The sequence below is a fragment of the Nocardia arizonensis genome (genome assembly GCF_001310275.1).
GTDB lineage: Bacteria > Actinomycetota > Actinomycetes > Mycobacteriales > Mycobacteriaceae > Nocardia > Nocardia arizonensis.
Genome location: NZ_LGYZ01000081.1, coordinates 1 through 57,671 on the forward strand (window position 1 = coordinate 1; position 57,671 = coordinate 57,671).

55 protein-coding genes (1 of these 55 running past the window's edge) are annotated in these 57,671 nt (G+C 68.4%); 10 read left to right on the forward strand and 45 right to left on the reverse strand.

Annotation, left to right across the window (positions count from 1 at the left end; genetic code table 11):
• The 14 genes from APZ21_RS15515 to APZ21_RS34065 all read right to left on the reverse strand — a co-directional run.
• Positions 1 to 1,226, reverse strand: a 1,226-nt coding sequence (locus tag APZ21_RS15515) for a hypothetical protein (protein WP_054814027.1), incomplete at its 3' end; no start/stop codon positions are given.
• Between the two features lie 328 nt (positions 1,227 to 1,554).
• Positions 1,555 to 2,370, reverse strand: coding sequence for a DUF8175 domain-containg protein (locus tag APZ21_RS15525; protein WP_054814029.1), 816 nt, complete (start codon positions 2,368 to 2,370; stop codon positions 1,555 to 1,557).
• On the reverse strand, positions 2,367 to 2,987 hold the full coding sequence (locus APZ21_RS15530; RefSeq protein ID WP_239476649.1) for a DUF8175 domain-containg protein: 621 nt from the start codon (positions 2,985 to 2,987) through the stop codon (positions 2,367 to 2,369). The genes APZ21_RS15525 and APZ21_RS15530 overlap by 4 nt, the downstream gene beginning before the upstream one ends.
• A gap of 31 nt (positions 2,988 to 3,018) precedes the next feature.
• On the reverse strand, positions 3,019 to 3,294 hold the full coding sequence (locus APZ21_RS15535) for a hypothetical protein (RefSeq protein WP_054814030.1): 276 nt from the start codon (positions 3,292 to 3,294) through the stop codon (positions 3,019 to 3,021).
• A gap of 8 nt (positions 3,295 to 3,302) precedes the next feature.
• Positions 3,303 to 3,599 carry a hypothetical protein gene (locus tag APZ21_RS15540; protein ID WP_054814031.1) on the reverse strand — a complete coding sequence of 99 codons (297 nt, stop codon included), beginning with the start codon at positions 3,597 to 3,599 and terminating at the stop codon, positions 3,303 to 3,305.
• Between the two features lie 43 nt (positions 3,600 to 3,642).
• On the reverse strand, positions 3,643 to 4,284 hold the full coding sequence (locus APZ21_RS15545; protein WP_054814032.1) for a hypothetical protein: 642 nt from the start codon (positions 4,282 to 4,284) through the stop codon (positions 3,643 to 3,645).
• A complete protein-coding gene (locus APZ21_RS15550) occupies positions 4,281 to 5,153 on the reverse strand; it encodes a MinD/ParA family ATP-binding protein (RefSeq protein WP_054814033.1) in 873 nt (290 codons plus the stop codon). The genes APZ21_RS15545 and APZ21_RS15550 overlap by 4 nt, the downstream gene beginning before the upstream one ends.
• Positions 5,154 to 5,168: 15 nt before the next feature.
• Positions 5,169 to 6,104: a DUF8176 domain-containing protein gene (locus tag APZ21_RS15555; protein ID WP_054814034.1), complete on the reverse strand. Its 936-nt coding sequence runs from the start codon at positions 6,102 to 6,104 to the stop codon at positions 5,169 to 5,171.
• A 56-nt stretch (positions 6,105 to 6,160) separates the two neighbouring features.
• Positions 6,161 to 7,801 carry a cutinase family protein gene (locus tag APZ21_RS15560; RefSeq protein ID WP_054814035.1) on the reverse strand — a complete coding sequence of 547 codons (1,641 nt, stop codon included), beginning with the start codon at positions 7,799 to 7,801 and terminating at the stop codon, positions 6,161 to 6,163.
• 402 nt (positions 7,802 to 8,203) lie between these two features.
• Positions 8,204 to 10,600 carry a RelA/SpoT family protein gene (locus APZ21_RS15570; RefSeq protein WP_054814037.1) on the reverse strand — a complete coding sequence of 799 codons (2,397 nt, stop codon included), beginning with the start codon at positions 10,598 to 10,600 and terminating at the stop codon, positions 8,204 to 8,206.
• Between the two features lie 117 nt (positions 10,601 to 10,717).
• Positions 10,718 to 11,662, reverse strand: a complete 945-nt coding sequence (locus tag APZ21_RS15575) for an alkaline phosphatase family protein (RefSeq protein WP_054814366.1) — start codon at positions 11,660 to 11,662, stop codon at positions 10,718 to 10,720.
• A 217-nt stretch (positions 11,663 to 11,879) separates the two neighbouring features.
• Entirely contained in the window at positions 11,880 to 12,506 is a 627-nt protein-coding gene (locus APZ21_RS15580; RefSeq protein WP_054814038.1) for an NUDIX hydrolase, read from the reverse strand.
• A 70-nt stretch (positions 12,507 to 12,576) separates the two neighbouring features.
• A complete protein-coding gene (locus APZ21_RS15585) occupies positions 12,577 to 13,854 on the reverse strand; it encodes an adenylosuccinate synthetase (RefSeq protein ID WP_054814039.1) in 1,278 nt (425 codons plus the stop codon).
• A complete protein-coding gene (locus APZ21_RS34065) occupies positions 13,851 to 14,801 on the reverse strand; it encodes a hypothetical protein (RefSeq protein WP_054814040.1) in 951 nt (316 codons plus the stop codon). Before APZ21_RS34065 ends, APZ21_RS15585 begins: the two co-directional genes overlap by 4 nt.
• Before the next feature lie 134 nt (positions 14,802 to 14,935).
• Between APZ21_RS34065 and APZ21_RS15595 the strand changes: the two genes are divergently transcribed.
• Complete coding sequence (locus tag APZ21_RS15595) at positions 14,936 to 15,664, forward strand: hypothetical protein (protein WP_156371101.1); 729 nt, start codon at positions 14,936 to 14,938, stop codon at positions 15,662 to 15,664.
• A 10-nt stretch (positions 15,665 to 15,674) separates the two neighbouring features.
• On the opposite strand, the gene APZ21_RS15600 is transcribed toward APZ21_RS15595, so the two are convergent.
• The 7 genes from APZ21_RS15600 to APZ21_RS15630 form a co-directional block, all read right to left on the reverse strand.
• Positions 15,675 to 17,264, reverse strand: coding sequence for an ABC-F family ATP-binding cassette domain-containing protein (locus tag APZ21_RS15600; protein ID WP_054814042.1), 1,590 nt, complete (start codon positions 17,262 to 17,264; stop codon positions 15,675 to 15,677).
• 186 nt (positions 17,265 to 17,450) lie between these two features.
• A complete protein-coding gene (locus APZ21_RS15605) occupies positions 17,451 to 18,023 on the reverse strand; it encodes an adenine phosphoribosyltransferase (protein WP_054814367.1) in 573 nt (190 codons plus the stop codon).
• 37 nt (positions 18,024 to 18,060) lie between these two features.
• Positions 18,061 to 19,773: an ABC transporter substrate-binding protein gene (locus APZ21_RS15610; RefSeq protein WP_054814043.1), complete on the reverse strand. Its 1,713-nt coding sequence runs from the start codon at positions 19,771 to 19,773 to the stop codon at positions 18,061 to 18,063.
• A gap of 26 nt (positions 19,774 to 19,799) precedes the next feature.
• A complete protein-coding gene (gene secF, locus APZ21_RS15615; protein WP_054814044.1) occupies positions 19,800 to 20,999 on the reverse strand; it encodes a protein translocase subunit SecF in 1,200 nt (399 codons plus the stop codon).
• On the reverse strand, positions 20,996 to 22,774 hold the full coding sequence (secD, locus tag APZ21_RS15620) for a protein translocase subunit SecD (RefSeq protein ID WP_054814045.1): 1,779 nt from the start codon (positions 22,772 to 22,774) through the stop codon (positions 20,996 to 20,998). The genes secF and secD overlap by 4 nt, the downstream gene beginning before the upstream one ends.
• 176 nt (positions 22,775 to 22,950) lie before the next feature.
• Positions 22,951 to 23,334 (reverse strand): preprotein translocase subunit YajC, encoded by a 384-nt coding sequence (yajC, locus tag APZ21_RS15625; RefSeq protein WP_054814046.1) that lies wholly within the window; start codon positions 23,332 to 23,334, stop codon positions 22,951 to 22,953.
• 193 nt (positions 23,335 to 23,527) lie between these two features.
• Entirely contained in the window at positions 23,528 to 25,039 is a 1,512-nt protein-coding gene (locus tag APZ21_RS15630) for a flavin-containing monooxygenase (protein WP_054814368.1), read from the reverse strand.
• Between the two features lie 146 nt (positions 25,040 to 25,185).
• Between APZ21_RS15630 and APZ21_RS15635 the strand changes: the two genes are divergently transcribed.
• Positions 25,186 to 25,767 (forward strand): TetR/AcrR family transcriptional regulator, encoded by a 582-nt coding sequence (locus tag APZ21_RS15635; protein ID WP_054814047.1) that lies wholly within the window; start codon positions 25,186 to 25,188, stop codon positions 25,765 to 25,767.
• Between the two features lie 135 nt (positions 25,768 to 25,902).
• A complete protein-coding gene (locus APZ21_RS36015; protein ID WP_054814048.1) occupies positions 25,903 to 26,475 on the forward strand; it encodes a DivIVA domain-containing protein in 573 nt (190 codons plus the stop codon).
• Between the two features lie 64 nt (positions 26,476 to 26,539).
• Here APZ21_RS36015 and APZ21_RS15645 read toward each other — a convergent pair whose 3' ends face one another.
• From APZ21_RS15645 to APZ21_RS15675, 7 genes are all read right to left on the reverse strand, one after another.
• Entirely contained in the window at positions 26,540 to 27,055 is a 516-nt protein-coding gene (locus APZ21_RS15645) for a GtrA family protein (protein WP_054814049.1), read from the reverse strand.
• Between the two features lie 100 nt (positions 27,056 to 27,155).
• Complete coding sequence (gene ruvB / locus APZ21_RS15650) at positions 27,156 to 28,235, reverse strand: Holliday junction branch migration DNA helicase RuvB (RefSeq protein ID WP_054814050.1); 1,080 nt, start codon at positions 28,233 to 28,235, stop codon at positions 27,156 to 27,158.
• Positions 28,236 to 28,243: 8 nt separating this feature from the next.
• The gene (ruvA, locus tag APZ21_RS15655; protein WP_054814051.1) at positions 28,244 to 28,846 is read right to left on the reverse strand and encodes a Holliday junction branch migration protein RuvA; all 603 of its coding nucleotides are present in this window, start codon (positions 28,844 to 28,846) and stop codon (positions 28,244 to 28,246) included.
• Complete coding sequence (ruvC, locus tag APZ21_RS15660) at positions 28,843 to 29,430, reverse strand: crossover junction endodeoxyribonuclease RuvC (RefSeq protein WP_054814052.1); 588 nt, start codon at positions 29,428 to 29,430, stop codon at positions 28,843 to 28,845. Before ruvC ends, ruvA begins: the two co-directional genes overlap by 4 nt.
• Before the next feature lie 296 nt (positions 29,431 to 29,726).
• Positions 29,727 to 30,482, reverse strand: a complete 756-nt coding sequence (locus tag APZ21_RS15665; protein ID WP_054814053.1) for a YebC/PmpR family DNA-binding transcriptional regulator — start codon at positions 30,480 to 30,482, stop codon at positions 29,727 to 29,729.
• A gap of 111 nt (positions 30,483 to 30,593) precedes the next feature.
• Positions 30,594 to 31,265: a pyridoxal 5'-phosphate synthase glutaminase subunit PdxT gene (pdxT, locus tag APZ21_RS15670; protein ID WP_054814054.1), complete on the reverse strand. Its 672-nt coding sequence runs from the start codon at positions 31,263 to 31,265 to the stop codon at positions 30,594 to 30,596.
• A gap of 60 nt (positions 31,266 to 31,325) precedes the next feature.
• Positions 31,326 to 32,147 (reverse strand): acyl-CoA thioesterase, encoded by an 822-nt coding sequence (locus APZ21_RS15675; protein WP_054814369.1) that lies wholly within the window; start codon positions 32,145 to 32,147, stop codon positions 31,326 to 31,328.
• A 99-nt stretch (positions 32,148 to 32,246) separates the two neighbouring features.
• On the opposite strand from APZ21_RS15675, the gene APZ21_RS15680 reads away from it, so the two are divergent.
• Positions 32,247 to 32,873: a nucleoside/nucleotide kinase family protein gene (locus tag APZ21_RS15680; protein WP_054814055.1), complete on the forward strand. Its 627-nt coding sequence runs from the start codon at positions 32,247 to 32,249 to the stop codon at positions 32,871 to 32,873.
• 35 nt (positions 32,874 to 32,908) lie between these two features.
• Here APZ21_RS15680 and APZ21_RS15685 read toward each other — a convergent pair whose 3' ends face one another.
• The 13 genes from APZ21_RS15685 to APZ21_RS15745 all read right to left on the reverse strand — a co-directional run bounded on the left by APZ21_RS15685 (position 32,909) and on the right by APZ21_RS15745 (position 49,087).
• Positions 32,909 to 33,367: a WKL family lipoprotein gene (locus APZ21_RS15685; RefSeq protein WP_239476651.1), complete on the reverse strand. Its 459-nt coding sequence runs from the start codon at positions 33,365 to 33,367 to the stop codon at positions 32,909 to 32,911.
• Positions 33,368 to 33,613: 246 nt separating this feature from the next.
• Positions 33,614 to 34,534 carry a pyridoxal 5'-phosphate synthase lyase subunit PdxS gene (pdxS, locus tag APZ21_RS15690; protein WP_054814057.1) on the reverse strand — a complete coding sequence of 307 codons (921 nt, stop codon included), beginning with the start codon at positions 34,532 to 34,534 and terminating at the stop codon, positions 33,614 to 33,616.
• 497 nt (positions 34,535 to 35,031) lie between these two features.
• Positions 35,032 to 36,075, reverse strand: coding sequence for an NUDIX hydrolase (locus APZ21_RS15695; RefSeq protein ID WP_054814370.1), 1,044 nt, complete (start codon positions 36,073 to 36,075; stop codon positions 35,032 to 35,034).
• Positions 36,075 to 37,199: a glycosyltransferase family 4 protein gene (locus tag APZ21_RS15700; protein WP_054814058.1), complete on the reverse strand. Its 1,125-nt coding sequence runs from the start codon at positions 37,197 to 37,199 to the stop codon at positions 36,075 to 36,077. The genes APZ21_RS15695 and APZ21_RS15700 overlap by 1 nt, the downstream gene beginning before the upstream one ends.
• Positions 37,196 to 38,152, reverse strand: coding sequence for a phosphatidylinositol mannoside acyltransferase (locus APZ21_RS15705; protein WP_054814059.1), 957 nt, complete (start codon positions 38,150 to 38,152; stop codon positions 37,196 to 37,198). The genes APZ21_RS15700 and APZ21_RS15705 overlap by 4 nt, the downstream gene beginning before the upstream one ends.
• Before the next feature lie 37 nt (positions 38,153 to 38,189).
• A complete protein-coding gene (gene pgsA, locus APZ21_RS15710) occupies positions 38,190 to 38,885 on the reverse strand; it encodes a phosphatidylinositol phosphate synthase (protein WP_054814060.1) in 696 nt (231 codons plus the stop codon).
• 46 nt (positions 38,886 to 38,931) lie between these two features.
• The gene (locus APZ21_RS15715; RefSeq protein ID WP_054814061.1) at positions 38,932 to 39,495 is read right to left on the reverse strand and encodes an ATP adenylyltransferase; all 564 of its coding nucleotides are present in this window, start codon (positions 39,493 to 39,495) and stop codon (positions 38,932 to 38,934) included.
• Positions 39,492 to 41,552, reverse strand: a complete 2,061-nt coding sequence (gene thrS, locus APZ21_RS15720) for a threonine--tRNA ligase (protein ID WP_054814371.1) — start codon at positions 41,550 to 41,552, stop codon at positions 39,492 to 39,494. The genes APZ21_RS15715 and thrS overlap by 4 nt, the downstream gene beginning before the upstream one ends.
• A gap of 235 nt (positions 41,553 to 41,787) precedes the next feature.
• Positions 41,788 to 42,432, reverse strand: coding sequence for a (2Fe-2S)-binding protein (locus tag APZ21_RS15725; protein WP_054814062.1), 645 nt, complete (start codon positions 42,430 to 42,432; stop codon positions 41,788 to 41,790).
• Positions 42,405 to 42,830, reverse strand: a complete 426-nt coding sequence (locus APZ21_RS15730; RefSeq protein WP_054814063.1) for a TIGR02611 family protein — start codon at positions 42,828 to 42,830, stop codon at positions 42,405 to 42,407. Before APZ21_RS15730 ends, APZ21_RS15725 begins: the two co-directional genes overlap by 28 nt.
• Positions 42,831 to 42,900: 70 nt before the next feature.
• The gene (locus APZ21_RS15735) at positions 42,901 to 45,144 is read right to left on the reverse strand and encodes a SulP family inorganic anion transporter (RefSeq protein ID WP_054814064.1); all 2,244 of its coding nucleotides are present in this window, start codon (positions 45,142 to 45,144) and stop codon (positions 42,901 to 42,903) included.
• 318 nt (positions 45,145 to 45,462) lie between these two features.
• Positions 45,463 to 47,667 (reverse strand): SulP family inorganic anion transporter, encoded by a 2,205-nt coding sequence (locus APZ21_RS15740; protein WP_054814065.1) that lies wholly within the window; start codon positions 47,665 to 47,667, stop codon positions 45,463 to 45,465.
• Between the two features lie 190 nt (positions 47,668 to 47,857).
• Positions 47,858 to 49,087: a fatty acid desaturase family protein gene (locus tag APZ21_RS15745; protein ID WP_054814066.1), complete on the reverse strand. Its 1,230-nt coding sequence runs from the start codon at positions 49,085 to 49,087 to the stop codon at positions 47,858 to 47,860.
• Positions 49,088 to 49,710: 623 nt separating this feature from the next.
• On the opposite strand from APZ21_RS15745, the gene APZ21_RS15750 reads away from it, so the two are divergent.
• Positions 49,711 to 49,851, forward strand: a complete 141-nt coding sequence (locus APZ21_RS15750) for a hypothetical protein (RefSeq protein ID WP_156371102.1) — start codon at positions 49,711 to 49,713, stop codon at positions 49,849 to 49,851.
• A gap of 156 nt (positions 49,852 to 50,007) precedes the next feature.
• On the opposite strand, the gene APZ21_RS35105 is transcribed toward APZ21_RS15750, so the two are convergent.
• Both APZ21_RS35105 and APZ21_RS15755 read right to left on the reverse strand, forming a co-directional pair.
• Positions 50,008 to 50,169: a hypothetical protein gene (locus APZ21_RS35105; RefSeq protein WP_169812057.1), complete on the reverse strand. Its 162-nt coding sequence runs from the start codon at positions 50,167 to 50,169 to the stop codon at positions 50,008 to 50,010.
• On the reverse strand, positions 50,169 to 50,783 hold the full coding sequence (locus APZ21_RS15755) for a mycothiol-dependent nitroreductase Rv2466c family protein (RefSeq protein WP_054814068.1): 615 nt from the start codon (positions 50,781 to 50,783) through the stop codon (positions 50,169 to 50,171). Before APZ21_RS15755 ends, APZ21_RS35105 begins: the two co-directional genes overlap by 1 nt.
• A gap of 164 nt (positions 50,784 to 50,947) precedes the next feature.
• On the opposite strand from APZ21_RS15755, the gene APZ21_RS15760 reads away from it, so the two are divergent.
• The 4 genes from APZ21_RS15760 to APZ21_RS15775 all read left to right on the forward strand — a co-directional run bounded on the left by APZ21_RS15760 (position 50,948) and on the right by APZ21_RS15775 (position 54,166).
• Positions 50,948 to 53,086: an MMPL family transporter gene (locus tag APZ21_RS15760; protein ID WP_156371103.1), complete on the forward strand. Its 2,139-nt coding sequence runs from the start codon at positions 50,948 to 50,950 to the stop codon at positions 53,084 to 53,086.
• Between the two features lie 71 nt (positions 53,087 to 53,157).
• The gene (locus APZ21_RS15765) at positions 53,158 to 53,424 is read left to right on the forward strand and encodes a metal-sensitive transcriptional regulator (protein WP_054814070.1); all 267 of its coding nucleotides are present in this window, start codon (positions 53,158 to 53,160) and stop codon (positions 53,422 to 53,424) included.
• Positions 53,425 to 53,474: 50 nt separating this feature from the next.
• Positions 53,475 to 53,762, forward strand: a complete 288-nt coding sequence (locus APZ21_RS15770; RefSeq protein WP_054814071.1) for a YgaP family membrane protein — start codon at positions 53,475 to 53,477, stop codon at positions 53,760 to 53,762.
• Positions 53,759 to 54,166 (forward strand): DUF302 domain-containing protein, encoded by a 408-nt coding sequence (locus APZ21_RS15775; protein ID WP_054814072.1) that lies wholly within the window; start codon positions 53,759 to 53,761, stop codon positions 54,164 to 54,166. Before APZ21_RS15770 ends, APZ21_RS15775 begins: the two co-directional genes overlap by 4 nt.
• 50 nt (positions 54,167 to 54,216) lie before the next feature.
• Here the strand turns inward: APZ21_RS15775 and nhaA are convergent, their stop codons facing one another.
• The gene (gene nhaA, locus APZ21_RS15780; protein WP_054814073.1) at positions 54,217 to 55,527 is read right to left on the reverse strand and encodes a Na+/H+ antiporter NhaA; all 1,311 of its coding nucleotides are present in this window, start codon (positions 55,525 to 55,527) and stop codon (positions 54,217 to 54,219) included.
• A gap of 455 nt (positions 55,528 to 55,982) precedes the next feature.
• The gene (locus APZ21_RS15785) at positions 55,983 to 56,522 is read right to left on the reverse strand and encodes a TerD family protein (RefSeq protein ID WP_054814074.1); all 540 of its coding nucleotides are present in this window, start codon (positions 56,520 to 56,522) and stop codon (positions 55,983 to 55,985) included.
• A 243-nt stretch (positions 56,523 to 56,765) separates the two neighbouring features.
• Between APZ21_RS15785 and APZ21_RS15795 the strand changes: the two genes are divergently transcribed.
• Positions 56,766 to 57,671, forward strand: the 5' portion of a protein-coding gene (locus APZ21_RS15795) for a hypothetical protein (RefSeq protein ID WP_054814076.1). Its footprint extends 48 nt past the window's final position; only the first 906 of its 954 coding nucleotides appear in the window; its start codon is at positions 56,766 to 56,768; the stop codon falls past the right edge of the window.

The following is a 57,671-nucleotide window of genomic DNA, read 5'->3' on the forward strand; positions in this document are numbered from 1 at the left end:
GGCCCGCCGCCGCGCCCGACTCCGCCCGGGCGCGGACCCGCGCCGCCGCCGCCCACATAGCCGGGCGAGCCCGCGCCCGCGGTGGCGCGCACCGCGACCGCCTTGGTGCCCATCGCGCCCAGCGCCGCGGCCGCGACGAGGGTGCCGCCCGCCGCGGTCAGACCGGAACCGCCGGAACCGACGATCGCCACGGCCGGGGTGACCAGTCGCATGAGGGCGGGCAGGACGAAGGCGACGCTGCACAACAGCACGATGGCGACCAACATGCGCTGCGCCTCCTCACCTTCGGGCAGTCCGCTGGTGGAGGTCATCGAGTCGACATGGCCAGCGGTGGTGAACGCGATCATGTAGACGATGGCCGCCACCGGCTTGTACAGCATGAAGGCGATGATCCAGCCGACCAGTTTCTGATAGGACGACTTGCCGATATTCATCCCGGACGCGGCGGCCGCCAGTGGCAGTACACCCGCGGCGACGAGCAGCAGACCCTGGCGCACGATGGCCAGCACGATCTGCGCCAGCGCGCCGAGCAGGCCGACGATCGCGATGATCAGCACCAGCCCCGGCGAGAACGCCTGCAACTTGCTGGTCTTCACCATCAACTCGGCGAGATCCTTGGCATTGCCGTTGGTCGCGTCCTGGATCACCCACTCCGAGAAGCGGTCCGATGCCTGCGTGCCCGCGACGATCACCGCGCCGAGCATCCAGGAACTGAACACCACCCGCGCGAACATGCGGAACGATTCGGCCGCCTCGCTCACCGCCGCGCCGCGTCTGGCCTCGGCCAATCGCGCGCCTGTCAGGATCACCGAGGCTATGAGCAACAGTATCTGTATCTGATACGTGTAGTCGTTGATCTTGGTGAACAGCGAACCGTTGTCGCTGGCCGCCTCGTTGGGCACCTTCATCCAGAAGGTCAACGCCAGGATGATGGCCTCGCCGAGACCCTTCATCAGCGAATCGACCACCTTGCCGAAGGTGGAGTCCCACGCCTTGTCCTTGATGGCGGTCGCCGCGTCGCTCGGATGCGACGCGGCATTGCCCGCCTTGCACGCCGCCGAGGCCGCGTCGCCCAGCGAGACACCGGGCAGGCCGACGTTGTCGAGGGTGTCGTGGATCTCGTTGCAGGTGTCGTCGAAACCGTAGGTCTGGCCGTAGGCCACCGTCGGTGTCGCGATCATCACGGTGAAGATGACCGCGAGGATCGTCAGAAGCCGCCTCACCATTGTGTCCACCCCTCGCTGCGTCGCAGGGACCCGATCCGTAGCCGCTGTTCGCCTGCCACCGGCCCGAATGTCCGATCGTCTTCTCGCCGAACGACCGTCCGGCCCGCGCCCACCGCATCCGGTCGGCTGTTCATTGTCTCCCGTACCGGTGGCGGGTCGGCGGCGATCGCGGAATCCGGTGCACCACCGAAGATATGTTCCGCGTCACGCTCGTTATCCGCTGCCGCGCCGTCGATCCGGCGCGGCGCGAGCGGTCTCGGCATGCGGGACAACGGATTCGGCATCACAATGCGATTCGGCGGACCGATACGGCCTGCCCGGCGACGGATCACCACGCGGTCCACCCTTCGATCGATTCGATGTACTCGGTCTGGGAGCCACTGGTGGTCGAGGGCTTCAGGCGCCAGTCGCCCGCGTCCCAGACCATGACCAAACGCAGTGCCGCCCACAGTTGTTTGCCGTCAACGGACGGTCCCCGGGAGGCCAGCCGGATGATCGCGAGATCATCGGCGTAGTTCTCCACCTTGAACGCGTCGGAGGCGACGAAATAGCGGGTGACCCGCTCCGGCTGCTGTTTGGGCAGCCGATTCTCCTCCAGCGCCTTATCGTAGGCCGCGATCTGCGTCGCCGAGACCCGCACCTGCCGCAGATACAGTTCCCGGTCGGCCGGGCGGGCGTTGAGCCGGTAGGTGATCTGCGCCGCGGCCAGCACCGCGCCCTGCGGGGTGTGCGAATAGCCGACAGCCAAACCGTCTTCGATGCGGGTCGGCCCATCGGAGGTCGAGAACGGCACCGATGCGCCGTAGACGCGCTGCCAGCCGAACGGAGAGCGGGTGCCCTCGGGCGCCGCGGTCAGCCAGTCGCTGTCGGTGGGCTTGCGCTGACGCGAGGGATCCTGCGAAAGAGGTTGTCCGGCAGCGTTGTTAGGGATATCGATGCGCCTGCCGAGTATGTCCACCTCCGGCGAGGCGAATCCCTCACCGCCGGCCGCGGCCGCGGCGCTACCGCCCGCGTCCGCGATTTCCGAATCGTCACGCCCGAAATACATCACGATGCCGACCACCAGAATCAGTGCCAGCAGCGCCGCGGACGCGATGACACCGAAGGAGACGCGCTCGCGCGCGTAGGGCTCCTTCTGACTCACTTCGGTGCCTCCAATGTCACGATGTCGTCGGGTAGTTCATCGATGGCCTCGACGGGCCGCGCTGTCGATTCCGGATCGGGCAGTCGTAACCTCCAGTCCTGCTGGAACCATTCGACGGTGGTGTGGTTCACCGCCTTCGAACCGTCGGAGTACTCGGTGTAGACGTCCACGGCGGTCCGGTCCTCGGTGTACTCGGTGATCCGGTATCCGAGCAGCCGCGGCGCGTATTCCGGTGCGGCCGGACCGGTTATCGACAACTGCAACCGGTTGACCGACCACTCGTCGCGGGCCGGACCCGGGACGACCTCCCCGGCCACCACCTTCGGCCACTGATCGTCGGTGGCCACCGACAGGCGCACCGTATGGGTGATCGCGGCCACCGCGGCCCCCGGCGGGGAATGCTCGAACTCGACGGCGGCGCCGTCGGTGATCGACTTCGGCCCCTGCGCGGTCCGCGGCAGGGCGACGCCATGGAAGTCCTGCCAGCGCACCTGCGTCGGCGCGGCCGACAGGTCCGGCGCGGCGGGACCGTCGCCGCCCGCGCCGCATCCCGACACCGCCAACAGCGCGGCGCCGACCACACGCACCGCGTGCGACCGCATCACTGTGGAGTTCATCTCGCAACCGTCCCCATCAGGTACCGATCGCTCACGCCGGCAGGATGGCCAGCGCGATCGCGGAGGCCGTACTGGCCACCGTCGCGCCGATCAGACTCATCACAACCCCGTGGGTGGCGTCGTTGACCGCCATATCGCTGCGAACGGCGTTCCACAGCCTGCCCGCGGACAGGATCATCCACGCCAGGCAGACGAGCAGTACGAACCACAGCAGCCAATTCAGCAGCTGCATCAGCGGTTCGAGGACATCGGAGGGCATCTGTTTGTAGGCGAGCAGCTCGCTCGCGGTGATCCGCGCAGTGGACATGGCCGCCCTCAGGTTCCGATGACGGCGTTCATGATGGTGCCCGCGCTGGTGGCGACGACACCGCCGATCATCGCGCCCGCCACCATCTTCGGCGATTCGAGGCCGCCACCGGACCACCTCTCCCACGCGAACTTGCCGCCCGCGTAGACGATGCCGCAGATACCCGACAGCAGCACGAACCAGGTCAGATACCTGACCAGTTGCAGGATCTTCTCCGACCCGGGAGGCGCCTCCGGCGTCGGATTACCGACCTGGGCGAGAACGGTGCCGTACGTGTCCTGCACGGCGAGGAGAATCATGCTCATCGGCAACCCTTCTCGTTGGTGTGCGTCAACCCGGTGCTGGCCATTACGGCTCCTCCTCCTCGAAAGACGAACGGGCGTCGAGCTTTTCGCGGACCACGGCAACGATATCGGCGCCGAGTTCGCGAACCTCGACCGGGACCTCCTCGAGCGGATCGATCTTGCGCTTGCGCTCGGGCATGGGGTCGCCGGGCGACCAGACCGGCAATTGTTCGGCCTCGACCAGCGTCCATTCCTCGTACCACGGGACCTGCCACATCGGACCCGCCAGCGATCCCACCACATCGCGGTAGCGGCGGATCTCGGCCGGAATCCGGCCCGGTCGCGCGGCCACGGTGAGCAGGCCGATCACCTGCGACGGCCCCCCGAAGCCGAAATGGTGCTGGCGCAGCAGATCGTGCGCGCGGGTGAGCCCCGGGATCGTCTCCCTGGCCACGAGCACGACAAAGGGGGATTCACGCTCGAAGACGCCGGGCCAGCGGCGGCTCGAATCCGCCGCGGGCGCAAGCACATGCGCGAGCGTAGTGGCTCCGGCTCCGCCGTGCACACCGAGCAGCCAGACCAGCGGCGCGCGGCCGACGCCGGGCACCGGACGCTCCCACACCGGGGCGCGACGGGACTCCGGCGGCGCCACCACACCGACGGGCCGGGGATCGTGTTTGCGGGGAAGTCTCATGGCGGCGGTCATGATGCCACCCCCGCCAGCAACTCCGCGTACGCCCGCCTGGTCGACTCGGCGAGCGAGGTGTGCCGGACGAGTTCGCCGCGCGCCAGATGCGGATCGTAGGGAATCTCGCGAATATCGCGCACCCAGCCGGACAGATGTTCTCGCAAATGTTCGGCTACCCGATTGTCATCCCCCGGATACTGATGGGAGATGACAATCGTGGTGTCACCGACGATTCCGTCGCCCTGCCCCTCGACCGCAGACCCGTACTGGTCGTCCAGCCACTCCAAGCTCACCCGCAACCGATTGGCGGCATCGGTGCGTGCCGGGATCGCCAGCACCAGCGCCACGTCCGCGTCATCGAGCAGGGGTCGCAGTTGCTGTCCGGCAATCGGATTGCCACCGTCGTAGACCGCGGTGTAGCCCGCCTCGGTGACCGCGCGTGCCACCGTCAGATAGGTGGCGCGGCGACGCAGCGGCGCGGCGTCGCGCCACAGCAGTCCGATACCCGAGGTCGCCAGCGACAGACATTCCTTCAGCGGCGCGGGTTCGTCGCCACCGCGGCCGTAGAGCCAGGACTGGAGGCTGATCGGATGCAGATGTTCGTCGGCGCCGCGCAGAGCCAGATCACTGCCCGCCGCGGTCGCGTCCACCGCCACCGTCGGCGTACCCGCGAGTCCGAGTTCACCGGCGATGCCGAGCGCGGTCGTGGTGGTTCCCGCGCCGCCGCAGCCGCCGACCACGAGGATCGGCCGTTGAGCCACCTCGGCGTCGTCGTCTCGTCTGCGCCGCAGCCGCACCACCGGAGCCTTGGACCGCACTTGTCGGCCCGACGCCGCGCCCCGTTCCCGGGGCGCCTCGTCGAGCCAGCGGCTCCAGTCCTCTCCCATCGTTCTCAGCTCTCCTTATCCGGCCGCGATACCCGTGATCAGGGTGCGACCGCCGATCACCGCGGTGGTGACCGTCTGCCTGTTGTACGTGGCCGGTGCGCCGCCCGGCCGGTATTCGGTGACCTCGACCGAATACCTGTTGTCGGTGATCGTGACCACCCGCACGCAGTGCGTGGTCCCGGGCGGAATGCTGTCGATTCCGCGCTGGATCACCGCCGCCGCGGAGATCGGCGCGTCGGGTGCGACCACCTCGCGCGCCTGTTCACCCGAACGTGCGACGTAGTAAGCGTATTGGAAAGCGAGCACGGCGTCCGGCCCCGATTCGGTGCCGCCCGCCTCGGCGCCGCGCACCACCCCGACCGAGCGTTCGGTGGGGCAGTCCGCGGCCGCGTCGGCGCGGACGCTGCCCGCGGTGAACTGCATCGGCCGCGGCGCCGCGGTCTCACGTCCGCCCGCGCGCAGCAGCCACAGCACACCGAGACCCGCGACGACGAACAGCAGTACGATCACGAGCAACACCATCAGAAACCGCGCGCGCCGCGCCGCCGGATGCCTGCGCGCCGCGGTACGCAGCGCCGGATGCGCACCGGTGTGCGAGCGTTCGAGGGGACCGTCATCGATGTCGTCGTCCTCGGGCCACGGGAAGCGCACCGGACCGCTCGGGCGGGGTTCGTAGTCGTCGTCGGGTCCGGGCGCGTGGTCGGCGGCCACCCAGTCCGACCAGCCGCCGACGAATTCGCTGCGCCGCGCGGGCAGGTCGGTGGGCACCTCGACGGGACCGCGTGAGCGCTCGGGATCGTCCTCGCCGATGTGGGCCGGATGGCGGGCCTGCCCCTCGTCTCCGGGTTGCGGCGGCGACGCGCTCGTCGTGTCCTCGGCGGACGGGGCGGACGTCGAGTCCGGTTCCAGCGCGCCGTACCAGCGCGACAGTTCTTTGTACGGCTTCAACATTCCCCCATTCCCGCAGCGCAGGGCACGTGGTGTCGCATCGTCGGACCTCTCGGCGATCAGTTCGTGGCGAACGGGTAGACGTTGTCGGCGGTGCCGGGTCGCTCGGTGGGCGGGTTCGAGGTCGCGCCGCCGGATGCGGCGCCACCGGCTCCCGTCCCGAACGGAAATTGTCCCGTACCGGACGAATTCGGTGTAGCCGACGCGCCGGTTCCGTCACCTGAGAATCCGGCCACTCGCTTGCTACCCTGTACGACGGCACCCGTGCCGTAACTGCGGGCCAGATCCCTGGCGAGTGCGGCGAACCAGTCCGCGACGAACCGGGTCGGCGCCTCGCCGTTGGTCACGGCGGCCCCGGTGCTGTAGGCGCCGTGCCGCTGCACCGTGTCCCAGTAGCGCACCCATGTCGTGAGATCGAGCAGTTCGCGATTGTCGGTGAAGTTCTGCTCCACCGCCCGGTATGCCTGGTTCACCAGGCGCGAGACCGTCGTCGGCGGCACGAGTTCCGGGATCGCCCCGGCCAGTTTCGTGCCGAGCAGCGTCATTCCGGCCGCGGGATTCGCCAGTCCGGCGGTGGCCAGCTCGGAGATCGCGGCCGGGCTCAGCACGGTGCGCACGACGGTGGCGACCGCGTTCAGCCCGATCATCCCGACCCGCAGCAGCGCCCGCACCGCGGCGGCGGCATCGAGCGGCGCGCGCGGATCGGAGGCGTCGGCGATGCGCTGGGAGATCGATTCGCGCGGGCTGATGGACAGATTCGACAGCGTGGTGCCCTGCACGTCCTGGGTGGCGACCGCCGCCACGGTCTTGATCGAGGTGTAGGCCAGTGCCTGGGAGATCGAGACCAGCGAGGCGATCGGATCACCGCCGCTGAGCGTGGTCTGCCCGGCGACATTGGCGACCGCGCGCAGGATCGGCGAGCCGGTCGGCGCGTCGCAGGCCAGATCGCCCGCCGCGCAAAAGCTGGCGACCCGTCCGGTGAGCGCCGCGAAATTCGGCGCCTTGTCCCGTTCCGGGCCGATTCCGCCGCCCGCCGCCGGGGCGACCGGCAGCGCCGCGACCTCGGCCATATCCGCGCCGTCGGTGCCGGGCGCCGGATCGGGACTCTGTTTGCCCGGCGCGCCGGGGAACAGCGGCGCACCGGGATTGCGGGTCGGATCGGCGAACAACGCCACCGCGGCGACGCGATCGGCCGGGATCACCCCGGAACCCTTGCCCACCTCCTGGGCGAACATCGAGGCGACGTGGGCTCCCTGCGAATAGCCCACGATGGCGAATCGGGTGGCGGCACAACGATCGGCGACCTGTTTGGCCATGGTGCGCAAGCGCACGAGTCCGCCCGCGACCGAGTCGACGTACGGGGTGACGCTCTTGGCGTCGACGCCGCCGAAGGCGGATTCGTATGGCACGTAGGCGCGGTCGACGAGTCCGGGTTGCGGCGCCGCGGCCATCATCGGACGAAAGACCGTGGACAGCATGCCCGTGTCGGTCGTCGGCGCGGCGTCCGGTGAGGACTCTCCCGTGCCCTGCACACCGAGCGCGTAGAGCGCGGGACAGGTCTCGATGACCAGATCCGTCGACGGCGCTGACGGCGCAACGGGATTCGAGGGTTGCGCGAAGGCCGGAGCCGCCGTCGGGATCGCCACAGCAACGGCGATTGCGACGAGCATCCCCGGTATTCGCGCGGTGTAATCAGTCATAGCGATCCGCAATCAATCTCGTGTTGCCGCAGTTACCCTCAACGCCATGAAACGCAATAGACGGTAACAGATTCCGGCTATGACCGGTGACACGACGAAAACTTTCCGCGAAACGCCGATGCGGACCACGCGCGCGGCGGCGCGCCAACCGTGTAGTGTCGGCAAGTTTCCGATCGATTCGCCCGTGACGCAACAGAGTCGTCAAGCGCCCGAAACATCATGCGCCGGCGGCCGTCGGACACTCGCGGGGCCGGTCACCGCGAATCGGCTGATCTCCGGCGACTCCGCAATGCGCGGCGAATCCTTCGCGCGCACGCGAGATCACCGAGAGTCGTTACCGCCCCGAGCGATTCACCGCCCACACACCGCACCGCGGCGCGCGGCGCACCCGCCGCGCGGCGGTCAGGTCGCCGAGGTGACGCGGTAGACGTCGTAGACGCCCTCGACATTGCGCACCACGTTGAGCAGATGCCCGAGATGTTTCGGATCGCCCATCTCGAAGGTGAACTTGCTGATGGCGACCCGGTCGCCGTGTGTGGTGACCGAGGCGGACAGGATGTTGACCCTCTCGTCGGCCAGCACCTTGGTCACATCGGAGAGCAGCCGGGTGCGGTCTAGCGCCTCGATCTGGATCGCCACCAGGAACACCGACGACGGCGAGGGCGCCCACTCCACGTCGATGATGCGCTCGGACTGGTCGCGCAGCGATCCGGCGTTGGTGCAGTCGGTGCGGTGCACGCTCACCGCGCCGCCGCGGGTGACGAAGCCCATGATCTCGTCGCCCGGCACCGGGGTGCAGCATTTGGCCAGCTTCGCCACCGTGCCCTGGGCGCCGGGAATCAGCACGCCCGCGTCGCCGATGGTGCGCTGCCGGGCCGGGGTGGTCGAGGGTGTCGACCGCTCGGCCAGTTCGTTCTCCACGTCGCCGATGCCGCCGAGTTGGGCCATCAGCCGCTGCACGACATGATGCGCGGAGACCTGGTGCTCGCCGACCGCGGTGTAGAGGGTGGAGATGTCGGAGTAGTGCAGTTCGTGGGCGACCGCGGTCATGGCGTCGACGCTCATCAGACGCTGCAACGGCAGACCGACCCGGCGGACCTCCTTGGAGATCTGCTCCTTGCCGTTCTCCAGCGCCTCCTCGCGGCGCTCCTTGGCGAACCACTGCCGGATCTTGGCCTTGGCGCGCGGGGAGACCACGAAGTTCTGCCAGTCCCGACTCGGACCGGCGTTCTGCGCCTTGGAGGTGAAAACCTCGACCACTTCACCGTTTTCGAGCTGACGCTCCAGCGCGACCAGCCTGCCGTTGACCCGCGCCCCGATGCATTTGTGCCCGACCTCGGTGTGCACCGCGTACGCGAAATCGACCGGAGTCGACTTCTGCGGCAACGTGATCACGTCACCCTTGGGCGTGAAGACGAAGATCTCCGGCGACTTCAGGTCGAAACGCAGCGACTCCAGGAACTCCGCCGGATCGGCGGCCTCCCGCTGCCAGTCGAGCAGCTGGCGCATCCAGGCCATGTCGTCGACTTCGGTGCTGTCGGTGGAGTGCTTGCCGCGGGTCTCCTTGTACCGCCAGTGCGCGGCGATACCGAACTCCGCGGTGCGGTGCATGTCCTGGGTGCGGATCTGCACCTCCAGCGGTTTGCCGTCCGGCCCGACCACCGTCGTGTGCAACGACTGGTAGACGCCGTAGCGCGGTTGGGCGATGTAGTCCTTGAACCGGCCCGCCATCGGCTGCCACAGCGAATGCACCACGCCGACAGCGGCGTAGCAGTCGCGCACCTCGTCACACAGGATGCGAATGCCGACCAGATCGTGGATGTCGTCGAAATCCTTACCCTTGACGATCATCTTCTGATAGATCGACCAGTAGTGCTTCGGGCGACCCTCCACGATCGCGTTGATCCGCGACGCGGCCAAGGTGTTGACGATCTCGGCGCGCACCTTGGCCAGATAGGTGTCACGCGATGGCGCGCGATCGGCCACCAGACGCACGATTTCGTCGTACTTCTTGGGATGCAAGATCGCGAACGCGAGATCCTCGAGCTCCCACTTGACCGTCGCCATTCCGAGGCGATGGGCGAGCGGGGCGATGACCTCGAGTGTCTCCTTGGCCTTCTTGGCCTGCTTCTCCGGCGGCAGGAAGCGCATGGTGCGCATGTTGTGCAGGCGGTCGGCGACCTTGATGACCAGTACGCGCGGATCGCGCGCCATCGCGATGATCATCTTGCGGATGGTCTCGGCCTCCGCGGCCGCGCCGAGGTTGACCTTGTCGAGTTTGGTCACGCCGTCGACCAGATGGGCGACCTCCTGACCGAAATCGGCGGTCAGCTGCTCGAGCGAATAGCCGGTGTCCTCGACGGTGTCGTGCAGCAGCGCGGCGACCAGCGTCGTGGTGTCCATGCCGAGTTCGGCGAGGATATTGGCGACCGCGAGCGGATGTGTGATGTAGGGATCGCCGGATTTGCGGAACTGGTGCGCGTGCCGCTCGTCGGCCACGTCGAAAGCGCGTTGCAGCAGCGTCAGATTGGCCTTCGGGTACAGCTCGCGGTGCACCGTGGCCAGCGGTTCCAGCACCGGCTTGACCGCGGCGATACCGCGCTGACCGGTCATCCGGCGGGCCAGCCGTGCCCGCACGCGGCGCGAGGCCGAGGTGGGCACGGCGGCCGAGGCGCCCGCAGGCCGCTGTGGCGCGGTGTCGGCGGCCGGACGCGACGCGGACGGTATCTCGGGGGCCGCCGCGGCGGGCTCGGACCCCGCCGATTGCTCGACGTTCACCTCATCCAGATGCTGAGTCATGCCACCGCCTCTCCACACCGCGATCGGACCACCGTATCCGAACGCTGCAACCGCCCAGACCACAACTTTAGTCCGGTGCGCGGACATGCGTGGGCCCGCGGTTGCCGGAGCGCGATACTAGCGGCTCGCCACCGGTCGCAGGGCGGATCGGCGCAGGAAGGACCGGCCCTCGAGGGCTGGGTCCGGCGGGAGCTCGAACAAGTCGAGCACGGTCGGGGTGATATCGACCAAGGTGATGTCGGTCGCGGTGGCGCCCGCCGCGAAATCGGGTCCGCGGGCGATGACGAAGGTGGCGGTCTCGTCCGGGGTCGTCCCGCCGTGCCCGCCCGCCGGGCGGTGGCCGTGATCGGTGGTGACCAGGATCGTCCACGCCTCCTCCGTATGGGCGGCGGCGCGGGCGTCGACAGCGGCCACGATCCGCGCGACCTGCGCGTCCACCCGGGAGATCGCGTCGAGATAGGCGGCCGAACGCGCGCCGCCCGCGAAGTGGCCCGCGTGATCGACCTGGTCGAGGTGGGTGAAGAGGAGATCGGGGGCATAGCGGGTGATGGCGGTGACGACCCCGTCGGCGGTCGCGGCGTCGGTGCGCGATTCGTCCCCGTCGCCGGGCACCGGCGCGGTGGTGACGACGACATCGGCGCGTGGATCACCGCTGCCCGCCATGACGGCGATCATGTCCCAGGTCGCGACGCAGTGCGTCTTCGATTCGGGGCGCGCCTGCGCGAGCCGGGTGAAGACGGTGGGATGGGCCGCGAACGGGCGGGCGTCGAACGAGTTGCCGGTGATGCCGTGCGTGCGATCCCAGACCCCGGTCAGCACGGTCGCCCAGGACGGGCCCGAGACGCTGATGTGCGAACCGAGCGAGCCACGCGCCAGCAAACCCTCCTCCGCCAGGCGCGGCAAGGCGGTGGCGCCCGCCTGCCGCACCCGGGTCCACAGCATTCCGTCGATGCCGATGAGCACGACCTTCGCGCAGCGCGCGGCGGCGCGGACGGGCGCGGCGGGCAGGAGTGCGGCGGTGGTCACCGCGACCGATCTCGCCAGCAACTGCCTGCGTTTCATACCGTGCACCATGCGGTGCGCGGCCGTGGCGGCGACAGGGTCCGCGCGGGGAGTTCATGGACGTTTCACCGCCCGCGTGAGCGCGCGTCGCCTCGCTGAACGACATTTGAACAGGCGATAGCGTCCGGCTATACCCACACCTCACACGCGGGTGCACGACTGGTGAACGCGAGCGGTCCCCGAGTGCGGTTCGTCTGCGCGAGCACGGGCGGGTCCGCTATCGGGCCGCGAACGCCCAGACCGCCGCCGGGCGTCCGGTGGCCTTGGTGCGGCGGCGTTCGGCGGTGCGCTCTAGTCCAGGAATCGTCGCCAGCGTGCGATTGAGATTGGCCGGATCGGGCCGCGCGCCGACGAGTGCGGCGCTCAGTTCGACCGCGCGGGTGGCGGGGAATTCCTCGCCGGTGAGCGCACGGGTGAACGGCAGGTCCTTCCACAGCAGCCGGGCCAGATACCCGCGCGCGACCTCCACGATGCGATTGTGGTCGAAGGCCAGCGCGGGCACATCGTCGAAGGGCACCCACCGCGCCGCGCCGTCCCGGTGCGGTGCCACCACGGCCCACATGGCGATGGACAGGGTGGGACCGCGCGGGTCGCGCGCGGGTTCGTCGAAGGTCACCAGCTGACCGACCGCGCCGATGGCCGCCTCGGGCACCCCGAGTTTGGCGTGCACCGCGCGGCGGGCCGCCAGCGCCAGCCGTTCACCGCGGCCGAGCAGCACACCGGGCAGGGCGAGCTCGCCGGCGAACGGCGCGTGCGCGCGGGGTGCGATGCCGAAGGTGACACCGGAATCCTCGGGCCAGTACCGCAGTGTCACGACATCGACCGAGACCACCGATTGCTCCACGGCGCACCATCCTGCCGTATGGACGCGCCCGCCCGCCGCCCCGCCTCGGACACCGACGGGTCCGCCCGGCTCAATGCCCGGGTTCGGTCGAGGATTCGGCGAGTATCCGCGCGCGGCGATCGGTGCGGTCGGGACCGTCGGAGACGAGCAGAACCGGAACTCCGGTTTGCTTCTCCAGCCATCCGACGCGATCGGCGGGCAGGTCCGCCAGCACGGGTTCGGCGGTGCGCAGTACCTCGGTGAGCAGGCTCTGGTGGCTCAGATCGCGCCACCGGCCCAGCGGCAGGTCGGTGCGGATTCCGGTCGGCGTGCGGTATCCGGTCGCGGCGCGCACCGTATCCGGTGCGTCCAGATGGGTCAGCGCGAGCCCGTCGATGCCGCCGCAGGCCGCGACGGCGTAGCGCAGCAGGATCGGGTCGGCGTGACCGACCCGGAAGGGGCCCTGATAGGGGCCGTCGACATTGTGGGGTTCGGCAATCTCGAGGGCGGCGTCCTCGGTCGGGAACGGGCCCGCGCCGTGCCGGGTCGCGTAGGTGCGGGTCACGCCGAGAATGTGTGCGGTCGCGCCGATCTCGGCGAGCACGGCACGGGCGCCGCTCGGTTCGACCGTCGACCAGGTGGTGTGCGGGTGGAACCCGCGCCATTCGTCCAGCAGCACGCCCTGGGCGCCCTCGAAGATCAGGCGCCCGCGTGCGGCGAGGGCGGCGAGCTCACCCGGTCCGACTATCCTTACCGCGGCGGCGAATTCGCGATACGCCGCCACCAGAGCGGCGACGGGCTCGTGTCCGTACGGGCCGTCGCCGATGAGATCCGCGTACCACGCGGCGAGCAGATCCAGCTTCCGTTCGAGCACCGCGGGCCGCAGACAGTCCGCGACCCGCGGCGCGTCGTGTTCCAGTGCGTAGCGGGCCGTTTCACCGATCCCCCGACCGCACGACCCGTGTCGCGCCGCGCCACGCGCCGCTTCGCGGGCACGGTTGGCGGCGATATGGATCGGCGTGGTGAGCAGGGCGCGACCGTCGACGCGCAACAGCCGCAGCGGATTCGCGACACCCAGGTCGGACAGTCGCCGCGCCTCGGCGGCCAAGGCGATGGGTTCGACGAGCATGTACCGCGAAAGCAGGGTCGGCACGTCCGCGAAGGTGCCGGAGCCGAATTGGGCGAAGGTGTGGCATCGACCGTCCGCGATCACCGTGTGCGCCGCCTGCGCACCGCCGTTGAAGCGGACCACGGCCGAGACCGGCACCGGGGCGGGGGCGGCGCAGAGCCAGTCCACCGTCGCCCCCTTGCCCGCGTCTCCGAAGCCGAGATCGACCACGACGACGTGCCCGTCGAGCAGCGAATTCACGCCGCCCCGCCCGGTAGTGCCCGCGGCGCGCCGACACCGTTGCCGCCCAGCGCCTTTCCGACCGCGGCGGCCTCGGCGGTCGAACCGACGTCGCGCAGATCGGCCAGGCCCGTGGACAGGTCGACGCGGTCCTCCCCCAATCCGATGGTCAGCGCGATGAGTTCGCAGACGGCGGCGGGATCGTCGAGCTTCATGAAATTCTGCCCGAGCAGATCGCGCCAGTGCCTCTCGATCTCGGGATCGTCGTAGTAGCTCGACTGGTCGGGCAGGATGTAGTACACGTGCCATCTGTCGGCGAGTTGCCGGTAGATCGAGCTCACCTCGACATCGGTGCGGACATGATCGCCGATGACACCGCGAATATGCCGCGACGCCAGCCGCGCCTTGTTCATCTCGTCGCCGATCAGGAACAGGTAGCCGCGGCGGCGGCGCTTCTCCCAGGCGTCGGTGACGACATGTGTCGCCATGAAATACGCGGCCAATTCGTAGCTTTCGGATTTCTGACCGCCACCGCCGCCCTCGAGCAGGATGCGGCGCAGTTGTTCGTCCATCCGGTTGTCGGATTCGAACTGTCCGACCTGCAAGGGCACCCGGTCGGTATCGGCGTCGCCGATCGCCCCGAACAGGATCTGCGGATCGTCGGCATAGCCCTTGGCCCGCAGCAGTCCGTGCAGTCGCCCGAGTTTGGCCTGCATGATGATCGGCACCTGCCCCATCGAGCCGGTGACGTCGAACAGCACCGCGACCGGCAGCGCCGCACCGTGTTCGGCCGAGTCACGGCATTCGCGCATCCCCACCCCGAGCGGGTCGAGGTCGGGATGCGCGGTCCACGCGGCGCGCGGCGTGTCGCGCATCTCGGCGGTGTAGCCGAAGTCGTCGAGCCCTCGGCTGGCGCGGTAGGTCTTCGCCGCGTGATACGCCGTGTCATCCCAGTATCCGTATCCCATCTCGGTTCTCCTCGCCTCGGGATGATTTTAGTGTAAAGGACTAAAACTCACGGGTCAAGGGAGCCGGAGGTCCCGACGGCACGACACCGCCGGGTGGATTAGCGATCACCGAAGCGGTAGTGAACAATTCAGCGGTGCGAGAACTGTGGGACCGGACCTACCTGGCACTGCTGCCGTGGACCGACATTCCGCGACGTGAACTCGACGCGCAGTGCAGGCATGCCGTGCTGGCCGCGTTGACCCTGCTCTGGGACGGCTGCGGAGCGGAATTGCTGGACGGTGCGGCGACCGACGAACAGGTGCACGCGATCGTGGCCGCGCAGACCGCCTACGGAATCGGCTGGCGCGACGCCGTCCTCGGCGATATCGCCACGCGCGCCCACGCCGCCGGACTCGGCGACGGTCCCGGCCGGCTCTGGGCACCGCCCGATCGTTGGAATCTGGGACGGGGACGCGCCTTTCGCGCGACTCTGCGCGACAACCTGAGCTTCTTCGCCCGCCATCCCCGCTCCCAGGAACTGCGTCTGGTGCGCACCGTGCGCGCGGCCGTGGCCGCCGCCGACGCCGATCCGCGCACCGCGCTCACCCTGCTCTATCGCGCGGCCTGGACCGAACACGCCACCGAACGCCTCGGCTGGAGCGATGCCGAATGGTGGCAGTACCTCGGCATCGATGAACTCACCACCTGGGCCGTGATCGCCCTGCGCATTCCGATGGACGAACCCGATCGGGCCGGCTGGGCGGTCGAGGAGGTCGCCGAGGCGGTCAGCCCGGCGGACTGGACCTGGTCGGGCACCGGACTGCCCGACGAATTCCTCGAGGCCGCCTTCGACACCCTCGCCCTGCCGGTACGCGAGTTCTGAACTGCCTCGATCAGGCGTCGGCCCGCTCGACCAGTCCTTCCGCGGTGAGCTCGAGCCGCCGGGTCACCCCGATCTCGTCGAGGAAGCGCGGATCGTGGCTGACCACGACCATGGCGCCCTCGAAACCGGCCAGCGCCTGGGTCAGGTGCTCCAGACTCGGCAGATCGAGATTGTTGGTCGGCTCGTCCAGCAACAGCAGTCGCGGCGCGGGTTCGGCGATGAGCAGCATCGCCAGGGCCGCACGCAACCGCTCACCGCCCGACAATGTGCCCGCCGCGACATCGGCCGCGGCGCCGCGGAACAGGAAGCGGGCCAACTGGGCCCGGATCCGCTCCGGCGGAGCGTGCGGCGCGCTCGCCGCCACATTGTCGAAGACCGACCGCTGTTCGTCGAAGATGTCGAGACGCTGGGCGAGCATGCGCCACGGCACCTCGGGCGGCGCGTCGGCGATCCGGCGCAGCAGCGTGGACTTGCCGACACCGTTGCGACCGATGACGGCGACGCGCTGCGGACCGGTGATCCGCAGACTCACCGTCGGACCGCAGGCCAGTTCCACCGCGTCGAGCTCCACCACGTTCTGACCGGGATACAGCCGCGTATCCGGCAGCTCGACGCGGATCTCGCGATCCTCGCGCACCAATTCCTCGGCCTGGGCCAAATGCTCCCTGGCGGTATCCAGTTTCTCGATGTGGTTGTTGCGCAGTTTGCCCGCCGACACCTCCGCGGCCCGTTTCCGCATACCCATCACGATCTTCGGTTCGCGCTTGTTCTCCGCCATCTTGCGGCCGTAGCGCTGACGCCGGTCGAGTTTGACGCGGGCCTCCACCAATTCCCTCGCCTGCTTGCGGACATCGCCGCGGGCATCGCGCACCGCGGCGCGCGCGGACTCCTGTTCGGCCGCCACGATGTGCTCGTAGGCGCTGAAATTGCCGCCGAACAGCCGCAATTCACCGTGTCGCAGTTCGGCGATGGTGCCCATGCGCTCGAGCAGCTCTCGGTCGTGGCTGACGGTGAGCACGGTCCCGGGGAACTGGACGATGACCTCGTAGAGCCGTGCCCTGGCGACCCCGTCGAGATTGTTTGTCGGCTCGTCGAGCAGCAGCACCTGCGGTTCGGACAGCAATTGGGCCACCAGGCCGAGCAGCACCGTCTCACCGCCGGAAAGGGTTTCCAACGTGCGGTCCAATTGCGGTGCCGAATCGAGGAGATAGTGCAGCCCGAGGCGGCCGAGCAGCGCGATCGCGCGCTCCTCGACATCCCACGCGCTGCCGACCACCTCGAAATCCCGTTCGTCGCCGGTGCCGGATTCGATGCGGTGCAGCGACGCGCGGATCTCGGCGATGCCGAGCACCGCGTCCACGCGCTGCCCGGGAGACAGTCCGAGATCCTGCCGCAGATACCCCAGGCGACCGGTGACCGTGACCGAACCGCGCGTCGGGGTCAGTTCGCCCGCGATCAGGCGCAGTAGGGTCGATTTGCCCGCGCCGTTCCCGCCGACAAGGCCGATATGCCCCGGTCCGAATGTCGCGCCGAGTCCGTCGAGGACGGGGGTGCCGTCGGGCCAGGAAAACGTGAGATCGGAAAAAGACAGATAGGTCATGTGATACCCCAGAGGTCGCGACGGATACGCGGCGCGCGGATCGCGGGCCGCCCGAAGGCGCTACCTCATGAGAGCAACGGCATGACTCCGATCAACGGGAACAGGACTCGTCCAGGGTAAACACAACGACCGGGTTCACGCCAGTGATTTTCCGACCACGACGGTGACCGGCGCAGGCCGGGCGAACTAGACGCGCACGATGGAGGTCAGTGGATGATCACCCTGACGCTCGCGGCCGTCGAGGAAGGTGAGTTCCAGAACCACTGCCGCGGCGACGATCTCGGCGCCCGCCTGGGTGAACAGGCTCGCCGCCGCGGCCAGGGTGCCGCCGGTCGCGAGCACGTCGTCGAGCAGCAGCACCCGTTTGCCCGCGAGGGCGATGCCGTCACCGGGGATCTCGAGCGCGGCCGTGCCGTATTCGAGGGTGTATTCGCGCGAGATGACCGGCGGGGGCAGCTTCCCGGCCTTGCGCACGGCGAGCACACCGGTGCCGAGAGTGGCCGCGACGCCCGCGCCGAGCAGGAAGCCGCGCGCGTCGACACCGGCGACCAGATCGGCGTCGGGAGCGCAGGCGGCCAGGCAGTCGATGACCGCGCGGAAACCCTCGGGATCGGCGAAAACCGGTGTGAGATCGGCGAACCGGACGCCCGGTGTCGGGAAATCGTCACGCCAGCGGGTCAGACGCTCGACCTGCTCGGCCGCGTTCGCGGTCCGTTCGGCGACTGCGTCATCCGATTCGATCGCCGCGTGCTTGCTCATCGACACCTCTCCATGATCACTCACCCACATACACCTATCACCTCTTCAGCACCCAGCGGTCCATGTTCCAGCCCGTTCCGGCCTGGTCGGGGGCGGCGACACCGTTCTGCAAACCATCCGCGAAACCGATGGTCCTCGGGGTCGCGAACAAGGGAATGCTCGGCATCTCCGACCACAGCAGGTTCTCGCCCTCGGTGAGGAGCCCCATCTGGTTGGCCGAGTTGTCATCGGCCGCAAGCTGATCGGTGATCGCATCGTAACGGCCGTTCCCGAACCGCCCGAAATTGAGTCCGCTACCGGTGCGCAACGCGGCATACGCGGCGACACCGCTCAGCGATCCCGCCGGACCCGGCGCCGACGCGGTGGAGCCGAGGATCGCGTCCACCTTGCCCTCGGTGAGCTGCCGGGGCGTGAAATCGGGTGAGCCCGCGTCGATCACGGTGACGCCTGCCGGTTTGCACGACTGCGCGATGGCCGCGACGGTGCGTGCGCGGCGCTCGTCGGGCCCGAGATAGCCGATCCGCACCGTGGGGTTGGGCGTTCCCGCAAATCCGGCCGTCGCACCGGCGATATCGACGCTCCGATAGCGATCCGACGCACCGGTGACCGCGCCGTAGAACAGTGAATCCTGCTGGACGGTGCGCGAATTCAACGGCCCCGACCCCAGCCCCGCGGAAGGCGCGTCGGGCACCTTGCCGACGCGGTCGAACAATTCCTGACGCGGGACGCACAGCGCGAATCCGCGCCGGGCCTGCGCCGAACCGAATACGCCCCCGCTCGCGAGCACCAATTGCTCGGCGCCGCGGCCCGCGACGGTCTTGGTCGAGAAGCCGCCGAGATCGAGATCCTTCACCGAATCGGCCCCGATGTCGACCACGCTCACCGCGTTGTCGCCGACCTTGGCTCGAAGGTCGGCGGTCTTGCCGAAGACCACGATCCGGCCGGTCTCGGCCTTGTTGCCCCACCAGCGTTCGTTGGCGACCAGGACGAGACCGTTCTCGGGATCGAAGGATTCGATCCGATAGGGCCCCGAAGAGGGGAACAGCGAGATGTCGACGCCGCCGCCCAGATTCCATCCGGTGTTCCAGAAGTCGGCCAGCCGCTGCACCGCACCGGGATCGGTGCCCTGCAACGCCGAGACCACATTCGCCACATTCGCCGCGCGCGCCGCGACGTGCGCGGGCATCAGCTCGCCCGCGGCGAACAAGGTGCGCCACGGCAGATACCGGTGGTCGGGACGGAACACCACGGTCGCGTCCTTGGAGCCGGGCTGGCAGTCCACGCGCTCGATGTCGGCGTAGCCCGCGGTGGTCGCCGCGTCGAAGGCGGGCACCGGGCCGCGGTCGCCGGGTTTGGTGAACCGCCCGCTGCGCGCCGCCCACGCCAGCACCAGATCGTCGCACGAGGTCGGGACGCCATCGGAGTACACGCCGTCGGGATTGAGCCGGTACTGGATGGTCTGCGACTCCCCCGGCACCTCCTTGGCGGTGCCCGCGTCGGTGTCGGCGACCTGCTGACCGTCCGGTCCGGTGTAGAAGAACCCGGTCAGCACCCTGCCGAACACCGCGGGCGCTGCCCCGTTGGCGCCCGCGGTGGTACCGCCGTTATAGGTGGTGATGGCCGCGTCGACCGCGTAGCCGATCGAGGGCACCTGATTCTTGGTCGAACACCCGGCTGCCACGCCGACGGCCAAGGCGCCCGTGGCAACCGCTGCGATCAGACGCGCCAGCGCGCCGGGACGTGCTCGCATCGAACGAACTCCCTACGTCGGGGGGATCAGTGCCTGCGCTTGTGCCGCTTTCCGCTCGGGCGCGCACCGGGGCGCGGTGCGGAGTCCGTCGGCGCTCTGACGTCGTCCTCGGGCAGACGGCGACCGGTCGCCGCGATGACCCGCCGCTCCGCCTCGGCCCGCGCGCGCGCCGAGGCGGCGCCGGACCGGCGCGCCAGCACCTTCTTGGTGTGCGCGGCGACCGGGCCGTAACGCTCCTTGATCGACACAAGCACCGGCACCGCGAAGAAGATCGAGGAGTACGCGCCGACGACCATACCGACGAGCTGGACGAGCGCGAGATCCTTCAGCGTGCCGACGCCGAGCAGCCACACCGCGATCACCAGCATGCCGATGATGGGCAGGATGCCGATGACGGTGGTGTTGATCGAACGCATCAGGGTCTGGTTGGCGGCCAGGTTCGCCTGTTCGGCGTAGGTGCGCTTGGTCAGGTGCAGTACGCCGCGGGTGTTCTCCTCGACTTTGTCGAAGACCACGACATTGTCGTAGAGCACGTAGCCGAGGATGGTGAGCAGGCCGATCACCGCTGCCGGGGTCACCTCGAAGCCGACCAGCGAATACACGCCCGCGGTGACGACGAGGTTGAACAACAGCGAGGCGATCGCGGCGATCGACATATCGCGTTCGAAGCGGATCGCGATGTAGATCATGGTCAGCGCCACGAACACGGCCAGCGCGATCAGTGCCTGCCGGGTGATCTCGCCGCCCCAGGTCTCGCTGATCTCGGCGATACTGATGGCGTTGCGGCTGACGGCGCCGCTGGAGTCCTTCGGCTGGAAGGCGTCGAACAGCGCGTTCTGCAACTGCGCGGTCTGCTGGGCGTCGAGGGTGTCCGACCGAATCTGAATGGTCGCGGCCGAACCGGAACCGACCTGCTGCACCGACACCGGATCGTGGCCGAAGGTGGTCGAGTAGACGTCCTCGACCTTCTGGGTGGTGACGTTGCCGGCCGCGGGCAACTGGATGCGCGAGCCGCCCGCGAAGTCGATGCCGAGGGTGAAGCCGCGAATCGCGATGCTCAGGATCGAGATCAACAGGAAGGCCGCGGTCAGCGCGTAGTACACCCGGCGCCGGGAGACGATCCCGAACCCGCCGGTACCGGTGTAGAGACGTTCGAAGACGCTGTGATGGGGGGCGCTCGCGCGCTCCGGCTCGTCCTCGAACTGTTCCAGGGTGGGAGTGCTCATCGGGAAGTCTCCTTCACCGGGACGCCGCCCGCGCCGCGTTCCCGGGCTATCTGTTGCATGGCGCCGAGTCCGTTCACCGAGGGCTTGGACCACCACGGCGAGCGTGAGGCCAGCATCATGAGCGGGGCGGTGACGAGGTAGAGCACGATCACGTCGAGCACGGTGGTGATACCGAGGGTGAACGCGAAGCCCTTCACCTGTCCCGCGGCCAGGATGTAGAGCACCACCGAGGCGATCAGGCTGACCGTCTTACCGGACAGGTTGGTGCGCTGGGCGCGCGCCCAACCGCGCGGCACCGCCGAGCGGAAACTGCGGCCTTCGCGCATCTCGTCCTTGATGCGTTCGAAGAACACCACGAACGAGTCGGCGGTCAGACCGATACCGATGATCAGACCGGCGATACCGGCCAGGTCGAGGGTGAAGCCGATCCAGCGTCCGAGCAGCACGATGATGCCGTATACCGCGAAACCGGAGGCGATGAGCGAGAAGCCCGCCAGGAATCCGAGCATGCGATAGTAGGCCAGGCAGTACAGCAGCACAACGATCAAGCCGATGGCACCTGCCAGCAGACCCGCGCGCAGCGAGGACAGGCCCAGCGTCGCCGAGACCGTCTCGGCCTCGGAGGTCTGGAACGACAGCGGCAGCGAACCGTACTTCAGCGTATTCGCCAATTCCTTGGAGCTCGCGGCGGTGAAGTTGCCCGAGATCGTGGTCCGTCCGCCCTGCTGCGGACCCTGCTGCACCACCGGCGCGGACACCACACGCGAGTCGAGCACGAAGGCGACCCGCTGGTTGACCATCTCACCGGTCAGCGCGGCCCACTGGTCGCTGCCGTTGCCCTTGAACTCGAGATCGACCTCATGGCGGGCCTGCTGCGAGTTCAGTCCGGCCTTGGCGTCCTTGATCTCCTGGCCGTCGATGCGGCTCGGACCAAGCAGGTACACCTCGGGGTTCTGCGCGCCCGGCACCGAGCAGGTGACCAGCGGCAGGGTCGGATCGTCGTTGCCCGCGAGCGGATCGGGCTTGGTGCAGTCCATCGCGAGCATCGCGGCTTGCTGCACGGCTTGATCGGTGCTCTGACGGGTCGCCTTGGCGTCGGCGATTTCCTTCTGCGCCTGCTCCTGCGGGGTCTGACCGGACTTGCCGCCGGGTGCGGCGGGAGGCGAGGTCGGGGCCTGGGCCGGGAAGACGCGCTGCTGCGGCGCGGGTTCCTGCGCGGGCGCCTCGACGGGCGGGGCCGCGGGCGCCTCGACGGGCGGCGGCGTCTCGGCAGGCGGCGCGGGCACATCACCCGCTGGAACGGCGGGCGCGGTCGGCGTCGCGGCAGGGGTCTGCGGCGTCGCGGCGCCGGTGCCGATACCGGTCCCGGTGCCGGCCGTCGCCTTCCCGTTCTGCGCGGGCAGTGCCTGCACCACCGGGCGGATGTACAGCTTGGCGGTGGTCGCCAGCGACCTGGCCTGCTGACTGTCGTCGCCGGGCACCGTGATCACCAGGTTGTCGCCGTCGATCAGGACCTCCGAGCCGGAGACGCCGAGACCGTTGACCCGGCTCTCGATGATCGACTGGGCCTTGCGCAGGCTGTCCTGGGAGGGCTTGCTGCCGTCGGGGGTGCGGGCGGTCAACGTGACCCGGGTTCCACCCTGTAGGTCGATACCGAGTTTGGGTGTCGGGGAGTTGTCACCGGTGAAGAACACCAGCGCATAGATCACGGCCAGCAGCGCGGCGTAGACGCCGAGCAACCGGAACGGATGCGCCGATCCCTGGGAAGGTGGCACAGTAGGTATCTCCTAGGCGGGAAGTCGAGGGTGGAACTGACGGGCGCGCGCCGCCGTAGCGCCGATGCGCCCCGCGGACGGGGCATGGCGATACGGCCGCGAAGCCTACCGCCTGAGACGGAATCCGCACACGGCACCGGCGCCGGGTACTCCGGCGCTCGGTGCGGGGGCGGCGCTCAGTCCTTGGTCAGCCGGGTCTCGGTCTGCGCGGCGGACTCCTCGACCACGGCGGTCGAGGGTTCGTCGGTGGCGGTCTCGTCGCCACGAGCCTCGGCGGGTGTTACGCCGGTCTCGTCGGCGGGCGCGTCCACGGTGCGCACATCGCGAATGGCCGCCCGCAGCCAGGTGGTGACGACGTCCTCGGCGATCTCGAGATCGACGGTGTCGTCATCCAGCTCGACCACGGTGCCGAAAAGCCCCGACGTGGTGGTGACCATGTCGCCGATCTTCAGGTTTTCCTGCATCGATGCGGTCTTCTCGGATTCCCGCTTCTGACGGCGGACACCGAGGAACATCGGCACGAGCAGGGCTACCAGCAGCAGCGGAAACAGGAGTTCCATCGTCGAAGTCAGTCCCTAGTGTCGGTGGGTGGTTGGACAGGTACCCACACAGTCTGCCGGCTACCATCGTGCGCGCCACACCCGCACACCCTCGCCACTCTCGCAGGTCGGGCCGCATGCCCGCACCACGGCGCATTTCCCGTCGCCCGGCCATCCCGCGTCCGGTCCCGATGCGGGATGGCCGGGGCCCGGATCAGCGGGTTCGGGTTCGCGCCGGGTTCGCCGAGCCGAAGGTGTAGTCGTCGAGCGGGAAGCGCACCGCCTGCCGGTGCGTGCCGACCGTGCTGTTGGGGCGGAGCAGGGCGGCCTCGCCGTGCGGGTTGAAGTAGTAGCTGCGCGCGCTCGCACAGTCGCCGCCGTAGAAGACCGAATCGTCGAGGCGCTCGGTGACCTCGGCCAGGAAGCGGTCGTTCGCCTTCTCGGTGACCTCGAAGGTGGTCTCGCCGCGGCGCGACATCTCCCCGAACAGCCTGCCCATATGCTTCATCTGCGCCTCGATGGTGGTGAAGTAGGACAGCCCGCTGTAGGAGTAGGGACTGTTGAGGCTGACGAAGTTGGGGAACCCGGGCACCGTGATGCCCTCGTACGCCTGGAAGCGGTTCTCGCGCCACCACTTCCCCAGGTCGCGGCCATCGCGGCCGATGATCTCGATGGCCGGGAAGTTCACGTCCCACAGATTGAAGCCGGTCGCCAGGATCAGGGTGTCGATCACCGTCTTGCGCCCGTCGACGGTGACGATGCCGTCGGCCTCGATGTGGTCGATGGTTTCGGTCTCGAGGTGCACGTCGGGCCGGTTGAAGACCGCGAAGTAGTGATTGGAGAACGTCGGGCGCTTGCAGCCGAAATCGTAGTGCGGGGTCAGGCGCGCGCGGATGTCCTTGTCGCGCACCTGTGCCCGCAGATGCGCCTTGGCCACCGCGCTCGCGGCCTTGTTGAGCGGTTTGGCCTGGCGGAAGTGCAGCACACCCACCACCATCAGCGCCTCGAGCAGACTCGTGTTCGCCAGTCGCGCGAGGCGCTGGGTGGCGGGCACCCGGGCGAAGAGCTTCTGCACCGCGGCCGGGATGCGGGTGTCGATCTTGGGCACCACCCAGATCGGCGTGCGCTGGAAGACGGTGAGTTCGGCGACCTCGCGGGCGACCTCGGGCACCAGTTGCACCGCGGTCGCGCCGGTGCCGATGACGGCCGCACAGCGGCCGGTCAGATCGAGGTCGTCGGGCCAGGCCGTGGTGTGCACGATGGTGCCCGCGAAGGTGTCGATACCCGGGAAGGGCGGAGTGTAGGGCTGGGACAGGAATCCGGTGGCGGTGAGCAGATATCGGCCGGTGATGGTCTCCCCGCCCGCGATCGCGACCTCCCAGTGATGGTTCCGCTCGTCCCAGCGCGCGCTCACGACGCGCACGCCGAAGCGCATCCGGCGGCGCAGACCGTATTTGTCGGCCACGTGTTCGGCATAGCGCTTCAGTTCGGCGCCGGGGGCGAAGAGCCTGGACCAGTACGGGTTCGGCTCGAAGGAATACGAGTAGGTGACCGAGGCGATGTCGACCGCCAGACCCGGATACCGATTGACGTGCCAGGTGCCGCCGAGATCGTCCTCGCGCTCCAGGATCACGTAATCGCTCAGGCCGAGACGGTCGAGCTCGATGGCCGCGCCCATTCCGCCGAATCCCGCACCGACCACGACCGCGTCGTACCGAGGCGCCACGTCGAACCTCCAGATTGTGAATCGCTTGTCACAGAATGACATATCATTCCGTTTGTGACGACTGTATCATCGGACGGGTGACGGAGTCATCCACGCGGACACCCCGGACGGCCGGTGCGGCACGCGCTCAGCAGCGCAAGGCCGAAATGCGCAAGGACATCATCGACACCGCCTTCGTCTGCTTCGCCGAGAAGGGCTATCACGCCACCGGCATCGCCGATATCGCCGTCCGCCTCGGCATCGGGCACGGCACCTTCTACCGCTACTTCAGCAATAAGCGCGACATCATCGACCACGTCATCGATGAACTCTCCGAACGCGTCATCACCGCACTCGGCACCGACAACTCCCCCGACGCCGCGACCACGCTCGAGGAGTACCGGGCCCAGACCGACCGCATCGGCGCAGCGCTGACCCGCATCCTGCTCGAGGACCGGCGCATACCGCAATTGCTGCTGTTCCACGCGACGGGCATCGACGACGAACTGACCTCACGGCTCTACGGCCTGCTCGACACCGCCGACGCGCTCACCGCCGCCTACCTCGAGCACGGTGTCGAACTCGGTTATCTGCGCGCCGATCTCGACACCCGCAATACCGCCCGCGCGGTCACCGGCATGCTGCTCGCAGGCGTCGTGCACGGTCTGCGCGATACAGACCGTGCGCAGATCGAAGCGCTGACCGAGGCGATCCGGCGAATGCTGATCGACGGTGTGCGCAACGACTGAAGAACACGCCGGGGTGGACGCTACAGTGTGGGCACACCAGCCGATTCGGTTCCTCGGGGGCGCGACGTGTTCGGGAGAAACCGCACGGGACGAGACGGAGACGACCCGACCGCGCGCGTCGACGCTCCTGACACAATGGCGCGCGTGACCCCCGACGACGCGCGCCGCGTCCATTTCGCCACGCCACAGGTCGGCCACCGCGGCTACGACGCCGACCAGGTGGACGCCTTCCTCGACCGCGTGACGGCGACCCTCGCGGGGCAGCGGATCCTGACCGCCGACGAGGTCCGCCGGGTCGCATTCGAGCCGCCGGGTTTCGGGAGCCGCGGCTATCGGGCCGATCAGGTCGATGAATTCCTCGACCGCGTGCGCGTCGAACTGGACAATCGCCAGCGCGGCATCCGTCCCGGCCCCACCGGCGGGGTCTCGGTGGCGTCGGGCACGGCTCCGCTCACCCCCGAGGACGTGCGGCGCGTGCGGTTCTCGGTGGCGCCCACCGGACGGCGCGGCTACGACGTGGACGAGGTGGACGCGTTCCTCGACCTGGTCGCCGCGACCCTCGCCCACGACGGTCCTGGCACTCTCACCGTCACCGACGTGCGGTCGGTGCGGTTCACCGAAGCGCGGCTGAGCAGGCGCGGATATCAGACCGACGAGGTGGAGGCGTTCCTCGACCTGGTCATCACCGCATTCGAATTCGCTCGGTGATTTCGGCCGCGCCTTCGGCACGGCGGATTCGCGGACGGGGTGTCCGGCTCGGCCTGGACCAGGATCAGCCCTGGATGCTGTGGAGTTCGGCTTCCTCCAGGTCGTCGGGGAAGACGTAACGCCGGAACGCCCAGAATCGGAAGACCATCGCCAGGAGGACGCCGAGGATCTGGCCGGTGATGAAGTTCGCCACCGCCTGGGTGACCGGATCGACGTGCGGCACCCGGATGTCGAAGACGTAGAGCGAGATCGCCTGCGGCAGCAGCGTCACACCGATGCCGAGGGCGCTGATGGCGAAGAACAGCGCCGCCTCGTGGTGGCGCTGCCGCCCGCCCCGGGTGCGGAAGGACCATTCCCGGTTCAGCACATATGACGCGATGGTTGCGATCAGCACCCCGAGAAGCCGTGCGGTCAACGGCTTTTCCCCCAGTACCGTCAGCTTGGTCGCGTAAACCACGCCGGTATCGATGAACCACGTGATAGCCCCGACCATCGCGAACTTCAACTTCTCCCGATGCTGGATCAGTTGGGAACGGTACGGTTCGGGCACTCGCTCGAGAACAGTCTGGACCAATGCCACCCGACCGACTCTATCGCTCCCCGGCGCACTCGGCTGCCCGGCCGGACTTTCCACAGGAACCCGGCCGCCTGCTTCGGCGATCCGACCGAGCGCGGTCGGATCAGTCGAACAGGTCGAGAGTCGGGTGCGGTTCCCGACCGCGCACCTCGAGCGCGCCGAACACCAGATCCGGCGGCGGCACCAGCCCGAGATGCTCCCAGGCGGATGCGGTCGCGACCCGCCCGCGCGGCGTGCGCGCGACCATGCCCGCGCGCACCAGGAACGGCTCGCACACCTCCTCGACCGTGGCCGCCTCCTCCCCCACCGCGACGGCGAGGGTTGAAACACCCACCGGCCCACCGGCGAAACCGCGTACCAGGGCGCCGAGCACCGCGCGGTCGAGACGGTCGAGGCCGAGCGAATCCACGTCGTACACCTCGAGCGCCGCGCACGCGATGGCCCTGGTGATGTGCCCGTCTGCCTTGACCTCGGCGTAGTCGCGCACCCGGCGCAGCAGACGGTTGGCGATGCGCGGGGTGCCGCGGGAGCGGCCCGCGATCTCGGCGGCGGCGTCGATCTCGATGTCGACCCCGAGGATCTGCGCCGAGCGCCGCAGAATCCGCAGCAGTTCCTCGGGTTCGTAGAAGTCCATATGACCGGTGAACCCGAAACGATCCCGCAGCGGACCGGTCAGCGCACCCGATCGCGTGGTCGCACCGACCAGGGTGAACGGTGCGATATCCAAGGGAATCGAGGTCGCGCCCGGCCCCTTGCCGACCACGACGTCGACCCGGAAATCCTCCATCGCCAGATAGAGCATCTCCTCCGCGGGCCTGGCGATGCGGTGGATCTCATCGATGAACAGCACATCGCCCTCGACCAGATTGCTCAGCATCGCGGCCAGGTCGCCCGCGCGTTCGAGCGCGGGTCCCGAGGTGATGCGCAGCGCGGTGCCGAGTTCGCCCGCGATGATCATCGCCATACTCGTCTTGCCGAGTCCCGGCGGACCCGAGAGCAGGACGTGGTCCGGGGTCGCGCCGCGCTGCTTGGCGCCGCGCAGCACCAGCGCGAGCTGTTCGCGCACCCGCGGCTGCCCGATGAAATCGTCCAGCGATTTCGGGCGCAATCCGGCCTCGACCTCGCCGTCGGAACGCAGATACCGCGCGGTGACCGGGGATTCGTCGCTGTCGTCGGTGTCCACGCCAACCCCTAGCGATTACGGCCGAGCCGGCCGAGGGCGGCGCGCAACACCGTCGAGGTGTCGGCGGCGGGCAGTTCGGCCAGTATGCCGTCGACGGCCTGTTCGGCCTGCTTGAGCGGGAAGCTCAGACCGGTGAGCGCCTCGACCACCTGATCGCGCACCGGCGCCACGGCGGGCGGCGCCGATCCCGGCGGACCGGATTGCACGGGGACCAGGTTCACCTTGTCGCGCAATTCGACGACCATGCGTTCGGCGCCGCGCTTGCCGATGCCGGGCACCCTGGTCAGCGCGGCCACATTGCTCTCGGCCAGCGCTTTGCGCAGCGCCTCCGGTTCGAGCACCGCGAGGACGGCCATGGCCAGCCGGGGACCGACCCCGGACACGGTCTGGAGGAGTCCGAACAGGTCGCGGGCCTCGGTATCGGCGAAACCGAACAGGGTCATCGAATCCTCACGCACGATCATCGCGGCGAACAGGCGGGCCTGCTCGCCGCGGGTCAGCGTCGCCAGGGTCGCCGGGGTGGCGTTGAGCCGGTAACCGACTCCGGCCGCCTCGATCACCACGTGATCCAACGCGACCTCGAGCACCTCACCGCGTACCGACGTGATCACCCGCGCACCGCCTTTCGTTGTCCGCCCGTCCGCCGTTGCTCCGCCAGCCGCTCGGCGTAGCGGCGCTTCGCCTCGGCGGCCTGCGCCTCGACCCTTGCCATCCGCTCGAGCAGTGGCGCCCGCCAACAATGACAGATCGCCAGGGCCAGCGCATCGGCCGCGTCCGCGGGCTTGGGCGCGGCCGACAATCGCAGGATGCGCGTGACCATCGCCGTCACCTGTGCCTTGTCGGCCGAACCATTGCCGGTCACGGCGGCCTTCACCTCGCTCGGGGTATGGAAGGCCACCGGGATCCCGCGCCGCGCGGCCGCCAGCGCGATCACCCCGCCCGCCTGCGCGGTGCCCATCGCCGTGCGCACATTGTGCTGGGCGAAGACTCGTTCGATCGCCACCGCCTCGGGCCGGTGGGTATCCATCCATCGCTCGGCGGCGTCGGCGACGCGCAGCAGCCGGTGAGCCAGATCCAGATCCTGTGGGGTGCGCACCACGCCGACGTCCACGGCGGTCACCGTGCGGCCGTGTCCGCCGTCCACCACGCTGAGTCCGCACCGGGTGAGTCCGGGATCGACGCCCATCACCCGCACGAAATCCCCTCTCACAGACACGAACAACTGTTCGAGAGTCTAGTGGACGGATCAGACGGGGCCGACCAGCGACACGGTATGGCGAAGCGGCACCGCGGCGACCTGGCGATGCTGAGGGCGATGAATGCCGCCCGCTGAGTGAGGGAGTCGGTGTGCCGCAGGCGCGTGCCTCGGCGATGGCCAGACCTTCCGGTGTCGGCCGCGGCCACCGTCGACACGCGATGCTCGACCACCAGCGTCCGCGCCCGCAACGACGACGACACGGGGCGATCCGCATCGCGGACCGCCGTGGCCGCTCAGTCCTCTTCGAGCTGAGCCAGCACCTCGTCGGACAGGTCGACATTGGTGTAGACGTTCTGCACGTCGTCGCTGTCCTCGAGCGCGTCGACCAGCTTGAACACCTTGCGCGCGCCGTCGACGTCCACGGGGACGCTCACCGACGGCTGGAAGCCGGACTCCGCCGAGTCGTAGTCGATGCCCGCCGTTTGCAGTGCCCGGCGGACCGGGATCAGATCGCCCGGCTCGCTGACCACCTCGAAGGTGTCGCCGAGGTCGTTGACCTCCTCGGCGCCCGCGTCGAGCACCGCCATGAGCACATCGTCCTCGGACAGTCCGTTCTTCTCCAGGGTGACGATGCCCTTGCGGTGGAACAGGTAGGCGACCGAACCCGGATCGGCCATATTGCCGCCGTTGCGGGTCATCGCGACCCGGACCTCACCCGCGGCGCGGTTGCGGTTGTCGGTGAGACATTCGATCAGCACGGCGACGCCGTTGGGACCGTAGCCCTCGTACATGATCGTCTGCCAGTCGGCGCCGCCCGCCTCCTCGCCGCCGCCGCGCTTGCGCGCGCGCTCGATGTTGTCGTTCGGGACCGACGACTTCTTCGCCTTCTGGATGGCGTCGTACAGCGTCGGGTTGCCATCCGGGTCACCGCCACCCGTCCGGGCCGCCACCTCGATGTTCTTGATCAGCTTCGCGAAGAGTTTGCCCCGCTTGGCGTCGATCGCGGCCTTCTTGTGCTTGGTGGTGGCCCATTTGGAGTGGCCGCTCATTCCCTACTTCCTTCAGGTCGGTTGCACGTGTGACGTGAGTACGTTACCCGCGGCGCGGCGGCGCCCCCGAGGGGTTTCGGCCATGCCGACCGAGCGGACAACTCCACCAGCCTAGTGGACGCCGTCCGCACCGATCCGACCGCCGTGTGCGGCGACGGCGGCGCGCACGATATCGACGAACATGGCGTGCACCCGCAGATCACCGGTCACCTCGGGGTGGAACGAGGTCGCGAGCACATCGCCCTGCCGTACCGCGACGATCTTGCCCGCGCCCGCTCCGGCGGGCACGGTGGCCAGCACCCGGACATCGGGGCCGACACGTTCGACCCACGGCGCGCGGATGAACACCGCGCGCACCGGTCCGCCGTCGAGTCCGCCGAAGTCGAGATCGGTTTCGAACGAGTCGACCTGACGCCCGAAGGCATTGCGGCGCACGGTCATATCGATTCCCGACAGATGCTGGGCATCGGCGCGAGTGTCGAGCACCTCGGAGGCGAGCAGGATCATGCCCGCGCAGGAGCCGAAGGCGGGCATGCCGTCGCGCAGCCGGGCGCGCAGCGGTTCCAGCAGGTCGAAGGCGCCGAGCAACGTGGAGATCGCGGTGGATTCCCCGCCGGGCAGCACCAGACCGTCGACGGCCGCGAGTTCCGCGGCGCGGCGTACCAGGACGGGTTCGGCGCCGCACCTGCTCAGTGCCGCGATGTGCTCGCGCACATCGCCCTGCAGCGCGAGCACACCGATCACGGGACGCTCGACGTCGGCTTCGGCCTGGGAGGAGTTCACCGGCCACAGCTTACGATTCGCGCCGCTGTGGCCGCGCTCACGCACCGCCGCCCGCCGCGGTCAGTCCTCGCGCAGGGCGCGGATCAGGCCCTCCTGCACCACCGCGGCCACCAATTCGCCACGGCGGTCGAAGATCTTGCCGCCGGTCAGCGCGCGCCCGAAACCGGCCGAGGGCGAGGACTGGTCGTAGAGCAGCCAGTCGTCGGCGCGGAAGGGCCGCAGGAACCACATGGCGTGATCGAGGGAGGCGTTCTGGGTCTGCTCATCGGGATGGATGACCTTGGACGAGCCGAGCAGGGTCATATCGCTCATGTAGGCGAGGGTGCACACGTGGAACAGCGGATCGTCGGGCAGTGCGTGCCGGTAGCGGAACCACACCTGCTGCTGGGCCACCGCGCCGTCGCGTACCGCGACCTCCTCCTGGGGAATCGGGCGGATATCCCAGTGCTCCCATTCCCGCATCGCCCAAAGCCGCTCGGGATCCATGCTGGTCTGCGCGTCGGGTAGATCGTCGGGCGGACGCACCACGGGCATCACGTCCTGATGCTGCGGACCCGCGTCGCCGACGTGGAAGGACGCCGACATGGTGAATATCGCCGCCCCGTCCTGTACCCCGGTCACCCGCCGGGTGCAGAAGGACCGGCCGTCGCGGATGCGTTCCACCAGATACACCGTCGGCTGAGCCGGATTGCCCGGCCGCAGGAAGTAGCCGTGCAGCGAATGCACCTCGAAGCGCGGCTCCACGGTACGCACGGCCGAGACCAGCGCCTGTCCGGCAACCTGCCCGCCGAAGGTGCGCGGCAGCTGCGTCTCTGTGGACGCGCCGCGGAAGATGTCCCGTTCCAGCCGTTCGATCTCGAGGGCCTCTTCGATTGTCGCCATGAGGCTGAGGTTATCCCGCAGCGCCGGATTCACCCCGTGGGGCCGGTCGTTCGGCGATCACACCGCTACCGGAGAGCGGGCCGGACGACATCTGCTGTGATGGATACCGTGCCGAAGTTCCTTGCGATCACCCAGGATCGGCTCGTCGCGTCGATAGCCGACGATCTCGACGCGCGCGACGGCCATCGCGTCGTCGCCGTGGACGGCCCCGACGCCGCCGATCCGCTCGCCTTCGCGCGGCGTCTGGTCCGAGAGTTCCACGACCGCGGCGAGGCCGCCGAGGTGGTGTCCATGCACGACTACGTCCGGCCCGCGTCACTGCGCCTCGAGTTCGGCCGCACCGACGAGATGTCCTATCGCACCGCCTGGTTCGACTTCGCCGCGCTGCGCCGTGAGGTCCTGGACGCGGTCCGCGAACACGACCGCTGGCTGCCCGCGCTCTGGGACGAGGCGCAGGACCGTTCCGCCCGCGCGGCGATGCGCCGCGCGCCGGCGCGGACGGTCCTCGCGGTCGCCGGCCCGATGCTGCTCGGACGCGGACTCGACTTCGATCTCACCGTCGGCCTCGAGATGTCGGAGGCCGCGCTGCGCCGCCGCACCCCCGCCGATGAGCAATGGACGATCGAGGCGCTGTCACGATTCGCGCGGGAGAATATCGATCCCGCCGACTATCGCGTGCGCTGGGACCACCCCGACCGTCCAGCGCTGCTGCTACCGGAACCCTAGGCGCGCACGGGCCCTCACCCACTTGCGCGCCGCCGTCAGCTACAGGCCGCGGACTGCTGTCCGAGTGTGGTCAGCATCTGGCAGGCCCACGCCTTCTGGACCTTCCACTTGCCGTTCTCCGCCACGAACGGCACATCCGCGAGATTCTCCTGGCCGTTCAACAACACCTTGGCCTTGGCATTGATCGTGTCACCGAAAGCCGTCACCTCGGTCACCGTCACCGACGCATTGGTCTGCTTGTACGCCTCCGCCAGACGACCCGGAAGTTCGGGATCGGCCTGCGCGCCCTGCACCATGTCGAGCTTCTCGCCATTGGGCACCGACGGATCCAGCGCCTTCTGCAACTGCGTGTTCAGCTCCGCCGCGGTCGGGACCGCGGGCAGATTCGCCGCGGCCGCCTTGGCGCTGGTCGTCGTGCGGGTCGGTTTGGCATCGGCGGCCTTGTCGTCGCTACCGCACGCGGTGAGACTCAGCGCGGCTGCGATCGCAGGCACCGCGATCACGATGCGTACGGACCTGGGAAGCTTCAACTACTCGTCCTAACCTTCGAATCGATCCGATCTTCCGGCGCGCCGTGGCGACCGAATCCTGAAGCTAACCAACGGTTCTGTGGGAACGGTAAGACCACTGTGAGCCGGCTCGAAGAGTCGAACGGACCGGTGCGCCCGAACGCACCGGTGCGCGAAGCGCGTACGCCATCAGCCGAGGACATCACTCGGGCACGCGGCAATCCGGCCGTGTCACCAGCCGCGTTCGGCGAGTCGGTGCGGCTGGGCGATCTCCTCGACGTTGATGCCGACCATGGCCTCGCCAAGACCGCGCGACACCTTGGCGAGCACGTCGGGATCGTCGTAGAAGGTGGTGGCCTTGACGATGGCGGCGGCCCGCTGCTCCGGGTTACCGGACTTGAAGATGCCGGAACCGACGAAGACGCCCTCGGCGCCGAGCTGCATCATCATGGCGGCGTCGGCCGGGGTCGCGATGCCGCCCGCGGTGAACAGCACGACCGGCAGCTTGCCCGTCTCGGCGACCTCGCGGACCAGCTCATAGGGCGCCCGCAATTCCTTGGCCGCTACATACAGTTCGTCCGCGGGCAGGGCGGCGAGCCTGGCGATCTCCTGCCGAATGCTGCGCATGTGCGTGGTGGCGTTGGAGACGTCGCCGGTGCCGGCCTCGCCCTTGGACCGGATCATCGCCGCACCCTCGGTGATACGCCGCAGCGCCTCGCCGAGATTGGTGGCGCCGCACACGAAGGGCACGGTGAAGTTCCACTTGTCGATGTGATTGGCGTAGTCGGCCGGGGTGAGGACCTCGGATTCATCGACGTAGTCGACGCCGAGGCTCTGGAGGATCTGAGCCTCCACGAAGTGACCGATCCTGGCCTTCGCCATCACCGGGATGGACACCGCGGAGATGATGCCGTCGATCATGTCGGGATCGCTCATCCTGGACACGCCACCCTGGGCGCGGATGTCGGCGGGCACCCGCTCGAGCGCCATGACCGCGACGGCGCCCGCGTCCTCGGCGATCTTGGCCTGTTCGGGTGTGACGACGTCCATGATCACCCCGCCCTTGAGCATTTCGGCCATACCGCGCTTCACGCGGGCGGTGCCGACGGTGGTGGCGGTTTCGGACGTGGTCACGGCAAACTCCTGGGTCATTGGCGCCAATCGGGCTCGCTCGGATGAAATCGACCCAATTCTAGGCGCGGCCCGAATGCCACTTGATAGCCAGTTGAGGGGCACTGGTCTGGTCGGACCGAGCCTGTGACCCACGACATTCCCGGACCGCCGCGTGCGCGGCCGCAGCCGTGTACACATCGTCGCTGTCCGTGCCGCGGCGGCGACCGCGTGGCCGCGGGCCGGCAAGTCCAGGGCGAATCGCCCGCCCTCGGAGCGGGTCACCGCGGGGACGGCCGCGCTCAGATGGGATCGATAACCAGCAACTGCGCCCAGTACTGCGCGGCGGAGGGGCCGACGAGCGGCGACAGGAAATCGAACAGCAGATACGACATGCGCTACCTCCACACCTGACCGGACATTCCGGCGGACAACCTGTTTCCAGACCTACCCCCGGTGCGGTATCCCAGTCCCGACCTTGTCGCGATAGTGAAATAGATCACAGATATTCGGTCAGCGCTGTGTCCGGGCTCGCGGCCTCACCGAATCGAGCGCACCTGCGGCTCCGCGCCACCCGCGGCGACCGCCGCCGCCTCGGCCAGCAGTTCATCGAGGTGATACGGGTAGACGGTCTCCCCCGACGCGTCGAGGGCGAGGATGTCGGCAGCCGCGCACCAGCGGTGACCCGTCACCGAACGGCGTTCCACCGCGGTCAGATTGCCCGGCTGCGGTTCGAACGACGGCACCCGCAGCACGAAGAACAACTCCTCGGCGCGGATCAGCTCGCCATTGAACGGGAACACCGCGACCCGCCGCCACAGCGGCCCGCGCAGCGCCTCGGGATCGGCCCGATGCCCGGTCTCCTCCCACAGTTCCCGCACCGCGGCGCCGCGCAGCGTCTCCCCCGGATCGACGCCGCCGCCGATGGTGAACCAGAACGACACGTCCGGGGTCTGTGGATCGTGACCGCGCATGAGCAGCACCCGATCGCGTTCGTCGAGCAGCACCACCCGAGCCGAGGTGCGGATGGTGTCGACCGCCAGACCCGTCGAGGCCGCGGGTGTGGCCCGCTCCGTGATCTCGAAATATGTCGGCAGCGGCGCGGTACCGCCCAGATGCAGGACACGCACCGGCCGGCGCGTGCGCAGCGCCAAGGTGTCGCGCACCGCGTCGTTGTGGAAACGGCGCGCGATCAGCACCCTGGCCTCGGCATCGGCGAGCTCGGCCACCAACTGCGGGTGCAACTGCGCGATATCCACCGCCGACAGCGCCACCGACAGCTGATTCTCGGCCGTCTCGCGTCCCGCCCGATCCGCCCGCTCGGCCCGGTCGGCCAGGGCGGTCAACCGTTTGGCCTGGTCGGCGGCCACCGGATCGGAAGCCGAGCCCGCCATCGCCATGGCGACCGACCGGGCCACCACCGCGCGCCGGGCCAACGCCCCCTCGAGGGCGTGCCAGGACTGATCCGATCGCACGTGCAAGCGGTCGAGTCGGTTCGCGGTGGAGTAGGCCCACACGCCGATCGCGAAGATCACCGCGGCGACGAGCGCGAGAACGAGGATCGTGGTGGCGGAGAAGGTGATCATCCGGCGGCACGCACCCGCACATCGCCCACGGTCACCGTCTCGTAGACCCGCAGGATCTGCTCGGCGACCACCGGCCAGTCGTATTCGCCGACCACCTGGGTGGCGGTGCGCACCAACTCGGCGCGACGCCGGTCGTCGGTGAGCACGCTGTCCACGGCCTCGGCCAGCCGCGCCGAATCCCCCACCGGCACCAGCACGCCCGCGGCGCCGTCGCGCAGCACCCGGCGGAAGGCATCGAGTTCGCTCGCGACCACCGGGGTAGCCGCGGCCATCGCCTCGATGAGGATGATGCCGAAACTCTCACCGCCCAGATTGGGTGCGACGTAGACGTCCGCGCTGCGCATCGCCGATGCCTTCTCCGCATCGGAGACCTGACCGAGGAAGCGCAGGTGCGCGGCGAGCGGACCCGCCTCCCTGCGTAGTCGCTCCTCGTCGCCGCGGCCGACGATGAGCACCTCGAGGTCACGGTGACGGCGCACCAACTCGGGTAGTGCGCCCAGCAGCACGGCCATGCCCTTGCGCGGTTCGTCGTAGCGGCCGAGAAACAGCACCGTGCGGCCCGCGCGCGGATAGCCTTCCAACATGGGCGCGCGCGCGAACGCGGGCACGTCGACCCCGTTCGGAATCTCCACCGCGTCCGAACCCAACGCCTCCACCTGCCAGCGCCGCGCCAGTTCCGATACCGCGATCCGGCCGCTGATCTTCTCGTGGTACGGCCGCAGCACGCCCTGAAAGGTGCTCAGCACCAGCGATTTCGTGGTGGAGGTGTGAAAGGTCGCAACGATCGGCCCCTCGGCGATCTTGAGTGCGAGCATGGACAGACTCGGCGCGTTCGGTTCGTGTATGTGCAGCACGTCGAAGTCGTTGCCGTCGATCCAGCGCCGAATCCTGGTGTAGGCCATGGGCCCGAAGGACAGCCGCGCCACCGACCCGTTGTACGGAATCGCGACCGCCCGCCCCGCCGAGACCACGAAATCCGGCAGCGGCGTGCCCTCGGAAGCGGGCGCGAGCACGCTCACCCGGTGGCCGCGCTCGATGAACACCCGGGCCAGTTCGACCACGTGGGCCTGCACGCCGCCGGGGACGTCGAACGAATAGGGGCACACCATGCCGATCTTCACGGCGCCCCCTCCTCGGCGGTGACCCGGCCGTGGTCGATTCGCTGCTGCGCATCGGCGATGCGGGCCAACCGCTGCGGGGACAGATCCGATTCCCACAGCGGTTGCAGCATGTGCCAGTCCTGCGGATGCTCGGCGATATTCGCCGCGAAGCGATCGGCCAGCGACTGGGTGGCCGCCGTCACCCCGCCGGACACGTCGATCGGCCGTTCGGTCTTCAGACCCCAGTTCTCGCTTCCGTCGGCCTCGACGGTGAACCACGCGTGCACCGGCACCAGGGCCGCCCCGGTCTCGATGGCGAGCTTCGCCGCCCCCGCGGGCATCCAGGTGCGCTCCCCGAAGAAGGTGACCGGCACTCCCTTGCCGGTGAGGTCGCGCTCCCCCATCAGGCACACGATCCCGTTCTCCCGCAGCCGCGCCGCCAACCGCGGATACGGCGGCTCGGCGCCGCCGGTCAGCGGGAACACCTCGAAGCCGAGGCTCTCCCGATAGGCCACGAACCGCTCGAACAGCGACTCCGGTTCCAGCCGTTCGGCCACCGTCGAGAGCTTCTGGTAGTGCTGCACCAGCCAGACGCCTGCCATATCCCAGTTCCCGGAATGCGGCAGGACAAGGACGACCCCACGTCCGCGCGTGAGCGCGGCGTCGAGGAACTCGAGGCCGTCGACGTGGAAGTCGATCGCCGTGTGATCCATCGAGGGCAGGCGGAACGCCTCGCGCCAATACCGCGCGTAGGAGCGCATACTCGCGCGCATCAACTCGTCGGGCACCGCGTCGGGGACGGTGCCGAGCACCCGGGCCAGATTGCGCCGCAACTGCTCCGGTCCGCCCTTGCGGACGGCCCGGTCGGCGCCCATGTCGAACAGCCGTCGCGCCGAGGACTCCGGAAGTGCGCGCACCACCCGCCAGCCCGCCGCGTACGCGCGATCGGTCAGCGCCGATCTGAAAGCGCTCATCCCCCGAACCCTCCCGTCACGCCGATCCGAGACGATCTCACGACGGCTGCTCCGCCGCGTCGGCCCCCGCGGCCGGGCGGCCGGGCCGCGGCGCCGGGGTGATGACCTCGCGGGCGCCGGCGGAGCGGCGCACGGCGAGCACGCGTTGGAAGACGGTCACGATGCTGAGTACCGCCAGCATCCACATCGCGACATGGACGGCCCAGGTGAGCCATTCGATATCCCAGTATCCGCCGATTCCGGTGAGGCCCGCGCCCACCAGCACGATGACGAGTCGGTCGGGCCGCTCGATGATGCCGCCGTCGGCCGACAGCCCGCTGGCCTCCGCGCGCGCCTTGGCGTAGGAGATGACCTGAGAGGTCACCAGCACCACCAGGGTCGCGCCGAACAGCGCGCGGTTGTTCTCGTGGTAGACCGACCACCAGGCCAGACCGCCGAAGATCGCGCCATCGGCCAGCCGGTCGCAGGTGGCGTCGAGGACGGCGCCGTATCGGGTGCCGCCGCCGCGCGCCCGCGCCATCGCGCCGTCGAGCATGTCGAACATGACGAACAGCCAGATCACGATCGTTCCCCAGAACAGATGTCCGGTCGGGAACAGGGTGACCGCGGCCGCGATCGAGGCGACGGTGCCGATGACGGTCACCGCGTCCGGGGTCAGTCCCGTCTTCACCAGCGCCTTGCCCAGCGGCGCAGTCGCTTTCGCGAACGTCTCGCGGCCGAAGAAGCTCAGCACGACCGGTCGGTCCCCCGCTGTGCGGCGCGGAACGCGGGCACTGCGCTCATTGCGTCTCCTTCCAGGCCGCCGCGAGCAGCGCCCGGGTCTCCCGGAGTAGTTGCGGCATGACCTTCACCCCGCCGACGACGGTGATGAAGTTCGCGTCACCGCCCCAGCGCGGCACGATGTGCTGATGCAGGTGGTCGGCCAGCGATCCGCCCGCCACCCCGCCGAGATTGAGACCGACATTGAATCCGTGCGGTCTGGACACACTCTTCATGACCCGGATCGCCCGCTGGGTGAACGCCATCAACTCGGCGCTCTCGGCCTCGGTGAGATCCTCCAGATTCGCCACGACGCGGTACGGGACCACCATCATGTGACCGGGGTTGTAGGGGTACAGGTTCAGCACGGCGTACACCAGTTCACCGCGCGCGATGACCAGGCCGTCCTCGTCGGACATGCGCGGAATGTCGGTGAACGGGTGGCCGGTGGAATCGGCGGGGCGATCGATGGCCGCCTCGGCGATGTAGGACATCCGGTACGGCGTCCACAGCCGCTGGAGGCGGTCGGGTTCGCCCGCGCCGCGGTCCACGATGCCCTGATCGGACGTGGTCGGCTCGCTCATATCCGCTCCGGGGAGACGATCTCGAAACCTTCGGCCGTCGGCGAGGCGTTCTCCCGGTTCGCGATCCAGGTGACGACCGTCGCGATCGCATCGGCCACCGGCACCTCGTTGACCTGGGTGCCGTCGCGGAAGCGGAAGCTCACCGCGTCGGCGTTCACGTCGCGCTCGCCCGCGATCAGCATGAAGGGCACCTTCTGCGCGGTGTTGTTGAAGATCTTCTTCTGCATGCGGTCGTCGCTGCGGTCGACCTGCGCGCGCACGCCCGCGTCGCGCAGCCGCTCGATCACCCGATCCAGGTGCGGGACAAAGGTTTCCGCTACCGGGATGCCGACCACCTGCACCGGCGACAGCCAGGCCGGGAACGCGCCGGCGTAGTGCTCGGTGAGCACGCCGAAGAACCGTTCGATGGAGCCGAACAGCGCGCGATGGATCATGACCGGACGCTGTTTGCTGCCGTCGGAGGCGGTGTACTCGAGGTCGAAGCGTTCGGGCAGGTTGAAATCGAGCTGGATGGTCGACATCTGCCAGGTGCGTCCCAGCGCGTCCTTGGCCTGCACCGAGATCTTCGGGCCGTAGAACGCCGCGCCGCCGGGATCGGGAACCAGATTCAACCCGGAGGCCGAGGCGACCTTCGCCAGGGTCTCGGTGGCCTCCTCCCATATCTCGTCGGAGCCGACGAACTTCTTCGGATCCTTGGTGGAGAGCTCGAGGTAGAAATCGTCGAGGCCGTAATCCGCGAGCAGATCGAGCACGAACTCCAGCGTGCCGGTCAGCTCGGCGTGCATCTGCTCCTTGGTGCAGTAGATGTGCGCGTCGTCCTGGGTCATGCCGCGCACCCTGGTCAGACCGTGCACGACGCCGGACTTCTCGTAGCGGTACACCGACCCGAATTCGAACAGCCGCAGCGGCAGTTCCCGGTAGGACCGCCCGCGCGCCCGGAAGATCAGATTGTGCATCGGGCAGTTCATCGGCTTGACGTAGTAGTCCTGGCCGGGTTTGCGGACGGTGCCGTCCTCGTTCAGCTCCGCGTCCAGGTGCATGGCCGGGAACATGCCGTCGCGGTACCAGTCCAGGTGGCCGGAGACCTCGAACAGGTGCCCCTTGGTGATGTGCGGGGTGTTGACGAATTCATAGCCCGCGTCCACGTGCCGACGCCGCGAGTACTCCTCGAGCTCCTTGCGGATGATGCCGCCCTTGGGGTGGAACACCGGCAGACCGGAGCCGAGCTCGTCCGGGAAGCTGAACAGGTCGAGTTCCAGGCCCAGTTTGCGATGGTCGCGGCGCTCGGCCTCGGCCAGCAGATGCAGATGCTCGTCCAGCGCCTCCTGGGATTCCCAGGCGGTGCCGTAGATGCGCTGGAGATCCTCGCGATCCTGGTCGCCGCGCCAGTAGGCGGCCGAACTGCGGGTCAGCTTGAAGGCGGGGATGAACTTGGTGGTGGGAATGTGCGGTCCGCGGCACAGGTCGCCCCAGATCCGTTCGCCGGTGCGGGGGTCCAGGTTGTCGTAGATCGTCAGCTCCGCGCCGCCGACCTCCATGATCTCGGCATCATCGATGCCGGACTTGTCGCTGATCAACTCGAGTTTGAACGGCTCACCGGCCAATTCCGCCCGCGCGTCATCGACTTCGACCACCCGACGCGAGAACCGTTGCGCGCCTTTGACGATCTTCTTCATCCGGGATTCGAGCTTGGCCAGATCCTCGGGAGTGAACGGCCGGTCGACCCGGAAGTCGTAGTAGAAGCCGTCCTTGATCGGCGGTCCGATGCCGAGCTTGGCCTCCGGGAACTCCTGCTGCACGGCCTGTGCAAGCACGTGCGCGGCGGAATGGCGGATCACGCTGCGGCCGTCCTCGGTGTCGGCGGCCACCGCCTCCACCTCGACGTCGGTGTCGGGAGTCCAGGACAGATCGCGCAGCGCGCCCTCGGCGTCACGCACCACGACCACGGTCTGCGGACCCTTCGTGGCCAAGCCCGCTTCCCGCACCGCGGCGCCCGCCGTTGTCCCGGCCTGCACCCGGATGAGCGCGGCGGGGCTGATGGGAGCTGAGGTCGTCACGGCGGAGCTCTCCTTGGCGTTCTCGTCGGCGGGTCTGATCCCGCGCGTCATGGGCCGGAACGGTGTTTGCTCCGGCGCGACCATGCTAACCGTCCGGCCCCGGCCGACATTCACGCCGTACGGGTGCGCGGCGCACGGAATGGCATCGCGACGGGCGGCCGGCGCGCGGCGAAGTGGATCGGGTCACCCGCGGTTATCCCGCCGTTCACGCGGATCCCGGGTCGCCGACGGCCGTTCACCGACCGGCGGCCAACCCCTCCAGCAGCGAAGTGCGTTCGGCGGCGGGCCGTTTGGGGCAGCTCGTGCACATCTGGGCGCCGGGGACCTCGTAGACCAGACAGCAGGACACGCGCCGGACGAAGGTGCGCCCGCCGACCTCGACGAAACGGGGAGCCGGGAGTTTGCCGCCGACCTCGTCGGCGAGCGCGCCGCCCGCATACGGATCACCGGCATCCAATGCCCGGTTGCCGATGGCGTCGGCGACGACCGCCCACAGTGCCGCCGGACTCGCGCCCGACACCCGCGCCACCGCGGGGAGCACCGCGGCCAGTGTCTCGCGCAGCGCCTCGGCGGGCTCCGCGGACGGCGCATCGGCCGGGCGGGCGAGGACGCGGACCCGGTCGACGCCGCCGTCGGGACGCACCTCGCACTCGAGCCGATCCAGCGTCGCCGCGGGCGCGGGCGTGCCCGCGGCGTAGGCGCGGACGACCGGTTCGATCAGCGCCGACGACGCCATGCACCACCACAGCGTGCCCGCGATACGCGGCGTCGTCGTCCCCCATGAGCGGCCCATCTCCGCCATACGGTCGCGCAGCCACCCGGCCCGCGTGAGCGTGACCCCCGGTACGGAATTCACCGCGCGAGGGGACTGCGTACCCATGTCTGTTCCACTCCGATCCAATCCGTGACCACACCGAACGTCCCCAGTACCCATAATGTCGCGACGACCAGTACCGCGGTCGCCACCGCCGCGACGACGCGCGCGACCGGTCCCCGGGCCGAGTACCAGGCCATGAGATGCCGGTAACGATCCCGCAACCATCTCAGGGCGCGGTGCGCCCAGGCGAATTCGGTGGCGAGGATGCCGAGACCGGCGAATACGATCGCCCAGCCAGGTCCGGGATAGGGAATCGCGAGTACTCCCAGAACCAGTACCGCGACCCCGGCGACCGCGACCCCGATCCGGTAGGCGAGGTTCAGCGTAGGCCGTGCCGCGATCGCCGCACGGAAGGCGCGCCGGCCCGTCGGCTCGGAACCGGATTCCAGCTCGGTACTCACTCGGCCAGCCTACGGACGAACGTGCCCGCCCTCCGGCGCACGCGACCGGGGGGCGGGCTCGGCCTGTCCATCAGACCAGTTCGGGCGCCGAGGCGCGCACCGGCTCGTCATCGATGTGGGCCAGCCCGTCCACCGTGACCTCGATGACGCGGGCACTGGCGATATCGAAGAACAGCCCCGAAACCGTGACACCCCGTTCGGCCGCGGCGGCGCGCACCGCGGGATGCCGGTGCAAGGTCTCCAACTGGAGGGCGACGTTCACCATGCTCAGCTGGTCGACCTCACAGAATCCGGCGGCCTCGGCGGCCACCGCGACCGGATGGCCTTCCCGGAACCGTTCCAGGCTCGGCGCGGCGTTGGCCAGCCAGGCGGTGATCCCCGGATCGGCGTCGGCCCCGGAATGCAGGGCTGCCATGGCGCCGCACGAGGAGTGACCGCACACCACGATCGAGCGCACGTTCAGTTCCTGGAGCGCGAACCGCAGCGCCGCCTCGACCGAGGCGTCGCCCTCGGCGGGGACGAGATTGCCGACATTGCGCACGGTGAACAGGTCGCCGGGACCGCTGTTGGTGATGACGTTCGGCACCACTCGGGAATCGGCGCAGGTGAGGAAGAACGAATCAGGATCCTGCCGGTCACGCAGTTCGTCGAGGTGCGGGCGCACGACGTGGGCGTGGCTGCGGTGGTAGGCCGCGACACCGGCCGCGAGCGGGTCGGGATGGCGATCCTCGCGCCGCCACGGCCCCAGGATCTCGTCGAACACCGCGCGCCCGAAACCGCGTGAGGGCGGCCCGGCGACCGCGTCGGCCATGCGAACGCTGCCGATCTCCACGAATTCCACGCTGCCGCCGTTGCCCTCCTGGTGGCGCACCCATTCCTCGATGGCCTCGAAGGCGGCGTGGTCGAGGAAGTCGACGGTCATCTCGACGGTGACGTCGGCGTCCGCGGGCACCCTGGCGAATTCGGCCGACAGTTTCGGCAGCGCCAAGAAGGTGCACGACCCGTCGATGGTGACCAGCCAGCGCTGTGAGCCCGGAATCTGCTTGGCCACGATGGCAACCCGGACCACCCGCCACAGCAGCAGACCGAAGGCGAGCACCAGACCGATGACGACACCCTCGAGCAGGTTGAGGAACACCACGCCGAGCACGGTCACCGCGTAGACCAGCAGATCGCCGGTGCGCCGGGCCATCTTGATGTGGGCCAGTTTCACCAACTGGATACCGATGACGATGAGCAGACCGGCCAGCGCCGCCTTCGGAATCCGTTCCACGACGCCGACCAGCGCCACCGAGAACAGCAGCACCCACACGCCGTGCATGATCGCCGAGGCGCGGCTGCGCGCACCGGCGGTGACATTGGTGGCGCTTCGCACGATCACACCGGTCACCGGCAGACCGCCGACCAGGCCGGACAGCACATTCGCCGAACCCTGACCGATGAGTTCGCGGTCGAAGTTGGTGCGTGGGCCGCTGTGCATCTTGTCGACCGCGACCGCCGAGAGCAGACTCTCCACGCTGGCGATGAGCGCGATGGTCAGCACCATGACCGCCACCGCCGACCAGCCGCCGTCGGGAATCTCCGGCAACGCGAGCGCGTCGAACAGCGATCCGCTCAGCACCAGCCGTTCCGCGCCGGTGGGCAGCACCATCGCCAGCACGGTCGCCACCACGACCGCGACCAGCGGACCCGGCACGACCTTGACCTTGGCCGGTACATGCCGCCAGCCCAGCATGATGGCGATGACCACCGCGCCGACGAAGGCGTCGCCGCCGTGCAGCGACATCAGCTGCGACGGCAGTTCGGTGAGGTTGTTCCACGCCGAACTGCGCGAGGAGCCGCCGAGCAGCACGTGGATCTGCTGCAACGCGATGGTGATGCCGATACCGGCGAGCATGGCGTGCACCACCACCGGCGCCACCGCCAGCGCCGCGCGCGCGATTCGACTGAGGCCGAACAAGATTTGCAGCACACCCGCCGCGACGACGATGAAACAGGTTACGCGCCAGCCGAATTGGTTGATGGATTCGGCGACGACCACGGTCAGGCCGGCGGCGGGACCGCTGACCTGCAAGGTCGAACCACCGAGGGTGCCCGCGACGATTCCGCCGATGACGGCGGCGATCAGGCCCGCGGCGACGGGCGCGCCGGAGGCGAGCGCGATGCCGAGAGACAACGGCAGCGCGACCAGGAACACCACGATCGAGGCGGGCAGATCGTGACGCAGCACGGATGTCAGGCGATCGGATCGCGCACCGGGGGCACGGTGGGCGGACGCTGACGGCGGCGGGGCGAGATCGTTCTCGACAGCCATGATTACTCCTTCGCCGACTCGGCGACGCTGTTCGGAAGCCGAGGCCTCCCGACAGCACGGCACCGAGGTCGGTTGACGATCAACATGTCCAGCAGGGCAATGGACCGCGAACCGGCATATCGCGGTGAAGCAGGTCCCGACACAGCAACGGGTCGAGATGTAAACGCGAACAAGAGTATGGGTAAAGACTTAGCAAAGCCTGAGAAATGCTCCGGGAATGCCCAGCGGCATGGGTCGAAATAATTGTGGTTCAGCACACAGTCGACCGGAATAATGGCGGCGATCCGGCGACCTCGGACCGCATGGCCGACGCGGCGCTCACACCGGTTCGGCCGCCACACGACTGCCCGCATCGTCGAACTCCGCGATCCCGTCGACGGTCACCTCGATGACCCGTGCCGTGGCCAGGTCGAAGAACAGGCCCGAGACGACGACGCCGCGCTCCTCGACCCCGCGGCGCACCGCCGGATAGGCCAGCAGCCGCTCCAACTGCACCGCGACATTCACCATGCCCAACTGGTCCACTTCACCGAATCCGGCCAGCGCCGCCGCGGTGGCCACCGGATGGCCGAGCCGCAGCCGTCGCAGACTCGGGCGCGCATGCGCCAGCCAGTCGCCGAGACCCGGTCCGGCCTCGACCTCCCGGTGCAGCGCCTCCATCGCACCGCAGCCGGAGTGGCCGCAGACGACGACGGCCCGCACGTCGAGTTTCTCCAGTGCGTAGATCAGCGCCGCCTCCACCGACACGTCACCGCCGCCCACAGGCACCAGATTGCCGACATTACGCACGGTGAAAAGGTCGCCGGGGCCGCTGTCGGTGATGAGATTCGGCACGATGCGGGCATCGGCGCAGGTCAGGAAGAAGGAATCGGCCTCGCGGCGATCGCGCAACCCGTCCAGATGTGGCCGCATGAGGTGGGCGTGACCGCGGTGGTAGGCCGCGACACCCGCCGCGATCGGATCTTCCCGGTTGCCGCGCCGCCGCCGCGGACCGATCACTCGCTCAAGCACTTGGCGGGCGTGTCCGCGTTGCGGCGGACCATCCACCGCGGTCGCCATCCGCGCGGTGCCGATCTCCACGAATTCCACCGTGCCGCCGTTCGATTCGCGCCGACGCGCCCATTCGGTGATCAGGTCGTAGGAGGCGTGATCGAGGAAGTCGACCGTCATCTGCACGGTGACCGGCATCGCCGGGGGCACTTGGGCCAGTTCGGCGGTCAGTCTCGGCAGCGCGAGGAATGTGCAGGTGCCGTCGATGGTGACCGTCCAGCGCCCGTCCACGGTCGGCCCGGCGCTTATCGTCACCTTCACCACCCGCCACAGCAGCACCGCGAATGCGAGGACGAGCCCGATCACCATGCCCAGCAACAGATTCCAGAACACCACACCGAAGACCGTCGCCACGTACACGTACAGGTCGCCCGTGCGGCGGGCCAGCCGGATATGGGCCAGTTTCACCAATTGGACGCCGATGAGGATGAGCAACCCGGCCAGCGCCGCCTTCGGCACCTGCTGCACCACACCGGCCAGCGCGATGGCGAACATCAGTATCCATACGCCGTGCGTGACGGTCGCGGCCCGGCCGCGCGCGCCCGCGTGGGCATTGGTGATGCTGCGCACGATGACCGCGGCGATCGGCAGGCCGCCGAGCAGGCCGGAGGTGACATTGGCCGCGCCCTGGCCGACGAGTTCACGGTCGAGATTCGTCGGCGTGGCCGGACGCAGTTTGTCCACCGCCACCGCCGAGAGCAGCGTCTCCACGCTGGCGATGAGCGCCACCGTCACCATCGTCACGCCCACCGCGAACCAGCCGCCGTGCGGAATCCGCGGCAGTCCGATCGAGTCGACCAGCGAGCCGTCGAGGACCAGCCGCTCGACATGGGTCGGCAACATCAACGACAGCACCGTCGCCACCACCACCGCGGCCAGCGGCCCCGGGACAACCCGCACCGCACGCGGTGCGTACTTCCATCCGATGAGGATCGCGATGACCACCGAACCGATGCACAGATCGCCGCGGTGCACCGACATCAGCTGATGCGGCAACTGGGTCAGGCTCTCGTAGGACGAACTCAGCGAATTCCCACCGAGCAGCACATGCACTTGTTGCAGCGCGATGACGACACCGATACCCGCGAGCATCCCGTGCACCACGACCGGCGCGATGGCGAGTGTCGCGCGCGCGATCCTGCTGAGCCCGAACAGGATCTGTAGAATCCCCGCCCCTACCGTGATGAAACACGTGACAGCCCAACCGAAATGGTGCACCGATTCGGCAACCACCACCGTCAGACTCGCTGTCGGCCCGCTCACCTGCACCGCGGAGCCGCCCATCAGTCCCGCCACCACCCCACCCACCGCCGCCGCGATCAATCCGGCCGCCACGGGCGCCCCGGAGGCGACCGCGACACCGACGGAAAGAGGAAGTGCGACAAGGAAAACCACGACCGAGGCGGGTAGGTCATGACGGAGCGCGGCGCGCAGGTACGAGGTTCGTTTTGCGAAATCGGTGTCGGTGGACATATCTCTCCTTCGCCGTCCCCGAAGGTCCGGTTCATCGGTCAACATGTACTGGCATCGAAGGCGAGCGAAACTCGAACCCCTCCGCATTGGAGATAGTAAAGACTTCGCAAAGCATACGGAAAGATTCAGAGCCGTTCCGTCATAACTCTATCAAAATGTGACACACATCACAGTTTAGTTAGATTATGTACTAGCGGCGGTGGCGTCCGGCCCGCGCTTTGGCCTCACGCAGGGCGGTGAGCAGTCCGCGACGGCGAGGCGAGTCGACCGCCTCGCCCGGCCCGTGCACGGCGGTTCGGAGGAATTTTCGCTCCGAAGCCGTCTCGGGCGCGTCGTCGGCGGTGGCGCGCAGGAGCTGATCCGGCAGCGCCAGTTTGTTGATCGTGCGCAGCGTCAACAGATACTGACGCGCCAACGGCCCCGTCGTATAGGGCAGGTCGTATTTCTCGCACAGTTCGCGCACCCGCACCGCGATCTCGGGATAGCGGTTGCTCGGCAGGTCGGGGAACAGATGGTGTTCGATCTGGTGACACAGATGGCCGCTGAGGAAACCGAGTACCGGTCCGGCGTCGAAGTTGGCGGTGCCGAGGAGCTGGCGGAGATACCACTCCGGCTTGGTCTCGTCCTCGATCACGGCGGGGGTGAACTTCTCCGCGCCGTCGGGGAAGTGGCCGCAGAAGATCACCAGATAGGCCCACAGATTTCGCAGGGCGTTGGCGCTCAGCGCCGCGATGAGCGTGCGCCGCCACCGGCGCCCGCTCAGCAGCGGGAACAGGACGTAGTCCTTGCCGAGCTGACGGGCGATCTTGGCGGCCATCGCGCGGGTGTGCACGCGCGCCTCGGACGTGGTCCTGGCGCGGTCGCGTTCGGCGTACAGGCTGTGCACGGCGATGCCCCACTCGAAAGTCGCCGCGAGGAACAGGTTTTGCAGCGGTTGGAGCAGCAGAGCCGGGTACCACAGCTGGTCGCGGGTGACGCGCATGATGCCGAAGCCGACATCGTCGTCCATGCCGACGATATTGGTGAACACGTGATGTCGGTAGTTGTGGGCGAAGCGCCACTGCGAGGACACCCCCATCATGTCCCATTCCCATGCGCTGGAATGGATTTCGGGGTCGTTCATCCAATCCCATTGGCCGTGGCCGACATTGTGGCCGATCTCCATGTTCTCGACACACTTGGCCGTCGCCAGCCCCGCCACTCCGAGCAGCCATCCCGATCGCGACCTGCTACAGGCCACGACCAACCGCGAGCCCAGATCCAGCACCCGCTGGAACACGATCGTCCTGCGGATATAGTTCGCGTCCTCGGCGCCGAGACTCTCCCGGACCCGGGCTTCGATCGCGTCGAGTTCGCGCCCGAAAGCGGCGATATCGTCCGCACTGAGATGTGCGTAGGCGGGCACGTCGGTTATCGCCATCGGCGGTGTCCTCGAATCTGTGGGGTGGATCGTGAAGTGACACCACCGGCGAAGGTACCGGTCGTGGCTGAGGGTGACGGTGGCCTGCGCGGTCCGCCGAAAGGCCGGACCGCGGCGATATTTCCGACCGCGATCGCGCGGATCGGGCAGGGGTTCGACTGACGGTTGCGGACCGGGCAACCCGGACGAAAGCGAGTCTACAGCGTAGTACGACGGTGTAGACGGATCATTCGGCCGCCGCGACCCGCGCGGGTCCGATTCGGCCCCGATCGCGCGCGGGCACCGTGTGCCGCAATCCGGTGAGCAGGGTCGAGGCCGCGTAGGTCTACAACGTTGACACAACAGAATCGGCGGTGTCTACTGGACTCGGTCTCGACGGTGATATCCGTCGACTACGCGACGCGAACTTGTGAACGCGATTGCGCGACCGAGCTCCGCGGACAGACGGGAGCGACAGTGTCGCGTGAACGAGGAGTCGCTATCAACCGCGCTCTTCCGTATCCACCGCGCACCCTCGAACCCCCTCTCGGTACCAGACCGATGACGCTTGGTGCGTGCGCCGAGCCGCGCCGAGCCGCGCCGCAGGCGAGCGCACCACGAACGAACACAACAGGAGTCCCACGATGAACGAAACACCCAAGCTGTTCAGCCATGAAATCGAACAAGTCGCGACCTATCCGATCGCGCGGCCCGACGCCGACCACCGCCCCGTGTTCCGCAGCCCCGGACGACCCGAGCGCACGAAGCGAACCGACGTCGAGTGAACGAAACCGGGCACGCGCCCGTGAATTCCCGCTTCGAATCCGACGACATCGTGCCCACCCGGCCGAATCGTCGAGCGAGGAAGAACTCGGCGGCGGCGACCCGATAGGCGCTCGGTTATCGAACGGCCATCTTCGGCGGCGCGCCGAGTGGCAGGCTCACGACAACCGCCACCGTCGGCGGGATCGCGGTTCGTCGGCCGCCTTGTGTCCGGCACACCACTGCTGCGGTGCGACGACGGCGCGAACGGCGGCGACGTGGGCGCCGCAGCCTGCCCAGGTGGTCTTGCCGCAGGTGCGGCACGGCACGGGGTAGCACATCAGCGATCCTCGGAGGTCGTGAAGGACGGCGGTCCCTGGTAGGGCCGTTGCAGAGCGGCGAATTCGGGTGCGGACGCCAAGGCGACCAACGCACGCAGCAGGTCGACTCCTCGACGCGGGGCGGGCGGCGCGGTGAACACGGGACCCGAGAATCCGTGCCCGTCGATGGCGATGATGGGACTGCCGCCGCGTCCGCCGAGCGCATCCTGGCTCGCCTGATGGGCGGTGGCGACCGCCGAGTCGTATCCGGAATCCTCGAGCGCGGCCAGGAGAGCGGGATCGAATCCGGCCGCGGTCAGCGCCGCCGCCGCTACCGCGTCGTCCTCGGTATTCGGTTCGCGGGGATGCAACCGCGTACCCAGCGCCAGATACAGCGGCACGAACGCGGCGTCGCCGTGGCGCTTCTCGGCGGCGGCGAACATCCGTCCGAACCTGCGTGAGCGGGTGATCATCGGTTCGTGATCGGCGTCGACGGTGTGTCCGTCGTTGAGGACCGCCAGACTCATCGACTTCACGGTGAGAGTGTGCTCGGGGGCGGCGGTGTCCAGCAGCCAGCGCGCGGTCACCCACGCGAACGGACATACCGGGTCCACATACAGATCGATCTCGGCCATCGCTGTTTCTCCTTCGTCACGTCCTCTTCGCCGAACGGTTGCGAGCCGGCGAGCCATCACGCTCAATATACCCCGTGGGGTATCATCGAATCCGAATACCCCTGGGGGTATAAATGGACGGACGGACGACCACGGATACGGAGGTAAGCGCGGTGACCGAAACGATGACCGAACGAACAGGCGCGGAACGCGCGGGGCGCGGCGGACCACTGTCGCGACTCGGCGCGACGATGGCCGGGCACAGCCGCTGGGTGTTCGGCGTGTGGTTGATCGCGCTGATCGCGCTCGGGGCGGCCGCACCGAGCGTGTTCAGCTCGTTGGCGGGCGCGGGGTGGCAGGCCAACGGATCGGAATCGGTACGGGTGCGTGAGCTGGCACAGCAGCACTTCGGCGGGAACTCCTCGGCCGCGGTGCAAGTCGTGGTGCACTCCGAGAACGGCACCGTCGACAGTCCGGCGGTGCAGCGGGTGCTGGCCGATGTGACGGCCGAGTTCGCCGGGGACAACCGTTTCGCCGGCGTGATACCACCGCAGCCGGGCATGACGATCAGCCCGGACGGGCACACCGGCATTCTCATCGCGGGCGCGAACGCCTCCACCGACGATATGGTCCGCGCGGTCGATGACCACAAGCAGGCTTTGACGGCATTGTCGGGCGACGGGGTGGAGGTCTATCCGACCGGCGCGTCCGCGCTGTGGAGCGATTTCAACAAGGCCAACCACGACGCGATGATCAAGGCCGAATTGTTCTCGTGGCCGGTGACTCTGGCGATCATGGTGCTGGCGTTCGGGTCGCTGGTGGCGGCGGGGTTGCCGCTGCTGCTGACCGTCGCGGGCCTGGTGGCCTCGGCCGGTGGGCTGGTGCTGTTGAACCAGATCACGCCGATCTCGGTGTGGGCGATGAATTTCGCGATGATGTTCGCCCTAGCCCTCGGCATCGACTACGCGCTGTTCATCGTCGCTCGTTTCCGCGACGCGCTGACCAAGACCGGCGACGCGCGCGCGGCGGTGGCCGAGACCATGGACACCGCGGGCAAGGCCGTCGTGCTGTCGGGACTCACGGTGCTGGTGAGTCTCTCGGCGGTGCTGCTGGTGCCTGCGCCTGCGGTGCGGACCATGGCCGTGGGCATCATGCTGGCGGTGATCTTCGTCCTCGCCGCGACGCTCACGCTGTTGCCCGCGGCATTGGGAGCGCTCGGCGGCAGGATCAACGCCGCGGCACTCCCCTACGCCAAGCGCCAGCAGCATCGCTCGCCGCGGTTCGCGCGGTGGGGAGAACTGCTGCACGCGCATCCGTGGCCGTTCGCGATCGCCGGACTCGCGGTGCTGATCGGACTTTCGATCCCGGTGCTTGGCCTGAAGGTCGCGATGCCCTCCATCCAGGTCGTACCCTCCGACGCACCGGTGCGACAGGGCTATGAGCTGGTACAGCAGCAGTTGGGTCCGGGCGCGCCGGGGGCGTTGCAGATCATCGTGCCATCGGCCGAAGCCGCCGACACCGCGCGCGTCGCCGCGGGCAGCGATGGCATCGCGATGGTCACCCCGGTCCAGTCCGCCACCGACGGCTCGGGCTTGGCGATGATGCAGGCATTGCCGAAGGTCGACCCGTCCGACGAGCAGATGACCCAGATCCTCGACGGTTTGCGCGACCGCCTGCCCGCCCAGGCACTTGTGGGCGGCGCCCCCGCGGAGAATCTGGATCTGCAAGGCGCACTCGACCACTATCTGCCGATCATCGTCGCGGTGATTCTCACACTGGGCTTCGTTCTGCTTCTGATCGCGCTGCGCGCCCCGCTCATCGCCGCGATCGGCACCCTGGTCAGCCTGCTCTCGACCGCGGCGGCCTTCGGCGTCGCCAAGCTGATCTTCCAGGACGGCCACGGCGCGGGGCTGCTCGGCTTCACCTCGCAGGGCTTCCTGGACGGCTGGGGGCCGGTGTTCTTCTTCGCGATGATCTTCGCCATCGCCATGGACTACACCGTGTTCCTGCTCGCCACCGCCAAGGAACACTACGAGCGCTCCGGCGAGCCCGAGGTGGCCCACGTCGAGGGTCTGGCGCATTCCGGTCGGGTGATCTTCGCCGCCGCGGCGGTGATGGTCGCGGTGTTCTTCACCTTCGCCCTGGCCCAGCCGCTGCCGCCGAAGGAGATGGGCATCATCCTCGGCGTCGCCGTACTGCTGGACGCCATCGTCGTGCGCTTGGTGCTCTTGCCGGTGATGCTCCGGCTGACCGGACGCGGCGCCTGGTGGTCGCCCCGGTGGATGGACAAAGTGCTGCCGACCATCAATTTCGCCCATCAGTGACACCGCACGAAGCCCTACCCATATACCCCGGCGGGTATTATCGAGGAGAGATAGTAGAGAAGGAGAACACAATGATCGGTGACGAGAACAGCATCGCCCCGGTACTCAACCGGTTGCGCCGTGCCCACGGCCAGCTGGCCGGCGTGATCGCCATGATCGAGGCGGGACGCGACTGCAAGGACGTCGTCACCCAGCTCGCGGCGGTGTCACGCGCTCTGGACCGAGCCGGATTCAAGATCGTCGCCACCGGTCTACGCGAATGCCTCGACCGAAAGGACGACGACACCAACCCGATGACCGTCGACGAACTGGAAAAACTGTTCCTGACACTGGCCTGACCCGGCAGCATGCTCGGGCGCGGTCACCTCGCGCAAAGGATTGACCAGATATGCGGATTTCGCCGCGAACACGCGAATGGACCATCGAACGCATCGTTCCACTGCTGGCGGGTGCGCTCACGCTGGCGGGAACCGCTCTGGCGGCGATGCTCTCCCCTTGGTGGCTGCTGCTGTCCGCCCTGGTCGGTGCCAACCTGCTGCTCTACAGCGCGGTCGGCTGGTGCCCGGCGACCCTGCTCATGGCTCGCCTCGGCGTCCCCGCCCGCCCCGCCCCATGCCGCGCCATCGCGAGCCTGACCCACACCACCGAACACACGACAGGAGACCCGCCGTCATGAGCGAGACCATCGAACTCGGACTGTCCACCACTCTCACCGGCGATTTCGACGACGCCGTCGAACGCACGCGCCAGGCACTGGCCGCACAGGGCTTCGGCGTGCTCACCGAGATCGACATGCGCGCGACGCTCGCGGCCAAACTCGGCCACGAAATGGAGGATTACCGCATCCTCGGAGCCTGCAACCCGCCCTTGGCGCACCGCGCGGTCGAGGTGAACCGGCAGATCGGATTGCTGCTGCCCTGCAACGTCGTCGTCCGCCGATCCCGCGACACCGACGAGATCATCGTCGAAGCGATGAATCCGCGCCTGATGGTGCAGGTGACCGCCGAACCCGCCCTGGAACCCATCGCCGCCGAAGCCGCCGAAAAACTCCAAGCCGCCATCGATTCGCTGCACCGGTAGACGACTCGCGATCGACCGGGCTCCGATTGCGTCCGCACAGCGCTGCCGGACTATCGGTGCTCGGGGTGGCGCTGGTAGACGTCGGGTATGCCGTCGTGGTCCTCGTCGCGGGTTTCCTCTTCGGCGATGCGCCGGTAGCTCTGGTTGCGCAGCCGCAGCACCACGGTGGCCAGTAGCGCGGCGGCGAGCGTGCCGACGAGGACTCCGATGCGGACACGGTCCACCCGCGTCGGGTCATCGGCGAAGGCGAGCTCCCCGATCAGCAGTGACACGGTGAATCCGATCCCGCCCAGTAGCGCCACCGCACCGACGTCGACCCAGCGCAGGTCGTCATCGAGTTCGGCACGGGTGAGTTTCGCCGTCAGGTACGTGGTGGTCAGGATTCCGAGCGTCTTCCCGGCGACGAGCCCGACGGCGATGCCGAGCGTGACGCGGTCGGCGAGGGAGTCGGTCAGTCCGCTCAGCCCGCCGATGGTCACCCCGGCCGCGAGGAAGGCGAATACCGGTACCGCGAAGCCTGCCGAGATCGGACGTAGAAAGTGTTCGAACCGCTCGGTCGCGCCCCTGGACGCCGCGTCGGAGTCGCGCGAATCGTGCAGCACGGGGACGGTGAAGCCCAGCAATATGCCGGCGACGGTGGCATGCACACCGGACCGGTGGACCAGCCACCACGTCAGCAGCGCCAGCGGAAGCAGGAGCCATACGGAGGAGATCCTGCGTTGCACCGCCACGGCGAACAGGACCAGGGGGATGGCCGCGAGTCCGAGGTAGGGCAGATGCAGTTCCTCGGTGTAGAAGATCGCGATCACCGATACCGCGAGCAGGTCGTCGACGACGGCCAGAGTCAGCAGGAAAGTGCGTAGCGCGGTCGGCAGATGTGAGCTGAGAACAGCCAGGACGGCCAGCGCGAAAGCGATATCGGTGGCGGTCGGAATCGCCCAGCCGTGAACCGCGTCACCATTGCCCGAATTGAAGGCGACGAAGATCAGGGCCGGACCGGCCATTCCTCCGATCGCGGCCACTACGGGCAATGCCGCACGGCGGATATCCCGCAGGTCGCCGGCGACGAACTCGCGTTTGAGTTCGAGACCGACGACGAAGAAGAACACCGCCAGCAAACCATCGGCCGCCCACGCTTCCAAAGCGAGATGCAGGTGCAGACTCTCGGGGCCTATTTCGAAATTCCGTATCGTCTCGTAGGCTTCCGACCAGGGGGTATTTGCCCAGACAAGACCGATGACCGCAGCCGCGATCAGCAGCGCGCCACCGGCGGTCTCGGTCCGCAGCACCGCCGTGATACGCCGCGCCTCGGCCCAGGAACCACGTGAGAGCACACGTAGCCGGGGCTTGGGGCTATTCATTTCGAAGTTCGCCTTTCATCGATATGCCCGCTACCCGCCCAATTCCGGCAGCATCGGCTCGCATGTCATGCCGGGATTCCCGATATCGGAGGCCGGGACTCGGCACGTGTCGAGGAAGTCGGCCGCACGGGTGGCCCGCATGGGCAACCGTGACAGTCGACGCCGATAGGGCAGCGCGGCCACGAACCGCGCGAAATGTGCTGGCTGTGCGTATCGGCAAGATGTGCGCCCATCACCGGTCCCGCCCGTACCCGTGTTCGGGCCGGGTTTGCCGACCAGACTTCCCGGCGCTCCGACTGTAAAGATGCCGTATAAATGGGGCCGGGCGCAAACCGGCTGCGGGACCGCGCCGAGCCGCCGCCCCGGATCATCACGGATATGAACCCCCGCCCGCGGCGCCTACAGACGCGGCGCGCCCGCTACGGTCGACAGCCGCTGTTTCGACACCCCCGCAATCACAGGAACGGGTGTAGCTGCCCAACCGCCTCGACGGGATGCTGAGCGGCGATGGCCACACCGATCGGATCGAAATGCCATGTTGCCGCCGCCCGCGACACTTTGCCCATAACCAGGCCGGTATGCGATGCGACGGCACTGAGTTCGTAGTGGGCGATTTCCGCGCCGGTGACAGTCTCGACGACGCGACAGAACGCGTTGTCGATCTGGTCGAAGGTGTGACCGGTGTAGGAGGTGACCAGGAAGACGACGGTGGTGATCTCCTCCGGCACCCGAGTCAGATCGACACTGACCACCTCGTTCTCGCCTTTGCCCTCTCCGGTGGTGCTGTCGCCGAGGTGTCGCACCGAGCCGTCTCGCGAGCTGAGCTGCTCGTGGAAGACGACATCGGCGATCTGGTCCCCGGCGAACAACAATGCCGCGACGTTCAAATCGATGTCTTCGGCACGCGGGCCGATTCGTCGTCGACGGACGGGGTCCCATCCCAGCGCTACACGAAGATGATCCAGGCGCATGGTGTACGGGTCGCTCGATGTCATCGATCCAGCCTTTCACAATTCGGTGCCGAGCCGATGCGAAGCCACACTCGCAGGACAGGTCCGTGGCGCGAGAACGATGGCGGCCGGTGTGGGTCGACCCATCAGGTGCAACGGATCGACGACTTCGAACGCGTCTGTCGAGATCGGTTGTCCGTATGAGCCTTTCGGCTTCTCGCGATTGCGTACGATATCCGCGTGCGGTCGCCTCACCGCGGCACGGAATTCGCTCGAGATGAGGGTGCGGTGTCAGAAGTCGTCCTGGTTCACGGTATCGCTCAGGAGAACCGCGACGCGCACACGCTCGAAACCAGGTGGACGCCGGCCCTCGCGGGCGGAGTGCGCTCGGCGGGTGATATCGCGCTGGCGCAGAGGCTGTGGTCCGAACAGCGGGGCGCCGGGGATGTCGCCGCCCGTATGGCGTTCTACGGTGGAATCTTTCGAACTCCGGGCGCCCAGGGCGGCGGTGCGGGCGATGAGTTGACCGCCGCACAGATGGAACTGGCTGTCGAACTGGGAATCGCGTGGCTCGAGGCCGCCTCACACCGCGCACCGGACGATGTCGATCGCGCTCACGCCGCACTCGCGGTCAATGCCCTCACCGGCGGTAAGGGCGGCGCACAGGGACCGTTCGGCGTGATCGGCCGGCGGATAATCAACAGTCTGGCCGAATTGCAGTGGTTCGCGGTGAACGGCTTCGCCTTCGCCTCGAATTTCGTGTGGCGAGCCTTGTCCCAGGTGACCCGCTATCTCACCGAGGACGACGTTCGCGCGTTCGCCCAGCAGCAGGTGCTCGATCTCATAGGACCCGAAACACGTCTGGTCATAGCGCATTCGCTGGGCAGCGTGGTGGCCTACGAAGCCCTCCACCGTGTCCGCGGCCCGGTCCACCTGGTAACCATCGGCTCGCCACTCGCCCTCGAAACGATCATCTATCCGCGTCTTCGGCCCCAGCCGCCGCACGTGCCGCGGTGCGTGGAGAGCTGGACCAATATCGCCGACGAGGACGATCTGGTCGCCGCGCGATTGGACCTGGCCGGCTACTTCGAACCCGCTCCCGGGCGCACCGTAGCCCCTGTCACGCCCGACGACGAGACCGACAACGGGTTCCGCCCGCACGATGCCCGCCGTTACCTGCGACGCACGGTCACC

Coding starts and splice junctions, on each gene's coding strand:
- APZ21_RS35105 (WP_169812057.1), bottom strand. CDS start 50,169: ATGTGCTACCCCGTGCCGTGCCGCACCTGCGGCAAGACCACCTGGGCA.
- APZ21_RS15680 (WP_054814055.1), top strand. CDS start 32,247: ATGGATACCGTGCCGAAGTTCCTTGCGATCACCCAGGATCGGCTCGTC.
- APZ21_RS15705 (WP_054814059.1), bottom strand. CDS start 38,152: ATGAGCGCTTTCAGATCGGCGCTGACCGATCGCGCGTACGCGGCGGGC.
- APZ21_RS15760 (WP_156371103.1), top strand. CDS start 50,948: ATGACCGAACGAACAGGCGCGGAACGCGCGGGGCGCGGCGGACCACTG.
- APZ21_RS15745 (WP_054814066.1), bottom strand. CDS start 49,087: ATGGCGATAACCGACGTGCCCGCCTACGCACATCTCAGTGCGGACGAT.
- APZ21_RS15610 (WP_054814043.1), bottom strand. CDS start 19,773: ATGCGAGCACGTCCCGGCGCGCTGGCGCGTCTGATCGCAGCGGTTGCC.
- APZ21_RS36015 (WP_054814048.1), top strand. CDS start 25,903: ATGGCGCGCGTGACCCCCGACGACGCGCGCCGCGTCCATTTCGCCACG.
- yajC (WP_054814046.1), bottom strand. CDS start 23,334: ATGGAACTCCTGTTTCCGCTGCTGCTGGTAGCCCTGCTCGTGCCGATG.
- APZ21_RS15775 (WP_054814072.1), top strand. CDS start 53,759: ATGAGCGAGACCATCGAACTCGGACTGTCCACCACTCTCACCGGCGAT.
- APZ21_RS15785 (WP_054814074.1), bottom strand. CDS start 56,522: ATGACATCGAGCGACCCGTACACCATGCGCCTGGATCATCTTCGTGTA.
- APZ21_RS15540 (WP_054814031.1), bottom strand. CDS start 3,599: ATGAGCATGATTCTCCTCGCCGTGCAGGACACGTACGGCACCGTTCTC.
- APZ21_RS15575 (WP_054814366.1), bottom strand. CDS start 11,662: ATGAAACGCAGGCAGTTGCTGGCGAGATCGGTCGCGGTGACCACCGCC.
- APZ21_RS15725 (WP_054814062.1), bottom strand. CDS start 42,432: ATGGGTACGCAGTCCCCTCGCGCGGTGAATTCCGTACCGGGGGTCACG.
- pdxS (WP_054814057.1), bottom strand. CDS start 34,534: ATGACCCAGGAGTTTGCCGTGACCACGTCCGAAACCGCCACCACCGTC.
- APZ21_RS15675 (WP_054814369.1), bottom strand. CDS start 32,147: ATGGCGACAATCGAAGAGGCCCTCGAGATCGAACGGCTGGAACGGGAC.
- APZ21_RS15770 (WP_054814071.1), top strand. CDS start 53,475: ATGCGGATTTCGCCGCGAACACGCGAATGGACCATCGAACGCATCGTT.
- APZ21_RS15570 (WP_054814037.1), bottom strand. CDS start 10,600: ATGACTCAGCATCTGGATGAGGTGAACGTCGAGCAATCGGCGGGGTCC.
- APZ21_RS15530 (WP_239476649.1), bottom strand. CDS start 2,987: ATGAACTCCACAGTGATGCGGTCGCACGCGGTGCGTGTGGTCGGCGCC.
- APZ21_RS34065 (WP_054814040.1), bottom strand. CDS start 14,801: ATGGGATACGGATACTGGGATGACACGGCGTATCACGCGGCGAAGACC.
- APZ21_RS15605 (WP_054814367.1), bottom strand. CDS start 18,023: ATGAGCAAGCACGCGGCGATCGAATCGGATGACGCAGTCGCCGAACGG.
- secF (WP_054814044.1), bottom strand. CDS start 20,999: ATGAGCACTCCCACCCTGGAACAGTTCGAGGACGAGCCGGAGCGCGCG.
- APZ21_RS15535 (WP_054814030.1), bottom strand. CDS start 3,294: ATGTCCACTGCGCGGATCACCGCGAGCGAGCTGCTCGCCTACAAACAG.
- APZ21_RS15740 (WP_054814065.1), bottom strand. CDS start 47,667: ATGTCCACCGACACCGATTTCGCAAAACGAACCTCGTACCTGCGCGCC.
- APZ21_RS15665 (WP_054814053.1), bottom strand. CDS start 30,482: ATGAGCGGCCACTCCAAATGGGCCACCACCAAGCACAAGAAGGCCGCG.
- APZ21_RS15560 (WP_054814035.1), bottom strand. CDS start 7,801: ATGACTGATTACACCGCGCGAATACCGGGGATGCTCGTCGCAATCGCC.
- APZ21_RS15555 (WP_054814034.1), bottom strand. CDS start 6,104: ATGTTGAAGCCGTACAAAGAACTGTCGCGCTGGTACGGCGCGCTGGAA.
- APZ21_RS15600 (WP_054814042.1), bottom strand. CDS start 17,264: ATGACCTATCTGTCTTTTTCCGATCTCACGTTTTCCTGGCCCGACGGC.
- APZ21_RS15755 (WP_054814068.1), bottom strand. CDS start 50,783: ATGGCCGAGATCGATCTGTATGTGGACCCGGTATGTCCGTTCGCGTGG.
- APZ21_RS15550 (WP_054814033.1), bottom strand. CDS start 5,153: ATGGGAGAGGACTGGAGCCGCTGGCTCGACGAGGCGCCCCGGGAACGG.
- APZ21_RS15635 (WP_054814047.1), top strand. CDS start 25,186: ATGCGCAAGGACATCATCGACACCGCCTTCGTCTGCTTCGCCGAGAAG.
- APZ21_RS15765 (WP_054814070.1), top strand. CDS start 53,158: ATGATCGGTGACGAGAACAGCATCGCCCCGGTACTCAACCGGTTGCGC.
- APZ21_RS15715 (WP_054814061.1), bottom strand. CDS start 39,495: ATGAGCGAGCCGACCACGTCCGATCAGGGCATCGTGGACCGCGGCGCG.
- APZ21_RS15545 (WP_054814032.1), bottom strand. CDS start 4,284: ATGACCGCCGCCATGAGACTTCCCCGCAAACACGATCCCCGGCCCGTC.
- APZ21_RS15735 (WP_054814064.1), bottom strand. CDS start 45,144: ATGGCTGTCGAGAACGATCTCGCCCCGCCGCCGTCAGCGTCCGCCCAC.
- nhaA (WP_054814073.1), bottom strand. CDS start 55,527: ATGAATAGCCCCAAGCCCCGGCTACGTGTGCTCTCACGTGGTTCCTGG.
- APZ21_RS15750 (WP_156371102.1), top strand. CDS start 49,711: ATGAACGAAACACCCAAGCTGTTCAGCCATGAAATCGAACAAGTCGCG.